Source organism: Paracoccus sp. (in: a-proteobacteria) (assembly GCF_030538495.1).
In the GTDB taxonomy this organism is placed as follows: Bacteria; Pseudomonadota; Alphaproteobacteria; order Rhodobacterales; family Rhodobacteraceae; genus Paracoccus.
In genome coordinates this window covers 115344-173014 of sequence record NZ_JAUNTW010000005.1, presented here as the reverse complement: position 1 = coordinate 173014, position 57671 = coordinate 115344, and the positions used below count along the sequence as shown (strand labels likewise).

52 protein-coding genes, 1 tRNA gene and 1 CRISPR repeat array (2 of these 54 cut by a window edge) are annotated in these 57671 nt (G+C 63.0%); of the genes, 31 read left to right on the top strand and 22 right to left on the bottom strand.

The window, feature by feature from the left end; genetic code table 11:
• The 5 genes from Q4G20_RS06495 to Q4G20_RS06475 all read right to left on the bottom strand — a co-directional run.
• Positions 1-249 carry the 5' portion of a type 1 glutamine amidotransferase gene (locus Q4G20_RS06495; RefSeq protein WP_303342602.1) on the bottom strand. 462 nt of this gene lie to the left of the window's left edge, so the window shows 249 of its 711 coding nt (coding positions 1-249); the start codon lies at positions 247-249; its stop codon lies beyond the left edge, outside the window.
• Positions 250-311: 62 nt separating this feature from the next.
• Positions 312-1484, bottom strand: a complete 1173-nt coding sequence (locus tag Q4G20_RS06490) for an NAD(P)/FAD-dependent oxidoreductase (RefSeq protein WP_303342601.1) — start codon at positions 1482-1484, stop codon at positions 312-314.
• Between the two features lie 36 nt (positions 1485-1520).
• Positions 1521-2882 carry an aminotransferase gene (locus Q4G20_RS06485; protein ID WP_303342600.1) on the bottom strand — a complete coding sequence of 454 codons (1362 nt, stop codon included), beginning with the start codon at positions 2880-2882 and terminating at the stop codon, positions 1521-1523.
• Between the two features lie 144 nt (positions 2883-3026).
• Positions 3027-3488 carry an SRPBCC family protein gene (locus Q4G20_RS06480; RefSeq protein WP_303342599.1) on the bottom strand — a complete coding sequence of 154 codons (462 nt, stop codon included), beginning with the start codon at positions 3486-3488 and terminating at the stop codon, positions 3027-3029.
• Positions 3478-3825: a TfoX/Sxy family DNA transformation protein gene (locus Q4G20_RS06475; protein WP_303342598.1), complete on the bottom strand. Its 348-nt coding sequence runs from the start codon at positions 3823-3825 to the stop codon at positions 3478-3480. The genes Q4G20_RS06480 and Q4G20_RS06475 overlap by 11 nt, the downstream gene beginning before the upstream one ends.
• A gap of 132 nt (positions 3826-3957) precedes the next feature.
• On the opposite strand from Q4G20_RS06475, the gene miaB reads away from it, so the two are divergent.
• The gene (miaB, locus tag Q4G20_RS06470) at positions 3958-5286 is read left to right on the top strand and encodes a tRNA (N6-isopentenyl adenosine(37)-C2)-methylthiotransferase MiaB (RefSeq protein WP_303342597.1); all 1329 of its coding nucleotides are present in this window, start codon (positions 3958-3960) and stop codon (positions 5284-5286) included.
• Between the two features lie 241 nt (positions 5287-5527).
• Here the strand turns inward: miaB and ccoP are convergent, their stop codons facing one another.
• Genes ccoP through ccoN form a run of 4 tightly spaced genes read right to left on the bottom strand, consistent with a single transcriptional unit; the run spans position 5528 to position 9123 of the window.
• A complete protein-coding gene (ccoP, locus tag Q4G20_RS06465) occupies positions 5528-6586 on the bottom strand; it encodes a cytochrome-c oxidase, cbb3-type subunit III (protein ID WP_303342596.1) in 1059 nt (352 codons plus the stop codon).
• Positions 6586-6771: a cbb3-type cytochrome c oxidase subunit 3 gene (locus tag Q4G20_RS06460; RefSeq protein ID WP_303342595.1), complete on the bottom strand. Its 186-nt coding sequence runs from the start codon at positions 6769-6771 to the stop codon at positions 6586-6588. Before Q4G20_RS06460 ends, ccoP begins: the two co-directional genes overlap by 1 nt.
• A 9-nt stretch (positions 6772-6780) precedes the next feature.
• Complete coding sequence (gene ccoO / locus Q4G20_RS06455; RefSeq protein ID WP_303342594.1) at positions 6781-7506, bottom strand: cytochrome-c oxidase, cbb3-type subunit II; 726 nt, start codon at positions 7504-7506, stop codon at positions 6781-6783.
• Between the two features lie 12 nt (positions 7507-7518).
• The gene (ccoN, locus tag Q4G20_RS06450) at positions 7519-9123 is read right to left on the bottom strand and encodes a cytochrome-c oxidase, cbb3-type subunit I (protein WP_303342593.1); all 1605 of its coding nucleotides are present in this window, start codon (positions 9121-9123) and stop codon (positions 7519-7521) included.
• A gap of 197 nt (positions 9124-9320) precedes the next feature.
• On the opposite strand from ccoN, the gene Q4G20_RS06445 reads away from it, so the two are divergent.
• A complete protein-coding gene (locus tag Q4G20_RS06445; RefSeq protein ID WP_303342592.1) occupies positions 9321-10160 on the top strand; it encodes a universal stress protein in 840 nt (279 codons plus the stop codon).
• Positions 10161-10182: 22 nt separating this feature from the next.
• Here the strand turns inward: Q4G20_RS06445 and fnrL are convergent, their stop codons facing one another.
• Complete coding sequence (fnrL, locus tag Q4G20_RS06440; protein ID WP_303342673.1) at positions 10183-10899, bottom strand: transcriptional regulator FnrL; 717 nt, start codon at positions 10897-10899, stop codon at positions 10183-10185.
• An 83-nt stretch (positions 10900-10982) separates the two neighbouring features.
• Between fnrL and hemN the strand changes: the two genes are divergently transcribed.
• A complete protein-coding gene (hemN, locus tag Q4G20_RS06435) occupies positions 10983-12338 on the top strand; it encodes an oxygen-independent coproporphyrinogen III oxidase (protein ID WP_303342591.1) in 1356 nt (451 codons plus the stop codon).
• Between the two features lie 30 nt (positions 12339-12368).
• Here the strand turns inward: hemN and polA are convergent, their stop codons facing one another.
• Positions 12369-15167, bottom strand: a complete 2799-nt coding sequence (gene polA, locus Q4G20_RS06430; protein ID WP_303342590.1) for a DNA polymerase I — start codon at positions 15165-15167, stop codon at positions 12369-12371.
• A gap of 344 nt (positions 15168-15511) precedes the next feature.
• A complete protein-coding gene (locus Q4G20_RS06425; protein WP_303342672.1) occupies positions 15512-16531 on the bottom strand; it encodes a LacI family DNA-binding transcriptional regulator in 1020 nt (339 codons plus the stop codon).
• Positions 16532-16642: 111 nt separating this feature from the next.
• On the opposite strand from Q4G20_RS06425, the gene Q4G20_RS06420 reads away from it, so the two are divergent.
• A tRNA-Arg gene (locus tag Q4G20_RS06420) sits at positions 16643-16719 on the top strand.
• 66 nt (positions 16720-16785) lie between these two features.
• On the opposite strand, the gene Q4G20_RS06415 is transcribed toward Q4G20_RS06420, so the two are convergent.
• Positions 16786-17337, bottom strand: coding sequence for a hypothetical protein (locus tag Q4G20_RS06415; RefSeq protein WP_303342589.1), 552 nt, complete (start codon positions 17335-17337; stop codon positions 16786-16788).
• 92 nt (positions 17338-17429) lie between these two features.
• Positions 17430-18446: a PRC-barrel domain-containing protein gene (locus Q4G20_RS06410; protein WP_303342588.1), complete on the bottom strand. Its 1017-nt coding sequence runs from the start codon at positions 18444-18446 to the stop codon at positions 17430-17432.
• A gap of 534 nt (positions 18447-18980) precedes the next feature.
• Between Q4G20_RS06410 and Q4G20_RS06405 the strand changes: the two genes are divergently transcribed.
• The 5 genes from Q4G20_RS06405 to Q4G20_RS06385 are packed head-to-tail and all read left to right on the top strand — an operon-like array spanning position 18981 to position 25270.
• The gene (locus tag Q4G20_RS06405; RefSeq protein WP_303342587.1) at positions 18981-20339 is read left to right on the top strand and encodes an ABC transporter substrate-binding protein; all 1359 of its coding nucleotides are present in this window, start codon (positions 18981-18983) and stop codon (positions 20337-20339) included.
• A 54-nt stretch (positions 20340-20393) separates the two neighbouring features.
• Entirely contained in the window at positions 20394-21389 is a 996-nt protein-coding gene (locus Q4G20_RS06400; RefSeq protein WP_303342586.1) for a carbohydrate ABC transporter permease, read from the top strand.
• Entirely contained in the window at positions 21389-22522 is a 1134-nt protein-coding gene (locus tag Q4G20_RS06395; protein ID WP_303342585.1) for a carbohydrate ABC transporter permease, read from the top strand. The genes Q4G20_RS06400 and Q4G20_RS06395 overlap by 1 nt, the downstream gene beginning before the upstream one ends.
• Positions 22519-24072, top strand: a complete 1554-nt coding sequence (locus Q4G20_RS06390) for an alpha-amylase family glycosyl hydrolase (RefSeq protein WP_303342584.1) — start codon at positions 22519-22521, stop codon at positions 24070-24072. The genes Q4G20_RS06395 and Q4G20_RS06390 overlap by 4 nt, the downstream gene beginning before the upstream one ends.
• Entirely contained in the window at positions 24065-25270 is a 1206-nt protein-coding gene (locus Q4G20_RS06385) for an ABC transporter ATP-binding protein (RefSeq protein ID WP_303342583.1), read from the top strand. Before Q4G20_RS06390 ends, Q4G20_RS06385 begins: the two co-directional genes overlap by 8 nt.
• Positions 25271-25449: 179 nt before the next feature.
• On the opposite strand, the gene Q4G20_RS06380 is transcribed toward Q4G20_RS06385, so the two are convergent.
• The 7 genes from Q4G20_RS06380 to hrcA form a co-directional block, all read right to left on the bottom strand.
• A complete protein-coding gene (locus Q4G20_RS06380; protein ID WP_303342582.1) occupies positions 25450-25875 on the bottom strand; it encodes a PQQ-dependent catabolism-associated CXXCW motif protein in 426 nt (141 codons plus the stop codon).
• Positions 25876-25910: 35 nt separating this feature from the next.
• Complete coding sequence (gene fghA / locus Q4G20_RS06375) at positions 25911-26744, bottom strand: S-formylglutathione hydrolase (RefSeq protein WP_303342581.1); 834 nt, start codon at positions 26742-26744, stop codon at positions 25911-25913.
• Between the two features lie 1045 nt (positions 26745-27789).
• Positions 27790-28422, bottom strand: a complete 633-nt coding sequence (locus Q4G20_RS06370) for an ATP-dependent Clp protease proteolytic subunit (protein WP_303342580.1) — start codon at positions 28420-28422, stop codon at positions 27790-27792.
• A 74-nt stretch (positions 28423-28496) separates the two neighbouring features.
• Positions 28497-29624 (bottom strand): S-(hydroxymethyl)glutathione dehydrogenase/class III alcohol dehydrogenase, encoded by a 1128-nt coding sequence (locus Q4G20_RS06365; protein WP_303342579.1) that lies wholly within the window; start codon positions 29622-29624, stop codon positions 28497-28499.
• A 925-nt stretch (positions 29625-30549) separates the two neighbouring features.
• On the bottom strand, positions 30550-30723 hold the full coding sequence (locus Q4G20_RS06360; protein WP_303342578.1) for a hypothetical protein: 174 nt from the start codon (positions 30721-30723) through the stop codon (positions 30550-30552).
• Between the two features lie 243 nt (positions 30724-30966).
• Positions 30967-31491, bottom strand: coding sequence for a nucleotide exchange factor GrpE (locus tag Q4G20_RS06355; RefSeq protein ID WP_303342577.1), 525 nt, complete (start codon positions 31489-31491; stop codon positions 30967-30969).
• A gap of 6 nt (positions 31492-31497) precedes the next feature.
• Positions 31498-32553, bottom strand: a complete 1056-nt coding sequence (gene hrcA / locus Q4G20_RS06350; protein WP_303342576.1) for a heat-inducible transcriptional repressor HrcA — start codon at positions 32551-32553, stop codon at positions 31498-31500.
• Positions 32554-32626: 73 nt separating this feature from the next.
• On the opposite strand from hrcA, the gene rph reads away from it, so the two are divergent.
• Genes rph through Q4G20_RS06325 form a run of 5 tightly spaced genes read left to right on the top strand, consistent with a single transcriptional unit; the run spans position 32627 to position 35816 of the window.
• Complete coding sequence (rph, locus tag Q4G20_RS06345; protein ID WP_303342575.1) at positions 32627-33340, top strand: ribonuclease PH; 714 nt, start codon at positions 32627-32629, stop codon at positions 33338-33340.
• On the top strand, positions 33337-33945 hold the full coding sequence (gene rdgB / locus Q4G20_RS06340; protein WP_303342574.1) for an RdgB/HAM1 family non-canonical purine NTP pyrophosphatase: 609 nt from the start codon (positions 33337-33339) through the stop codon (positions 33943-33945). The genes rph and rdgB overlap by 4 nt, the downstream gene beginning before the upstream one ends.
• Entirely contained in the window at positions 33938-34309 is a 372-nt protein-coding gene (locus Q4G20_RS06335) for a RidA family protein (RefSeq protein WP_303342573.1), read from the top strand. Before rdgB ends, Q4G20_RS06335 begins: the two co-directional genes overlap by 8 nt.
• Positions 34306-35463 (top strand): radical SAM family heme chaperone HemW, encoded by a 1158-nt coding sequence (hemW, locus tag Q4G20_RS06330; protein WP_303342572.1) that lies wholly within the window; start codon positions 34306-34308, stop codon positions 35461-35463. Before Q4G20_RS06335 ends, hemW begins: the two co-directional genes overlap by 4 nt.
• On the top strand, positions 35463-35816 hold the full coding sequence (locus tag Q4G20_RS06325) for a YbaN family protein (RefSeq protein ID WP_303342571.1): 354 nt from the start codon (positions 35463-35465) through the stop codon (positions 35814-35816). The genes hemW and Q4G20_RS06325 overlap by 1 nt, the downstream gene beginning before the upstream one ends.
• A gap of 4 nt (positions 35817-35820) precedes the next feature.
• Here the strand turns inward: Q4G20_RS06325 and Q4G20_RS06320 are convergent, their stop codons facing one another.
• On the bottom strand, positions 35821-36954 hold the full coding sequence (locus tag Q4G20_RS06320; RefSeq protein WP_303342570.1) for an ROK family transcriptional regulator: 1134 nt from the start codon (positions 36952-36954) through the stop codon (positions 35821-35823).
• 94 nt (positions 36955-37048) lie between these two features.
• On the opposite strand from Q4G20_RS06320, the gene Q4G20_RS06315 reads away from it, so the two are divergent.
• The 17 genes from Q4G20_RS06315 to Q4G20_RS06235 all read left to right on the top strand — a co-directional run.
• A complete protein-coding gene (locus Q4G20_RS06315) occupies positions 37049-38083 on the top strand; it encodes an ABC transporter ATP-binding protein (RefSeq protein WP_303342569.1) in 1035 nt (344 codons plus the stop codon).
• Positions 38080-39003, top strand: a complete 924-nt coding sequence (locus tag Q4G20_RS06310) for an ABC transporter permease (protein ID WP_303342568.1) — start codon at positions 38080-38082, stop codon at positions 39001-39003. The genes Q4G20_RS06315 and Q4G20_RS06310 overlap by 4 nt, the downstream gene beginning before the upstream one ends.
• On the top strand, positions 39000-39824 hold the full coding sequence (locus Q4G20_RS06305) for an ABC transporter permease (RefSeq protein ID WP_303342567.1): 825 nt from the start codon (positions 39000-39002) through the stop codon (positions 39822-39824). The genes Q4G20_RS06310 and Q4G20_RS06305 overlap by 4 nt, the downstream gene beginning before the upstream one ends.
• A gap of 24 nt (positions 39825-39848) precedes the next feature.
• The gene (locus tag Q4G20_RS06300; protein ID WP_303342566.1) at positions 39849-40952 is read left to right on the top strand and encodes an extracellular solute-binding protein; all 1104 of its coding nucleotides are present in this window, start codon (positions 39849-39851) and stop codon (positions 40950-40952) included.
• A gap of 109 nt (positions 40953-41061) precedes the next feature.
• Positions 41062-41742 carry a glycerophosphodiester phosphodiesterase family protein gene (locus tag Q4G20_RS06295; protein WP_303342565.1) on the top strand — a complete coding sequence of 227 codons (681 nt, stop codon included), beginning with the start codon at positions 41062-41064 and terminating at the stop codon, positions 41740-41742.
• 71 nt (positions 41743-41813) lie between these two features.
• The gene (gene cas3, locus Q4G20_RS06290) at positions 41814-44285 is read left to right on the top strand and encodes a CRISPR-associated helicase Cas3' (RefSeq protein ID WP_303342564.1); all 2472 of its coding nucleotides are present in this window, start codon (positions 41814-41816) and stop codon (positions 44283-44285) included.
• Between the two features lie 105 nt (positions 44286-44390).
• Complete coding sequence (gene casA / locus Q4G20_RS06285; RefSeq protein WP_303342563.1) at positions 44391-45854, top strand: type I-E CRISPR-associated protein Cse1/CasA; 1464 nt, start codon at positions 44391-44393, stop codon at positions 45852-45854.
• Positions 45854-46333, top strand: a complete 480-nt coding sequence (casB, locus tag Q4G20_RS06280; RefSeq protein ID WP_303342562.1) for a type I-E CRISPR-associated protein Cse2/CasB — start codon at positions 45854-45856, stop codon at positions 46331-46333. Before casA ends, casB begins: the two co-directional genes overlap by 1 nt.
• A complete protein-coding gene (gene cas7e / locus Q4G20_RS06275; protein ID WP_303342561.1) occupies positions 46330-47394 on the top strand; it encodes a type I-E CRISPR-associated protein Cas7/Cse4/CasC in 1065 nt (354 codons plus the stop codon). Before casB ends, cas7e begins: the two co-directional genes overlap by 4 nt.
• Positions 47387-48085, top strand: coding sequence for a type I-E CRISPR-associated protein Cas5/CasD (gene cas5e / locus Q4G20_RS06270; RefSeq protein WP_303342560.1), 699 nt, complete (start codon positions 47387-47389; stop codon positions 48083-48085). The genes cas7e and cas5e overlap by 8 nt, the downstream gene beginning before the upstream one ends.
• Positions 48082-48750 (top strand): type I-E CRISPR-associated protein Cas6/Cse3/CasE, encoded by a 669-nt coding sequence (gene cas6e, locus Q4G20_RS06265; RefSeq protein ID WP_303342559.1) that lies wholly within the window; start codon positions 48082-48084, stop codon positions 48748-48750. Before cas5e ends, cas6e begins: the two co-directional genes overlap by 4 nt.
• Positions 48747-49685, top strand: a complete 939-nt coding sequence (cas1e, locus tag Q4G20_RS06260) for a type I-E CRISPR-associated endonuclease Cas1e (protein WP_303342558.1) — start codon at positions 48747-48749, stop codon at positions 49683-49685. Before cas6e ends, cas1e begins: the two co-directional genes overlap by 4 nt.
• Positions 49666-49956 carry a type I-E CRISPR-associated endoribonuclease Cas2e gene (gene cas2e / locus Q4G20_RS06255; protein ID WP_303342557.1) on the top strand — a complete coding sequence of 97 codons (291 nt, stop codon included), beginning with the start codon at positions 49666-49668 and terminating at the stop codon, positions 49954-49956. The genes cas1e and cas2e overlap by 20 nt, the downstream gene beginning before the upstream one ends.
• A gap of 67 nt (positions 49957-50023) precedes the next feature.
• Positions 50024-51030: direct repeats of the CRISPR family, unit length 29 nt; unit sequence CTGTTCCCCGCGAACGCGGGGATGAACCG.
• A 171-nt stretch (positions 51031-51201) separates the two neighbouring features.
• On the top strand, positions 51202-52746 hold the full coding sequence (locus tag Q4G20_RS06250; RefSeq protein ID WP_303342555.1) for a class I SAM-dependent DNA methyltransferase: 1545 nt from the start codon (positions 51202-51204) through the stop codon (positions 52744-52746).
• 185 nt (positions 52747-52931) lie between these two features.
• Positions 52932-53174, top strand: coding sequence for a hypothetical protein (locus tag Q4G20_RS06245; RefSeq protein ID WP_303342553.1), 243 nt, complete (start codon positions 52932-52934; stop codon positions 53172-53174).
• Positions 53171-54301, top strand: coding sequence for a restriction endonuclease subunit S (locus Q4G20_RS06240; RefSeq protein ID WP_303342551.1), 1131 nt, complete (start codon positions 53171-53173; stop codon positions 54299-54301). The genes Q4G20_RS06245 and Q4G20_RS06240 overlap by 4 nt, the downstream gene beginning before the upstream one ends.
• 548 nt (positions 54302-54849) lie before the next feature.
• On the top strand, positions 54850-57671 hold the 5' portion of the coding sequence (locus tag Q4G20_RS06235) for a DEAD/DEAH box helicase family protein (protein ID WP_303342550.1). 565 nt of this gene lie beyond the right edge of the window; only the first 2822 of its 3387 coding nucleotides appear in the window; the start codon lies at positions 54850-54852; its stop codon lies beyond the right edge, outside the window.

Genomic DNA, 57671 nt, shown 5'->3' with positions numbered 1-57671 from the left:
CGCGGCGCGGATGAACCGTTCCAGCGGCGGGATAAAGGCGTGATCTTCGTAAACGCCATGGCGCGATCCGGTCAGCAGCCAGCCGTCGGCGTCATGGATGCTGGCGGGGAACTGCATATCCTCGACATGCCATGTCTGGAAGTCAAACCCCCGCCCCGCCAGCAGGCGCAGGAACATATCGGGGTAATCGCCCAAATCATCCTTAAGCTGCGCGGGTGACTGGCCGCATTGCAATATGCCGATACGCATGGTCCATCCTTTGGCTGATCGTGCCTGAACCCTAGTCGCGCGCCGGGGGGGACGGCAAGGGGTCACGCCCGCCCCGCCGCATCCGCCGATGCCCAAGCCCATTGGAAATTATACCCGCCCAGCCAGCCGGTGACATCGACGGCCTCGCCAATGAAATGCAGGTTCGGGACCGCGCGGGCGGCCATCGTCCGCGCATCCAGATCGCGGGTGTCGATGCCGCCCAGCGTGACTTCGGCGGTGCGGTATCCTTCGGTTCCGACGGGGCGGACCTGCCAGCGATTGACGCGCGCGCCGATGGCGTCCAGCCGGGTGTTCGGCTGATCGGCCAGCCGAGCGCCCGCCAGCCCCAGTTCCGCCGCAATCGCCGCCGCCAGCCGGTCGGGCAACAGCGCGGCCAGTGCCGTGCCGACCGCCACGCGCCCATGATCCGCGCGCGCCGCCCGCAGCGCCGCCGCGACGTCATGCGCGGGCGACAGGTCCACCGTCAGCACCTGCCCCGGCTGCCAGAAACTGCTGATCTGCAAAATCACCGGCCCCGACAACCCGCGATGCGTGAACAACAGCGCGTCGCGGAACGTCCCCTTGCCATGCGTGATCTGCGCCTCAACCGACACCCCGGCCAGAGGTTTGCACAAATCCAGTTCCTGCTGCGCAAAGGTCAGCGGCACCAGCCCCGGACGCGTATCCACCAGACGCAGCCCGAATTGCGCCGCGATGTCATAGGCCAGCCCCGTCGCGCCGATTTTCGGGATCGACTTGCCGCCCGTCGCCACCACAACGCGCCCCGCACGGATCGCGCCGGTGCTGGTCTCTACCACAAACCCGTCACCCTGATGCGAGACCCCACGAATCGCCGTCTCCAGCCGCAATTCCGCGCCCCGCATCCGGTTCAGCAGCATATCGGTGATCTGCGTGGCCTTGCCGTCGCAAAACAACTGGCCTTGGGTTTTTTCGTGCCATGCAATGCTCGCCTGATCGACCAGCCGCACGAAATCGGCGGGCTTATAGCGTGACAGCGCACTGGCCGCGAAACGGGGGTTGTTGGACAAAAACCGATCCGGCGCGGTTGCCAGATTGGTGAAATTGCACCGCCCCCCGCCCGAGATCCGGATTTTCTCGCCCGGATGCGGGGCGTGGTCGATGACCAGCACCCGCCGCCCCTGCGCCACGGCGCTGCCGGCACAGAACAACCCCGCCGCACCGGCGCCAAGGATCACCAGATCGGCTTGGTCCATTCCTGTGATCCTTGGATCGGGTGGTGGGCTGGGCGGTTACGCGACCTCGGCAAAGACCTTGGTCAGCGCCTTTTCCAGCTTTTCGAACATTTCATCCATCTGCGATTCGGTCAGGATAAACGGCGGACACAGCACGATCGACTGACCCAAGGGCCGGCAGATCAGGCCCATGTCGGTGCAGGTATTGGCGATGCGTTCGCTGACCGACAGATGACCGTCAAACGGGGTTTTCGTCGCTTTGTCCTTGACCGCCTCAAGCGCCCACATAAAACCGACGCCGCGATATTCGCCGATATTGGGGTTTTTCGCCAATTCGCGCAGGCCGTCCTCGAACCGAGGGGTCAGACGGCGGACGTTTTCGGCCAGACCTTCGTTCATCACCACATCGATGGCCTTCAGCGCAATGGCGCAGCCGACCGGGTGGCCCGAAGCCGTAAAGCCGTGGGGGAATTCCTCGATCTTTTCGACCGACGCCTGCACGCGGTCGGCCAGTTCCGGTCCCAGAATGACCGCGCCCATGGGGAACAGGCCCGCCGTCAGGTTTTTCGAGCTGATGATCGCATCCGGCACGAAATCATAGGTTTGCGACCCCCAGGTGTTGCCGGTCCGGCCAAAGCCGCAGATCACTTCGTCCGCGATCATCGGGATGCCGTGCTTTTTCAGCACCGGCAGGATGGCCTGGAAATAGCCTTTGGACGGCGGGATCACCCCGCCCGCGCCCATCACCGGTTCAGCAAAGAACCCGGCAATGGTATCAGCGCCTTCGCGTTGAATGGTTTCGTCCAGTTCGCGGGCCAGACGGGCGGTAAACTGATCTTCGGTTTCGCCATCTTGGCCAAAGCGCCAGTAATGCGGGCAGGTCAGGTGAATAAAGCCGGGCAGAGGCAGGCCGAACACCTCGTTATAGGGTTTGCCGGTCATGCTGGCGCTGACCGCCGTCACCCCGTGATAGGCGTTCCAACGGGTCAGGATTTTGCGTTTTTTCGGGTTGCCTTCGCTGGCATGCATGAACCACAGCATTTTGACCATGGTGTCGTTCGCCTCGGACCCCGAATTGGTATAGAAGACGCGGCCCCGGTCAAAGGGCGACACCTCGACCAGTTTTTCCGACAGCATCACGGTTTGGTCGGACATGCGGCCGAAAAACGCGTGATAGCCGGGGAAACGGTCGTATTGCGCCTTGGCGGCGTCCGCCAGACCTTTGTGGTCAAAGCCCGCGACCATGTTCCACAGGCCGGAATTGGCGTCCAGATAGCGGTTGCCGTTGACGTCAACGACATACGGCCCTTCGCCATGGGTCAGCACGACCGCGCCGCGCTGATGGACGCTGGGCAGGTCGGTGAACCCATACAGCGAAAATTCGTCGGCGCGTGCTTCCCAGCTTTGCGGTGTGGTCATGGATCCCTCCGGGTGAACTGTTTGTGCCACGGTATCGCTGGCGGGGCGCGCGTTCAATGGGGGGCGTGTGGGCGGACTGACCGGCGCGCGCCGGTGGATCGGGCAGATTGCCGGAAAAACGGGCAGAATGACGGGTTCGCAGGGTTACAGGCTGCGGGCCAGTTCCTGCAATTGTTCGGCAGCAATGCCCCAGCCCTGATGAAAGCCCATGGCGCGATGTTCGTCGCGCGCCTGTTCGGTCCAGTGCATCGCGCGGGCGTGATAGGCGGTGTGCGTCCCATCCGGCCCCGCATCCGACAGCGTGACATGCACCACCATAAAGGCCCGCGCGCCGGGATGCAGCTCCGGCGTCAGCGCGTCGGTAAAGACCAGCCTCCGCCCCGGATCGACGGCCAGAAACACGCCGGTATTGGCAAAACATTCGCCATCCGGGCCGTGCATGACCGTGGAAAACTCGCCACCCGCACGCAGGTCGATGACCGCATCGGTGACAGTCCACGGTTTCGGGCAGAACCATTGTTCCAACAGGCGCGGTTCGGTCCAGCAACGCCAAACGCGGTCGCGCGGCGCGTCCAGCACGGTGTCAAAGATCAGATCATGCGTCATTTTCGTCCCCTGATGGCGGCAACAGGCCGATGTCGTTTAACGCGGTTTCAATGTCGGAACGGGGCGCGCGGGTGGCCGCGACCAAGGCGTCAAACCGCGCGCGCAGTTCTGCCCGTTCGGCCCCGCGCACATCGTTCCACGGGCGATCCTGCAACGCCATATGCAAGACCTGATACCAGATGAAATGCGGGCGCGTCCCCGATACCAGCATCGCGTGATAGGCGTCATGCGCGCCCACGGTCCGCAGGCTGGCCGCGTCCGGCACCCCCGCCGCGATCAGCGCGCGGGCCGTGGCGGGGCCAATCAGGTTGATCTGCGTCAGGTCGCTGTCGGTCATAGACGTTGCTGCCGGGGGCGCTTCGCCCCCCGGACCCCCAGAGGATATTTGCACACAGAAGATAAAGGCGCGCAGCTTTTCATTTCGCTGATTTTGCTGTAAGGATGGGGTGATTTCAAGGACCGTCCCCCCATGACCGACACCAAAACCGCCCCGGCGGCGAAAAAACTGTATATCAAAACCTATGGCTGTCAGATGAATGTCTATGACAGTCAGCGCATGGCCGAGGCCATGGCCCCCGAAGGTTACGAGCTGACCGAGGATCAGGCCGATGCGGATATGGTGTTGCTGAACACCTGTCACATCCGCGAAAAGGCGGCGGAAAAGCTGTATTCCGATCTGGGCCGTCTGAAGCCGTTAAAGGCCGAGCGCCCCGATCTGAAAATCGGCGTTGCCGGCTGTGTGGCGCAGGCCGAGGGGGAGGAGATCACCCGACGGATGCCTCTGGTCGATCTCGTCGTGGGGCCGCAGGCCTATCACCGTTTGCCCGCCATGGTGCGCGGCGAGGCCCCCGCGATTGTCACCGATTTTCCCGAAGAAGATAAGTTTGACCACCTGCCCGAACGTCGCGCCACGCGCCGCGCGCCTGCCGCGTTTCTGACCGTTCAGGAAGGTTGCGACAAGTTTTGCGCGTTCTGCGTCGTCCCCTATACCCGCGGGGCCGAGGTGAGCCGCCCCGTGGACCGTATTCTGGCCGAGGCGCGCGATCTGGTGGCGCGGGGTGTGCGCGAAATCACGTTGCTGGGGCAGAATGTGAATGGCTGGCACGGGATGGGGGACGGGGCCGAATGGGGATTCGGGCGTCTGATCCGTGCCTTGGGCGACATTCAGGGGCTGGACCGGATTCGTTACACCACCAGCCATCCCAACGACATGGCCGATGATCTGATCGACGCGCATCGCGATGTGCCGCAGCTGATGCCCTATCTGCATTTGCCGGTGCAGTCGGGCAGCGACCGGATTTTGCGCGCGATGAACCGCAAACACACCGCTGACCAGTATCTGCGCCTGATTGACCGCATCCGCGCGGCGCGGCCCGATATTTTGCTGACCAGCGATTTTATCGTGGGCTTTCCCGGTGAAACCGATCAGGACCATGCCGACACACTGCGTTTGATTGAGCAGGTGGGCTTTGGGACGGCGTTCAGTTTCAAATACTCGCCCCGCCCCGGCACCCCTGCCTTTGACCGGGCCGAGGTGGACAGCGATGTCGCCGATGCCCGGTTGCAGGAATTGCAGGCGCTGCTGAGCCGTCAGCAAAAGGCCACACAGGAAAGCATGGTCGGCCGCACCGTCGGCGTCTTGTTTGAAAAGCCGGGGCGGTCGGCGGAGCAGATGGTCGGCAAATCGGATTACCTGCATTCCGTATTCGTCGATGCGCCCGATGCGCAGATCGGGGATCTGGTGCAGGTCCGCATTGTCGAAAGCGCGCCCAATTCGCTGCGCGGCGAACTGGCCTGATTGCGAACGCCGCGTCAGGGCTTGCCCTGCGCGGTGCAGATTGGGAAAAGGGGTTTTGCCGGTCCCCAAGGAACGCGCGAGAAACGGGGACCGGCGCCGCCCGATGTTCACCAGACGGATTCCTTTTGGCGATAACCGCCGAAGATGATGACCGGCCCCCCAAGGAACGCGCGAACAGGACGGGGGGCCGGTTCCCCCGTGGCCGGTGTCGGGCCGGCCACGGAAGCCCTTGCCGGACGGGTTATTCGCCCCCGCCCAGACCGTGAACGTAAACCGTCAGGGCGCGAATCTCGGCCTCGGTCAGACGGTTGGACCATGCGGGCATGACGCCATAGGGGCCTTCGTGGATGATGCGGGTGATCGTGGCCGCATCGCCGCCATAGAGCCACACCTGATCATTCAGCGCAGGCGCGCCTTGGAACTGGTCGCCGCTGCCATCGGGTTGGTGGCAGGCCGCGCAGTTGTTTTCATAGGTGACCGCACCCGCCGCCGCCTGCGTTGCGTTATGCGCCGCACCCGACAGGGACAGGACATATTGCGTCACATCCGCGATTTCCGTGCGGTTCAGCAGGCCATCAACCCCGTAACCCGGCATTTGCGAATAGCGCGTGTCGGGATCCTGCGGGTCACGGATGCCGTGCAGCAGGGTGGTGTGGATGTCGTCCAGCGTGCCGCCCCACAGCCACACATCGTCCAGCAGGTTCGGATAACCCGGCGCACCCGCCGCACCCGAGCCGTGACATTGCGCGCACCAGGTCCGATACAGCGCGCCCCCCGCATTGCCGGCATAGCTGGCCAGCTGCGGGTCCGCCGCGATCTGATCCAAGGGCGTTTCCACCAAGGCCGCGTTCATCGGCGCGTTTGCGTCGTTGAACCGCTGGATTTCGGCGGCAACCTCGGTCCGGGCGTTTGTTTTCAGCAGGCCCTGCGTGGCCCCCGACAGCAGCGGAATCGCCGGATAGGCGATCATATAGCCAATCGCCCAGATGATCGTGGCGTAGAACGTCCACAGCCACCACCGAGGCATCGGGTTGTCGTATTCGGTGATGCCGTCCCATTCGTGACCCGTTGAGGGCGTTTCATGGGCGACGACGCCGTGACGGCCCCGCGATTTGGCGCGGTGTTTGGGCGCCTCGGGGGCGTCGGGCGCGGCGCGGTCGGGGATGTCGCCTTCGATCTTGGCGGCATGTTCGGCATCCGCCGCCTGCCGACCCAATTCGATTTGGTTATCCGGGTTTGCGGGCGACACATGTTCGTCCGACAGGTCCCCGGTGGGTTTGTTTTTGTTGTCGTCGGACATCAGCGGTCCTCCTTAGTCTCGGGGGCGGGTCGGGTTTCGTTGCGGAAAATGCTGTTGGCGGCGTCCTGCTGGGCGCGGCGTGCGCCCGGCCGGAACACAAAGGCCACAACCCCCACAAAAAACAGGGTCAGCGCCAGCAAAGCCCAGCTATCCGCAAATGCGCGCAGTAAGCTGTAGGTTTCCATAATGCCCCCTTAGCGCCGCGGATCGGGTTCAAAGGTCGAGAAATCAACCATCGTTCCCAGCACCTGAAGATAGGCGATCAGCGCGTCCATTTCCGTCAGTTCAGGCTGGCGGTCAAAGTTGCGCAGCTGCGCCCCCGGATAACGCGATTGCAGGGCGGCGGCGTCTCCGAACGGATCGGCCTGCATCCGCAGATCGCTGGCGGCGTTTTCGATCATCTCGTCCGTGTATGGCACGCCCACCAGACGGTCGGTGCGCAGACGCTGGGCGATGTTGTCGGTGCTGATCCGGCGGTTCAGCAGGAAGCCGTATTTCGGCATGATCGAATCCGGCACCACCGATTTGGGATCGCGCAGGTGGTCGATATGCCATTCATCCGAATACCGACCGCCGACACGCGCCAGATCCGGCCCGGTGCGTTTCGACCCCCATTGGAACGGGTGGTCATACATCGATTCCGCCGCAAGGCTGTAATGGCCATAACGCTGATCTTCGTCCCGCATCGGGCGGATCATCTGGCTGTGACAGGTGTAACACCCTTCGCGGATGTAAATGTCACGGCCGGTCAGTTCCAGCGGCGTGTAGGGGCGGACACCTTCGACCTTTTCGATGGTGTTTTCCAGATAGAACAGCGGCGTGATCTGCACGATGCCGCCGATGGTGACGACAAGGAACGAAAAGATCAGCAGCAGCGTGGCGTTCTTTTCAAGGATCTTGTGCTTATCAAGAATACGCATGTTTAGGATCCTTTATTCAGCCGGCACGGCGATTGCGGTGGAATGGGCCTTGGGCTGGCGGGCAACGGTTGCCCACAGGTTATAGGCCATGATGCAACCGCCGATCAGGAACAGCGTCCCGCCCAATGCGCGGGCCAGATACATCGGGAATTTCGGTGCGATCGTGTCAGAGAACGCGTTCACCAGGAAGCCGTTGGCGTCCACTTCGCGCCACATCAGACCTTCCATGATGCCGGTCACCCACATCGACGCGGCGTAGATCACGATGCCAATGGTCGCCAGCCAGAAATGCCACGACACCAGCGTCAGCGAATACAGCCGTTCACGACCCCACAGGCGCGGCGTCAGGTAATACAGCGCGCCAAAGGTGATCATCCCGTTCCAGCCCAAAGCGCCCGAATGAACATGGCCGATGGTCCAGTCGGTGTAATGCGACAGGCTGTTCACGGCCTTGATCGACATCATCGGGCCTTCGAACGTGGCCATGCCATAGAAACCCACGGCCACCACCATCATGCGGATGATCGGATCGGTGCGCAGCTTGTCCCACGCGCCCGACAGCGTCATCAGGCCGTTGATCATACCACCCCAGGACGGCATCCACAGCATGATCGAGAACACCATGCCCAGCGTCGCCGCCCATTCCGGCAATGCGGTGTAATGCAGGTGGTGCGGACCGGCCCAGATATACAGGAAGATCAGCGCCCAGAAGTGGATGATCGACAGCTTATAGGAATAGACCGGGCGTTCGGCCTGTTTCGGGATGAAGTAATACATCATGCCCAGAAAACCCGCGGTCAGGAAAAAGCCCACGGCGTTGTGGCCATACCACCATTGCACCATGGCGTCCTGCACACCGGCGAAGACCGGCACGGATTTGGAACCCCAGATGCTGACCGGACGCGCAAGGTTGTTCACCACATGCAGCATCGCCACGGTGACAATGAACCCCAGATAGAACCAGTTCGCGACATAGATATGCGGTTCGCGGCGCTTCATCACGGTTCCCAGAAACACGGCCAGATAAACGACCCAGACGATGGTCAGCCACCAGTCAACATACCATTCGGGTTCGGCATATTCTTTGCCCTGCGTTGCGCCCAGAACATAGCCGGTCGCGGCCAGCACGATCACCAGCTGATAGCCCCAGAACACGAACCACGCCGCATTGCCGCCCCACAGCCGCGCGCCACAGGTGCGCTGCACGACGTAAAACGATGTTGCGATCAGGGCGTTACCGCCGAATGCGAAAATCACCGCACTGGTGTGCAGCGGACGCAGACGGCCAAAGTTCAGATAACCCTGCGCCCAGTCGCTGAAGTTCAGCGCCGGAAAGGTCAGCTGAAACGCGATGACCACACCGACCAGAAAGCCGACAACGCCCCAGAACGCCGTCGCGATCACGCCGGCGCGGACCACTCCGTCCATATATTCGTTCTGGTTGACGGCAACGACCGGTTCGTCGATGCCACGCAGCACCCACAGGAACAGACCGCCGGCAACCAACATGACGGTCAGCGCGTTGACCATATAGGCTGCATCATGCGCCATGTTGGCGCCAATCGCACCAAACAGCGCGATCCCGCCAAGCAGGATCAGTTTAACATAGCTTAGCATAGCGTCCCCGTGACCATCGTGTTTTTCCTTCCATGCGCCGGGGGCGAATCGCCCCGCGACGGATTTATTCAGAATTGGGCATAGGGCCGGGCCGCGCATCCGGCTTTGATCTGCGTCAAATCTGCGGTTTGACACGGATCAAGGCGCGGGGCGCGAAACCGCTTCACCTTATGGGGACAAAATGGGGGAATTTTGCCATGGCCTATAAAACGATCCTGACGGTGCTGACGGATCCGTCGCAATTTGCGCAACTGGACGCGGCGGCGGGCTTTGCCGCGCGGGCGGATGCGCATCTGGATGTGCTGTGTCTTGGCATCGACCACAGCCAGCCGGGTTATTATTTCCCCGGCGGCACGGCCTATATGCTGCAAGATGCGATTGATCAGGCCATGGTTCAGGCTGAAACGCTGGAACGCGATGTGCGGGCGCATCTGGACGGGCGCGCGGGGCTGCGCTGGTCGGTCGAATCAGCGGTCGCGCAGTCGGGCGGCATCCCCAATCTGGTGGGGCTGCGGGCGCGGTTTTCCGATCTGGCTATTCTGGCCAGCCCTTATGGCGATCACCAGCCCGGTGACGCCGAAATCGTGACCGAGGCCGCCCTGTTCGAAGGCGGCTGCCCGGTTCTGGTCCTGCCGGGCGACGCCGCCGTGACGGACGCCCCCAAACGCATCATCGTGGCGTGGAACCAATCGGCCGAAGCCTTGGTCGCGATCCGCCGCGCTCTGCCTTTGTTGAAAACCGCCCAAGCGGTCGAGGTCACCTGCATCGACCCCCGCCGCGCCGGTGCCGAACGGTCCGATCCGGGCGGCGCGTTGACGCAGATGCTGACCCGCCACGGCGTGCGCGCGGAAATCGCCGTGCTGGCGCGCACCGAACCGACGATCAGTCAGGAACTGAACCGCCGCGCCGTGGAAATCGGGGCCGATCTGGTCGTCATGGGCGCCTATGGCCATTCCCGCCTGCGCGAAGCCATCTTGGGCGGAGCCACCCGCAACATGCTGGAACAGGCCCGCGTGCCGGTGTTCATGGCGCGTTAAACGGGTGGGCTTGGATCGCCCGTCAGGCGATCCAGCCGCCATCCGAATCATCGCCCGATTCGTCCACCAAACGCGCGAAATCGGGCAAAATCACCCCGCGTTTGCCGCGCAATTCGATCACCCCGTCGCGTTTCAGCGCGCTGACCTGACGGCTGACGGTTTCCAGCGTCACCCCCAGATAATCGGCCATGGCTTCGCGGGTCAGGGGCAGGTCAATCTCCATCCGGCCACCGGGGCGGCGTTTGTTCAGCGCCGCTTCGCGCCGCGCGATGATCGCGATAAAGGACGCGATCTTTTCCCGCGCGGTTTTGCGGCCCAGCAGCAACATCCATTCCCGCGCCGCATCCAGTTCATCCAGCGTCATTTCCAACAGCCGATGCGCAATGCGCGGGGTGCGGCGCATCATGTCATCAAAGGCCTTGCGCCGGAAACAGCACAGCACCACCTTGGTCGCCGCCGTCGCGTGATAGGCGGCGCGCTCGCGCCCCGGACGGCCCAGAAAATCGCTGGGCAGCAACAGGCCGACCATTTGTGTGCGCCCGTCTTCAAGCGTGTGGGTCAGCGACGCCACGCCCGTCACGACGGACGCCACGAAATCCATCTGGTCGCCTTCCCAAACGATGGGCTGGCCCGCTTCATAGGTGCGGTAAAACTTGATCCCTTCCAGCAGGGTCAATTCGTCGGCATCGCATTGCGCACAGACGGCCCGGTAACGAATAGGGCATTCCCCGCATCGCATATCGCCGTGCAGTCCGGCATCCCCGGAATCGGGGTTGATCTGAGTCAAGGTATGTTCGCGCATTCTGCCCCATTGATACGCGCATGAGTGATATTTCGCAACTAAGACGGTTGGGGCTGTTTGACGCGCGCGCGCCGCGTTACACCAGCTATCCCCCCGCAACACAGTTCAAACCGACCGTAAATGGCGCAATTGTGCGCGATTGGATGGCCGATATTGCCCCGGATGCGCAGATTTCGCTGTATCTGCATGTGCCGTTTTGCCGCAGGCTGTGTTGGTTCTGCGCCTGCCGGACCCAAGGCACGCAGACGCTGGAACCGGTCGCGGCCTATGTGGACACGCTGATCACCGAATTGCGCGACCTGTCCACGCGAATCGCGGGCGGAGTCACGTTGTCGCGTCTGCATTGGGGCGGCGGCACGCCCACATTGTTGTCGCCCGACATGATCGACCGGCTGGCGGGTGCGATCTTTGACGCCTTTCCGATGGCCCCGGGCGGTGAATTCTCGGTCGAGATTGACCCGTCCGAAATCGACGCCCCGCGCATGGCGGCATTGGCGCGGGCGGGGATGAACCGCGCATCGATCGGGGTGCAGGATTTCGACCCGATGATTCAGCAGGCCATTGGCCGCCCGCAAAGTTTCGACCTGACCGCCGACACCGTGGCGCTGATCCGCGATCACGGTATTGCCAGCCTGAACGCCGATATTCTCTATGGCCTGCCGCATCAGACCATCACCCGCATGTCGGACACGGTGCAAAAGGTGCTGGCTTTGGCCCCGGATCGGGTCGCGCTTTATGGTTATGCGCATGTCCCTTGGATGTCGAAACGTCAGGTCATGATCCCCGATGACAGCCTGCCCGATGGCGAATCGCGGCTGGCGCTGTTTGAAACCGCGCGCGATTTGTTTGTGGCGGACGGATTCGACGATATCGGCATCGACCATTTCGCGCGTCCGGGTGACGGGCTGGCCGATGCTGCCGCCGCGGGCCGGTTGCGCCGCAATTTTCAGGGCTATACCGACGATCCCGCGCAGGTGCTGATCGGGCTGGGCGCGTCGTCGATTTCGCGGTATCCGCAGGGCTATGCCCAGAACGCGCCCGCGACGGGGGCCTATACCGCCGCCGTGCGCGCCGGGGCGCAACCGACATCGCGCGGGCATATCTTCACCCCCGAAGATCACTGGCGTGGCCGCATGATCGAGGCGCTGATGTGCGATTTCCGCATTTCACTGTCTGAAATCGAAACCCGCTTTGGCCTGACCCCCGCCGATCAGGCGCAGATTTACCGCCCCGTGACCGATCTGTTCGGCGATGCGGTGCGTCTGACGGGCGATGCCTTGGAAATCACCGATGCGGGCCGTCCCCTGACGCGGATGATTGCGCAGGCTTTGGATGGATATGCCGTGACGCAGGGCAGCCATTCATCGGCGGTTTAACCCATAAGGGGGGCGATGCGCCCCCCTTTTTTAATGCGCATCCGCCCAGTTCGCCCCCGACCCCGCATCGACGATCAGCGGCACGGACAGTTTGACGGCGGGTTCGGCGGCGCGTTCCATCACCTGACGCGCTGCGTCGATCAGGGTGTCCACGGCGTCGTCGCGGACCTCGAACACCAGTTCGTCATGGACCTGCAACAGCATCCGCGCGGGCAGATCGGCGATCGCTGCGGGCATACGGATCATCGCGCGGCGGATAATGTCCGCCGCCGCCCCCTGAATCGGCGCGTTGATCGCGGCGCGGCGTGCGCCCCCGGCGGCGGGGCCGGATGCGTTGATCCCCGGCGTGTTGATCCGCCGCCCGAACAGCGTGCGAATAAACCCGTCGCGTTTTGCCGCCGCCACCGTGTCATCCATATAGGCGCGGATTTCCGGGAAGCGTTCGAAATAGGTGTTGATGAACGCCTGCGCCTCATCCCGCGGGATGCGCAGGTTCCGCGCCAGACCGAATCCCGAAATGCCATAGATGACGCCGAAATTGATGGCCTTGGCGCGGCGGCGGATCATGGGGTCCATACCTTCGACCGGGACGCCGAACATCTGGCTGGCGGTCATGGCGTGAATGTCGATGCCGTCGCGGAACGCCTGTTTCAGCGCCGGAATATCGGCCACATGCGCCAGAATCCGCAATTCAATCTGGCTGTAATCCAGACTGACCAGCCGATGCCCTTCGGGCGCGATGAACGCCTGACGGATGCGGCGGCCTTCGTCGGTGCGGATGGGGATGTTTTGCAGGTTCGGATCGGTGGATGCCAGCCGCCCCGTCTGCGCCCCCGCAATCGAATAGGACGTATGCACACGCCCCGTTTCCGCGTTCACAAAGGTCGGCAGCGCGTCGGTATAGGTCGATTTCAATTTCGACAGCCCGCGCCAGTCCAGCACGCGGGCAGGCAGGTCGTGGCCTTCGGCGGCCAGATCCTCTAACACATCGGCACTGGTGGAATAGGCCCCGGTCTTGCCGGTCTTTCCGCCCGCCAGCCCCATTTTGTCAAACAAAATCTCGCCCAACTGTTTCGGGCTGCCGACATTGAATTTTTCCCCGGCGAGGGCGTGAATCTCATCCTCAAGCCCCGCCATTTTCTGCGCAAAAGCGTTCGACATGCGTTTCAGCGTGTCGGTGTCGATGCGGATGCCCGCCATTTCCATATCGGCCAGAACGGTGATCAACGGACGTTCCAGCGTTTCATAGGCGGTCACAACCTGCGCCGTCGGCAACAGCGGCGCAAAATGGTGATACAGACGCAGGGTGACATCCGCATCCTCGGCCGCGTAGGGGGCGGCCTTGTCAATCGGCACCTGCGCAAAGGTGATCTGCGATTTGCCGGACCCGATCAGGTCCTTGATCGGGATGGGTTTATGCCCCAGATAGCGTTCGGCCAATTCGTCCATGCCGTGATTATGCGCCCCCGCATTCAGGGCATAGGACATCAGCATCGTATCCGCGACCGGGGCCATGCGGATGCCGTGGCGGGCGAGGATCTTCCAGTCATATTTGACGTTCTGGCCGATTTTCAGAATCCCCGGATCGGTCAGCACATCGCGCAGCGCGTCCAGCACCTGATCCATCGGCAACTGCCCCGGCACCAATTCCGCCGCGCCAAACAGATCATCCGTGCCGCCGATATGGCCGACCGGGATATAGCAGGCCCGCCCCGGCGCGGTCGCCAGACAGATGCCGACCAGCCCCGCCTGCATCTCGTCCAGACCCGTGGTTTCGGTATCAATCGCCACGGCCCCCGCCGCGCGAATATCCGCGACCCACGCGGCCAGATCGTCCGCCGTGGTGACGGTGGCATAGCTGGCGGCATCAATCGCCGGCTGTTCCGGCGCGGCGGGCGCGTCCGCCACGGGCGCGGATTGCACCACAGGCGCAGGCGCGCCCAGATGTTCGGCCACGCGGGCGGTCAGGGTCCGAAACTCCATCTGCGCGAGGAAGGGCAACAGCGCGTCGGGGTCCGGGTCGCGCACCTCAAGGCTGGTCAGCGCCACATCCAGCGGCGTGTTGCAGTCCAGTTCGACCAGCCGTTTGGAAATGCGAATCTGTTCGGCATGGTCAATCAGCGTCTGGCGGCGCTTGGGTTGTTTGATTTCCCCCGCGCGGTCCAGCAGGCTTTCCAGATCGCCATATTCCTGAATAAGCAGCGCGGCGGTTTTGATGCCAATGCCCGGCGCGCCCGGCACGTTATCGACCGAATCCCCGGCCAAGGCCTGCACATCCACCACACGATCGGGACCGACGCCGAATTTTTCCGCGACCTCATCCGGGCCGATGATTTTGCCCTTGATCGGGTCCAGCATGTCCACGCCCTGCCCGACCAATTGCATCAGGTCTTTGTCGCTGCTGATGATCGTCACCGACCCGCCCGCATCGCGCGCCCGACAGGCAAGGGTGGCGATGATGTCGTCGGCCTCATATCCTTCGGTTTCGATGCAGGCGATGTTAAAGGCGCGGGTCGCGTCGCGGGTCAGCGGGAATTGCGGGATCAGATCATCCGGCGCGGGGGGGCGGTTGGCCTTATAGTCGGGGTAAATCTCATTGCGGAAGGTCTTTGACGAGTGGTCAAAAATCACCGCCGCATGGGTCGGCGCGTGGCTGCCGGTTTCATTGGTGACGTATTTCCACAGCATGTTGCAGAACCCCGCAACCGCCCCCACCGGCGCCCCGTCCGATTTCCGCGTCAGAGGCGGCAGCGCGTGATAGGCGCGAAAGATAAACGCCGACCCGTCGATCAGATGCAGGTGGTGGCCCTTGCCAAAATCGCTGGTCATGATGTCGTTTCCTTTCGCCTGTTCCGCGCCGTTGTGCCATGATCGGCGCGCGGGGCAAAGGGGGGCCAGCCCCCCATCCGCGTGCCGCGGATTCCCCCCGGGATATTTGCGCCAAGATGAAAGGGGCGGGATGGCATGGTCCGATGGCTGGCTGTGGCGGGCGATGATCGGGCCGGTGTCGGGGATCAGGGCCGGTGGTTTCTCAGTCGCATTCTGGGCCGGGGTCAGGGGCCGGTGGTCTGGTCCGGGCAGAATGTCCTGCGTTACCTGCGCGACCAGATCGGAGAGCCTACGGGCGTTTTACCCTGTGCCGGCTGGATGCTGGTGATCCGTCAGGTGGGGCGTTACACCGGACGGATCGTGTCGCCGGGGATAAAGCTGGGCGTCAGCGCCACGATCCGGTCATCCGGCACCGCGTCTTTGCCCGCGACCAGCCGCGCCGCGCGCCGTCCGATGTCCAGACGCCGCGCGTCCGTCGTGGCCAGCCGCACCGGCAAGCCGTGCAGCAAATCCACGCCGTTGAACCCCGCCAGCCCGATACGGCCCGGAATATCAAAGCCCTGGTCCATGCAATAGAGCAAGCCCCCAGCCCCGATCATGTCATTGGAATAATAGATGAAATCCAGTTCCGGCACCCGCGTCAGGATGCGTTCGGTCAGTTCGCGCCCCTTTAATAACGACGATCCCCCCTGATAATATTCGCGCGCTGTCAGGGTCAGCCCCGCCTGCGCCAGACCCTGTTCGAACCCGTTCAGGCGTTTGCGGGCGCGGTGATCTTCGGGCATGTGGGTGCCGACAAAACCGATGCGCCGGTATCCGGCCTGCACGATCCGTTCCGCCATTTCCTGCCCCGCGCGGATATGCGAAATGCCGACCAGCGTGTCGATGCCTTGGCCGTCCACGTCCATAATCTCGACCACGGGAATCCCTGCGTTTTCCAGCATCGCCCGCGACGCCGCGCTGTGTTCCAGCCCCGCCAGAATAACCCCTGAAGGCCGCCATGACAGCATGTCATACAGCACCATTTCTTCGCGCGCGGGGGAATAATTCGTAACCCCGATCACCGGCTGCAATCCGGTGTCGTCCAGTTCCGCCGAAATCCCGCCCAGCACGTCGGGAAAGACCAGATTCGACAGCGACGGGATCACAACCGCGACCAGATTCACCCGCTGGCTGGCCAGCCCGCCCGCGATTTTGTTCGGCACATAGCCCAGCGTTTTCGCCGCCGTCAGCACCTTTTCCCGCGTGGCCGCGCTGACATCGCCGCGATTGCGCAACACGCGGCTGACGGTCATTTCACTGACGCCCGACGCCTCAGATACGTCACGCAGGGTCAGAGGGCGGCGGGGGCGGTTTGGGGTCATGGCGGGCAAATCCTTGGAAATGCCGCCGATGTTAGCGAACATCAGAGGGGCCGACAACTGCCCGCGCACCGCTTGTCAAACCCCGCCCGGACGCGGTATTGCTGCGCCACTGGCCCCGTGGCTCAACTGGATAGAGCAGCCCCCTCCTAAGGGGCAGGTTGCAGGTTCAAATCCTGCCGGGGTCACCAGTGTTTCCGCGCATAAAAACCCCCCGGATCGGCGGGGCCGGTCCGGGGTCGTGCAGGTGACCTGTATCAGTTCGTCGGGGCGGTCGTGGCTTCGACGGGAACGGTGATGGTCGTGGCGTCCGCGTCGGTGGCCGGGGCGGCCGGCGCTTCGCCTGCGGGGACGATTTCAACGGTCACGGTCTGTTGCGTCGTGCCATCGGTCGTCACGGGCGCGGTCGCCGCATCCGTGGTCGCCGGGGTGGTTTCGACCGGTGCCGTGGTTGCGGGGGCCATGGTTGCGGGCGCAGGCGTTTCCGTCGCAGCCGGGGCCGGTTCAGTGGTCACAGCCGGCGGTTCCGTGGTCACTGGCGCGGTTTCCGTCGTGGCCGGCGCGGTTTCGGTCACGGTCGCCGCAGGCGCGGTTTGCGTGGTTTGCGTGTCATTGCTGCCACCCATCATCGAAAACAGAAAATACCCGACAATCGCCACAACAATAACACCAATAATAATCGGCATCATATTGGTTTTGTTTTCCTCTTGCGGCCGTTCTGCCGGATGCGGCGCGGCGTGATCGGCGCGCGGCTGAGTGGGGTGCGGATTATTCAGGTTGTGCGGGTCATTAATCGGGGGCTGTGCCATTTTGAAACTCTTATCTTGTCTGTGCATATTCAGGGGGCAAAAGGGGCGGCTGCACCCTTGTGACGCAGCCGCCCCCCGTTCCGATCACCCGATCAGTTCGCCGGGGTGTATTCCGGCATGTTTTCGATCGTGTCCGAGCTGGCAGCGATATAGCCGCGCAGGTCCGAACCGTCAGCGTTCTGCTGGAACGAAATCTGGTTCAGCGGCAGGGCAACATCGCGCTGACCCAGACCCAGGAAGCCGCCGACGCCGACGATCACCTGTTCGATCTGACCGTCTGCCGACAGCACCAGATCATTCACCGAACCGATGTTTTCATCATCCGCCGAATAAACCGAAGCGCCGGTCAGACGGTCTGCGGTCAGGGCCGCCGGTTCCGACACGGCATAGCCTTCGCGGACCGCAACATCGGCCGGCGCGACGTAGGCACCATGGGTCACATCCGCGCCGGTGATCGCCACAGCGGCGTCCGCCTGGGTCACCTGAACGTCAGCCGCGCCACCTTCCTGGATGGTCACAGCGGCGTCGGGGGCATCGCGGACCACGACATTCGCGTCGCCAGCTTCTTGAACATTAACAGTCGGTTCGTGGCTGCGCAGGTTCACGCGCGCCTCGGTTGCCGAGTCTACGGTGACCTGAGCTTCGGCGTCCTGAACACGGACCTGAGCTTCGGCGTCCTGCACCACAATATTGGGCTCCGGTGCAACGTAACGAACCACCGGCTGCGGCGCGTCAACCATCACGCGGGCTTCGCCCTGGGCCACGGACACGGTCGGATCCTCCAGACGCACGGCGATGCGCGGCTGCGGGATGTCCACGGTAACGGTGGGCGCCGCTTGCGTCACGGTGATGGTGGGGGCGCATTGTTCAACGACCACTTCGGGCGCGGCTTGCTGCACGGTCACGGTCGGCTCGGGCTGTTCAACGGTCACCTCGGGGGCGGCCTGAGTCACCTCGACGCTGGGCGCGGGGACATCGACCTGAACCTGCGGATCGGCCTGTTCAACAACAACCTGACCGCCCATCGGGGTGGTCGCGGTGTCCTGAGCAACAGCGGCAGTGGTCAGCAGAGCGGATGCGGCAACGCCGCCCATCAGTTTCATCAACATAAGTTATTCCCTTATTTTGATCGCACATGATCGTTTGTTTCTGCCGCATTAACGATCACAAAGCTGATGGGTTTCTTAATTTATGTTTAGCCGGCCGTTTTATTATGCCGGGTCTGATAAGTTTGGCGCGTCATCCACGCCCTGATAATCGCGCAGGCGGGCCACCGATCACGCGCGAATCGGCCCCGCACACGCCCATTGCCTGCGGGCGGTGTTGCCCCTATCCTGCGGTTTGACAGAATGCGAATGGGCTGTCGCTGCTGTAACGGCACGGGCGGGTCTGCCGAAATTGAAACCGCTTTGGCCGCGTTCATTCGTCGCGGCCATAGCGGGCGGTGCGCCGGTGATTTTCGTTAAATTCCTGCGCATAAATGACATAAATTCCCCAGATTTTATGCGCGCGCCACCCTTCACAAACCCGTGACCAGACCGGCGCGCGATAAGCGTTTGACAGAGATAACAAAAGAGATAACAAAACTGTCAATCTTAGGCCCAAAATCTGGGCTTTGGCCGTTGAAACCAAGGGAGGTTCACGTGAAATCCACATTTCTGACCACCGCCGCCGTTCTGGCGCTGACCACCGGGGGCGCGTTTGCGCAAAATCTGGTGATCGAACCGGGCAGCGATGACCGTATCAACTGGCAAAGTCTGGACGATTTCGCCGCTGCCCATCCCGACCTGAAGGGGCAATCCTTTAACATCATGGGGCCGTGGCTGGGCGGCGATCAGGACCTGTTCCTGTCGGTTCTGGCCTATTTCAACCATGTGACCGGGGCGCGCGCGACCTATGCCGGGTCCGACAGTTTCGAACAGCAGATCGTCATCGACAGCGAAGCCGGGTCGCCCCCCGACATGGCCGTGTTCCCGCAGCCGGGGCTGGCCGCTGATCTGGCCGCCAAGGGGCATCTCAAACCGCTGGGCGCGGAAACGGATGCGTGGCTGCGCGCCAATTACGCCGCGGGCGACAGCTGGGCCGCGCTTGGCACCTATGCGGGCAAAGACGGGGCAGAGATGCTGTATGCGTTCCCCTATAAGGCGGATGTGAAATCGCTGGTGTGGTATGTGCCGGAAAACTTCGAAGATGCCGGTTATGACGTGCCGACCACTTACGAAGACCTGAAGGCTCTGACCGAACAGATCGCGGCGGATGGCGAAACGCCGTGGTGCATCGGTCTGGGTTCGGGCGGCGCGACCGGCTGGCCCGCGACGGATTGGGTCGAGGATCTGATGCTGCGCACCGCCAGCCCCGCCGATTACGACGCGTGGACCACGAATGACCTGCCCTTCAACGATCCCAAGGTCGTTCACGCCATCGACGAATTCGGCTGGTTTGCGAAAAACCCCGATTTCGTGGCCGGTGGCACCGGGGGCGTGGCGACCGCCGATTTCCGCGAAAGCCCGAACGGTTTGTTCACCAGCCCGCCCGCCTGTTACATGCACCGTCAGGCCAGCTTTATCCCGACCTTCTTCCCCGACGGCACCGTGATTGGTGAAGATGCGGATTTCTTTTACTTCCCGGCACCGGCGGATGGCCGTCTGGGCCAGCCCGTTCTGGGCGGCGGCACCGTGTTCAGCGTGATGTCGGACAACCCGGCGGCTGCGGCGTTTATTGAATTTCTGAAAACCCCCGCCGCGCATGAAATCTGGATGAGCCAGACCGGTTTCCTGACGCCCCACACCGGCACCAATCCCGACGCATACGGCGATGACACGCTGAAACGGATGGGGCAGATTCTGCTGGATTCGACCGTGTTCCGGTTCGACGGGTCGGATCTGATGCCGGGCGCGATTGGCGCGGGCGCGTTCTGGACCGGGATGGTGGATTTCGTCGGCGGGCAGTCGGCGCAACAGGTCGCGGACCGGATCCAGGCCACCTGGGCATCGCTGAACTAAGGCCCGGGCGCGGCGGTATCCCCGCCGCGTCTGCGTGATACCGGGGGATCGGATATGGAATTGATGTGGCTGGCGGTCAGCACCATTGCGATTGGTGTCTTTGGCTGCGTGGCGTGGTTCTGGGGGTCAAACTGGCTTCTGGACCGCATCTTTCCGCCGCGCGGCGTCCATGCGGGCGACAATATCCGCCGCGCGGGTCAGATCCGGCCATGGCTGTTTTTGGGGCCTGCGCTGATCTTTCTGACCATGTATCTGGTCTATCCGGTGTTTTACAGCCTGTGGCAGTCGCTGCACAATGCCAGCGGCACCCGCTTTGTGGGCTTGGCGAATTACAACTGGCTGATGGGCAATGACAAGTTTCAGGAATCCATGGTCAACAACCTGCTGTGGTTGCTGGTCGTTCCGGCCATGTCCACGCTGTTCGGTCTGTTGGCCGCGCAACTGACCGACCGCATCCGTTGGGGCAATATCGGCAAATCGCTGATCTTTATGCCGATGGCGATTTCGTTTGTCGGCGCGGGTGTGATCTGGAAATTTATCTATGAATACCGCGCGGCGGGCGAAAAACAGATCGGGTTGCTGAATTATATCGTCACCAGCTTCGGGGCCGAGCCGCAAATCTGGCTGACCCTGCCCTTTTGGAACAGCTTTTTCCTGATGGCGGTGCTGATCTGGATTCAGACCGGGTTCGCCATGGTCATTCTGTCGGCGGCCCTGCGCGGCATCCCCGAAGAAACGATCGAGGCCGCGATTCTGGACGGCGCCTCCCCCATGCAGGTGTTTTTCAAAATCAAAGTGCCGCAGATCATGGGGACCATCGCTGTTGTCTGGACCACGATCACCATTGTCGTGCTGAAGGTGTTTGACATCGTGTTCGTGATGACCAACGGCCAATGGGGAACGCAGGTTCTGGCCAATCTGATGTATGACTGGATGTTCCGCGGTACGCCCGATTATGGGCGCGGATCGGCCATTGCCATTGTCCTGATGATTCTGGTCACGCCGATCATGGTCTGGAACATCTGGAACGCCCATAAGGAGAGCCGCTGATGCAGGGCATGGCCGGTCAGAAATCATCGCTGGCTTGGGCGGTCAACATCGCGGCCTTTGTGCTGGTGTTGCTGTGGACGATCCCGACGCTGGGGCTGTTTGTGTCGTCATTCCGGGACCGGGATCAGATTTCGACATCGGGATGGTGGCAGTCGTTTTCGGCGTCCGAACAGACCGGCTTTGTCCGGTCTGGCACCGCATCCGATCAGGTGCAGGACGGCGCGGATTATGTCATATCTGGCACCGTGGTGGCACCGGGGCAAACGCTGGTTGCATGGGGGACGGGCGCGCGTGAACCCGCCGCCCATCAGCCGGGCGATACCGTGACCCTGCCCAGCGGGGCGGCGCTGACCGTGGCTGATGACGGCAGCTATCGCATGGTGTCGCCAACCCCGTTTACCATGACGCGCGGCGACCGTATTTTCACCACAACCGCCACGCCCGCCAAGTTTACGACCGGCAATTATCAGCGCGTCTTAACCGCCGAAGGGCTGGGCCGCGCCTTTATGAACACCATGACGGTGACGATCCCGGCCACGATTATTCCGATCCTGATTGCCGCCTTCGCCGCCTATGCCCTGGCATGGATGGAGTTTCCGGGCCGCGCCCTGCTGACCGCCGCTGTGGTCGGGTTGTTGGTGGTGCCGTTGCAGGTGGCGCTGATCCCTCTGCTGCGGCTGCACAACGATCTGGGCATCGGCAAGGGGTATCTGGGCATCTGGCTGGCGCATACCGGGTTCGGCCTGCCGCTGGCGGTGTATCTGTTGCGCAATTACATGGTCGGCCTGCCGCGTGAGATCATCGAATCCGCCCGCGTCGATGGCGCGACCGAGTTTCAGATTTTCCGCCGTATCATTCTGCCGCTGTCCTTTCCCGCGCTTGCGTCATTCGCGATTTTCCAATTCCTCTGGGTCTGGAACGATCTGCTGGTCGCCACCGTGTTTTTGGGCAACAGCAGTGACCAATTGGTGATGACGGGGCTGTTGCGCGAACTGATGGGGTCGCGCGGCGGCGAATGGGAATTGCTGGCGACCAGTGCCTTTATCTCGATCGCGGTTCCTCTGGCCGTGTTCTTTGCCATGCAGAAATATCTGGTTCGCGGCCTGTTGGCCGGCTCCGTGAAAGGTGGATGATGAACGATATGAACAATGATTGGTGGAAAGGCGGGGTCATTTATCAGATCTATCCCCGCAGTTACCAAGACAGCACCGGCACCGGCACCGGCGATCTGGCAGGGATCACCCGGCGGCTGGATCACATCGCGTCGCTGGGCGTGGATGCGGTCTGGATTTCGCCGTTCTTTACCAGCCCGATGAAGGATTTCGGCTATGATGTCAGCGATTATCGCGGCATTGATCCGATGTTCGGGACGATGGATGATTTCGACGCTCTGATCGCGCGCGCGCATGAATTGGGGCTGAAGATCATGATTGATCTGGTCATGTCGCACACATCCGATCAGCACGACTGGTTCCGCGAAAGCCGCGCCAGCCGCGACAATCCGCGCGCCGATTGGTATGTCTGGGCCGATCCGAAACCGGACGGGACGCCGCCAAACAACTGGCTGTCGATCTTTGGCGGGTCGGCATGGCAATGGGATGCGCGGCGCGAACAGTATTATCTGCACAATTTCCTGACCAGCCAGCCCGATCTGAATTTCCACAACACCGATGTGCAGGACGCGCTGATCGACATGGCGCGGTTCTGGATGACGCGCGGCGTGGACGGGTTCCGGTTGGATACGATCAATTTCTACATGCATGACGCGCAATTGCGCGACAACCCGCCGCTGGCACCGGAATTGCGCAAAACCGACACCGCGCCCGCCGTGAACCCCTATAACCACCAAAGCCACAAATACGACAAATCCCAGCCGGAAAATCTGGAGTTTCTGGAACGGTTCCGCGCGGCCTTGGACGAATACGGCGCGGCGGTTGTGGGCGAATTGGGCGACAGCGAACGCGCATGGGAATTGTTGCAGGACTACACCGGCGTTCCGGGGCGGGTGCAGATGTCCTATGTGTTTGATTTCCTGTCGGGCGATGATCTGCGCGCGGAACGTGTGGTGCAGGTGTTTGATGATATGCACCGTCTGGCCCCCGATGCGTGGCCGTGCTGGGCCTATTCCAACCACGATGTTGTGCGCCATATCAGCCGCTGGAATCTGTCAGACGCTGCCGCGCGCGCCTATATCACGCTGCTGGTGGCGATGCGCGGGTCGATTTGTATCTATCAGGGCGAGGAGCTGGGCCTGCCCGAAGCCGAGCTGAGCTTTGACGACCTGCGCGATCCCTATGGGATTGAGTTCTGGCCCGAATTTAAGGGCCGTGACGGCTGCCGCACGCCGATGGTGTGGGATCAGACCGAACATGGCGGGTTCAGCACCGCAAAACCGTGGTTGCCGGTGCCGGACGCGCATCGGACCCGCGCGGTGTCGGTGCAGGACGATGACCCGGAATCGCTGCTGAACCATTACCGCGCCACCTTGGTGCTGCGGCGGACCCATTCGGCGCTGCGTCTGGGGGCCATGTCGGATCTGCGCGCGGATGGGCCGGTTCTGACCTTCCGCCGTCATGACGATCACGAAGACCTGCTGATCCGCGCCAATCTGTCGGGCGATCCGGCGGGTGATCTGGCCCCGTGGCAGGTGCAGATCACCCCCCAAGGGGGTGCCAATGGCTGACATGACGCTGACCGATATCGCCAAATCCTATGGCGATGTGAATGTTCTGCAAAACATCAATCTGGATATCAAATCCGGCGAATTCATCGTGTTCGTCGGCCCGTCCGGCTGCGGGAAATCCACATTGCTGCGCATGATTGCAGGGCTGGAACAGATCAGCGGCGGCACCTTTACCATTGACGGCGTACGGATGAACGACATCCCCCCCAGTCAGCGCGGCATCGCCATGGTGTTTCAATCCTATGCGCTGTATCCGCATATGACGGTGCGCGACAACATGGCCTTTGCGCTGAAAATCGCCGGGAAATCCGCGGCCGAGATCAAGGCCGCGACCGACCGCGCCGGGCAGATGCTGCAACTGACGCCCTATCTGGACCGTCTGCCCAAGGCGTTGTCAGGCGGGCAGCGTCAGCGGGTCGCGATTGGCCGCGCGATTGTGCGCGACCCCAAGGTCTATTTGTTCGACGAACCGCTGTCCAATCTGGACGCTGCGCTGCGGGTGGCGACGCGCATCGAGATCGCCCAGCTAAAGGCGTCGATGCCGGACCGCACGATGATCTATGTCACCCATGACCAGACCGAGGCGATGACGCTGGCCGACCGCATCGTCGTGCTGGCGGGGGGTGGGATTGCGCAGGTGGGCGCTCCGCTGGAACTCTATGAACGGCCCGTCAACGAATTTGTTGCGCAATTCATCGGCAGCCCGGCGATGAACCTGTTGCCCGGCAAGATCACGGGCAAGGGCACCGGCACGGGCGCGATGACCACGGTAACGCTGGATGGCGGGCTGACCGCTCAGGTCGCGATCCCGACCGATGCGGGCGATATGGGCAAAGCCGTGAATCTGGGCGTCCGCCCCGAAGACATGCGTAAAACCGACGGTCCCGCGCTTTTTGAGGGCGTGGTTGACCTGACCGAAGCCTTGGGCGAAGTCACCCTGCATTATTTCGGCACCGGCAGCGGGAAAACCCCGATTGTCGCGAAATTGCCGGGGATTCACACCGGCCAGAATGGGCAAATGCTGCGCCTGACCGCCGATCCGGCGGCGCTGCATCTGTTCCATAACGGCCAGTCGATGCTGTATCGCGACGGTGTGGACCTGCCCCCCTATCACCCGCGTGGGACGGATGCCGCCCCCGCGACGCCCGCTGATCCCATCGACAGCGGTGTTATCCTGCCCGGCGGCCCGGTTCGCTGATGGCGGGCGGGGGCGCGGTAAGGAGGGTGCTGCGCCCCCGATCATTTAACGGTTCTGGAGGATAGAGCCGGGGGCCAGCCCCCCAGCCTGCCCCACGGGGGCGGGCGTTCGACGGGAAAGGCCGGGGGCCAGCCCCCGGACCCCCGGGATATTTGGACCAAGATGAAAGGGCGGGCGCGTTAGTTCTGTGGCGCTGTGGCCAAGGGGCGGCCTGCGGCGTGCCATTCTGACACGGCGTCGGGGAAGGTGAGCAATGTGGCGTAGCCCCAGCCCCTTGCGTGGCGAATCGCGGCGCGTCCATCGTCGCAATCGCCGGTGCAAAACAGCACGACGGCGGCGTCAGGGCGGCCTTGGGTGACGGCGGCCAGACCGTTGCGCAGGCGGAAATGCGCTTCATCCGTCAGGCCGGGATGGCCCGTATCCTCCAGCCACAGCGCGCCCGGAATGGTCAGATGCGGGGCCGCGCCGTCATTGGGGCGCGGCGACACATCCACAAACGGCACCCCCGCATCATAGAGCATCTGCGCCTGATCAAAGGTCAGGCCTTCCGCCCCGGCGGCGGTCGCCGCGGCGGACAGGATCACACAGGCACAGAATGCGCGCATTGTCTGCTTATGCCGCAATGTCCAAAAGGCGCCTGTCACACCAGCCGTTCCGCGTGCCAGAACACATGATCGGCCATGAATGTTTGGACGAAATAATAGCTGTGATCATAGCCCGGCTGCATGCGGAACTGCCCCGGCTGGCGGCGCGCCATCATGGCATGGGCCAGCGATTCCGGTTTCAGCAGATCCAGAAACTGATCGCTGCTGCCTTGGTCGATCAAGACGTCGCCCGGATAGCCGCGTTCGGTCATCAGGATGGTGGCGTCATGGGCGCGCCATGCGGCAGGGTCGTCGCCCAGATAGGCGGTCAGCTGTTTGCGCCCCCAATCGGATTCGGTCGGGTTCGCAATCGGCGCGAGTGCCGACACCGACCGGAAACGGTCCGGATGCGTCATCGCAATCGTCAGCGCGCCATGCCCCCCCATCGAATGGCCGGTGATGCCCATGGCCTCGGGGTCAATCGCAAAGTGATCCGCGACAAGGCTGGGCAATTCGTCCACGATGTAATCCCACATGCGGAAATGCGGTTTCCACGGATCCTGGGTCGCGTTGACGTAAAACCCCGCGCCCTTGCCCAGATCATAGGCATCGTCATCGGCCACATCATCGCCGCGCGGGCTGGTGTCGGGGAAAATGATGGCGATGCCCGCTTCGTCGCACCATTGCTGGGCGGCGGCCTTGGTCATGGCGTTTTCATGGGTGCAGGTCAGCCCCGACAGATACCACAGAACCGGCACCCGGCCATGCTGCGCCAGTTCGGGCAGATAAACGGCAAAGGTCATATCCGTGCCGGTCGCCTGCGATTTATGGGTGTAAACGCCCTGCGTCCCGCCAAAGCTGCGGTTTTCGCTGATGGTGTCGATGGTCATGGATCGGTTCCTGTTTTGCGGCTGGGTCCGCGCGCATGGAACCGCAGGCCGCCCGCTGGGGCAAGGGGGAACGCGCCGATCTGCCACGAAAGGGGGCATAAGGCGGCGATGCTGTTTGGTCACAGGAACCCAAGTTTGCCGGGTTCCGAACCGCCGCCGTGTCTGGTTGGCCAAGTGGTGCCGTGCAAAAGGCGCGACCAAGCGCGCGGCGGATCATGGCTGGCGTGATCATCGGCAGGTTTTGACGGTTCGGGCGAACGCCAGACTCAAAGCGTGCAAAGACCCTGACGAACCGCTGATTCGTCCGGCGCGCGCGTCGATGTCTGCACGGTGATTGCGCCGCTGTGACGCCCGCGCAGTCGTATCCACGCCACAAACATCCCGGCCTTGTCAGGTGGGCAGATCGTCGAATGGCGGCTCTGTTGGCTCATCCGCGCGGGTTCAGAGAACTCCAAACGCCCTGCGGCATTGATCCGCCTTTCGGTGCAGATCGTCAGGGAAACCGTTGTGGCACAGGGGTTGGGTGCGTCGATCACGCACCGCCACAGCATCGCGCGATTAAATCGCGCGCCATTCACACAGCGTCAAACCGGGCGAGACTTACGCCCAAGATCATGCAGATCAGGGTCACTCATCCCAACAGACAGCGCCATCTGCGGCGCATACGGCACCATCCACCAAAGCGAACGCACCGACATCCCGCGAAAAAGAGCATGGTTGCGCTGAAACAGCGTATCCGCAGTCGGATCAACCGCAGAAACGCCTCGGCGCTGTTGAGGTCGGCACGGCGGTTCCGTTGATTCAGCCGAGTGGTGTCCAGCACGCCCATCCGCCTTTCGGTGCGACCCGCCGGGGAAACCGTTGTGGCACAGGGGTTGGGTGCGGCGATCACGCACCGCCGCCGAATCGCGCGCCATCCGCCCCAATACCCAAAGGGAAACCCATCCAACAACAAAGGCAATGATGGCGGGGGCCGATCCTGAACACACCCCCACCCACCAACAGCGGACGGCCCCGATCACCGGCGCCGCCCTGCCGCGCCCTGTCACGTCAGATCATCAACGCTGGTGATGACGCGACCCAGAAGGCCATAATCCAGTGCCTCTTGCGTGTTCAGCCAGAAATCGCGCTGCGTGTCGGCTTCGATCCGGTCCAGCGTCTGACCCGTCGCGTCGGCAAAGATCTGGTTCAGGCGGTCGCGCATCTGGCGCACCTGTTCGGCCTGAATCATCATATCCGACGATGTGCCGCCGATGCCGCCCGACGGCTGGTGGATCAGGAACCGCGTATTCGGCAGACAGAACCGGTTTTCACGTTCCGCCCCCACAAAGATCAGCGCGCCGGCCGACGCCACCCAGCCCGACCCGATCGTGCGCACCGTGGGGCGAATGAATTTGATCACGTCATGGATCATATCGCCCGATTCGACGTGACCGCCCGGCGACGAAATCAGCATATTGATCGGCGCGTCGCTTTCCTGCGCCAGAGCCAGAAGATGCGCAACCGTGCGCTGCGCCAGTTTGTCATTGATCGGCCCCGCCACGATCACCGTGCGGGATTTGAAATACAATTTGCCGATATTATCCGTCTGGGGCAGGCCAAGGCCGCCATCTGCATCGCCAGCCTGTGGGCGGTCGTTCTGTTCGTCGTCGTCTTCGTCCAGCCAGTATTGGCGCATCGGCCCGATCCTTTCGTAATGTGACGGCGGGACCAGTGGCCCCGCCGTCCTTTTACCTAAGCAGGGTTTAAGGATCAGTAAAGAACGACCGAACGAATCGATTCGCCTGCATGCATCAGATCAAAGCCTTTGTTGATCTCGTCCAGCGTCAGGGTGTGGGTGATCATCGGGTCGATTTCGATTTTGCCCTCCATATACCAATCGACGATTTTCGGCACATCGGTGCGCCCCCGCGCGCCCCCAAAGGCGCTGCCTTTCCACACGCGGCCCGTGACCAGCTGGAACGGGCGGGTGCTGATCTCCGCACCGGCAGGTGCCACGCCGATCACGATGGACTGACCCCAGCCGCGATGCGTGCATTCCAGTGCCTGACGCATCACATTGACGTTGCCGGTGCAGTCGAATGAATAATCCGCGCCGCCGATCTGATCGAAGGGGGTTTTCGTCAGATTGACGATTTCCTGAACCACATTGTCGCAATCTTTGGGATTGATGAAATGCGTCATGCCGAACCGTTCGGCCATGTCCTTTTTCGCGGGATTCAGGTCCACGCCGATGATCATATCCGCGCCCGCCAGACGCAGGCCCTGAATGACGTTCAGGCCGATGCCGCCCAGACCGAACACCACGGCCTTGGCCCCGATATGCACCTTGGCGGTGTAAATCACGGCGCCAATCCCGGTCGTCACGCCGCAACCGATGTAACAGATTTTATCGAACGGCGCGTCCTCGCGCACCTTGGCGACGGCAATTTCGGGCAGCACGGTGTAATTGGAAAAGGTCGAACAGCCCATGTAATGATGGATCGGGGTGCCGTCCAACATGCTGAACCGCGTGGTCCCGTCCGGCATCAGCCCCTGCCCCTGCGTGCCGCGGATCGCGTGGCACATATTGGTTTTGCCCGACAGACAGGACGCGCATTGGCGACATTCCGGGGTATAAAGCGGGATGACATGATCGCCCGGTTTCACGCTGGTGACACCGGGGCCGACCTCGACCACGACGCCCGCGCCTTCATGGCCCAGAATGGACGGAAACAGCCCTTCAGGATCGGCGCCCGACAGGGTGAATTCGTCGGTGTGGCAAATGCCGGTGGCCTTGATTTCAACCAGAACTTCGCCGGCTTTGGGGCCTTCCAGATTGACCTCCATCACTTCCAGCGGTTTTCCGGCCTCGATTGCGACGGCTGCGCGGGTTCTCATATGGTGTTCTCCTCCGGGATGTCTGGGCCATGGTGCCAGAAGGGGCCGAGGTCTGGCAATATGGGTTTTGCGGGGGCCACCACGGTTCGCACCCGTTCGCAGGGAAGGCGGGGATGGCATCGCTCGCGCTATGGGGCGACCATGCGATCAGGAACAAAGATGCGGCCATGTCTGATGGGGACGAGCATGCGGCGCGCTATCTTCGTGTTTTGGTGGCTGTGGTGATGGGTGCGGAATTGGAACGGTCGGATCGTGGAATGGCATCCGTCCAGATCAGGCAATCGTCGCACCAGACCCGATGAACCGCCGCACGGCGGACGGCTTTGGATATGTGCGAACAGCGCGGACAGATGGTTGTGCTTAGAGGGGCGTTTTGGTGGATACGCAGGGGATAATGTCGCACATATGGCCCGACGCCGCGTGCATATCAGCCGATATGCGGGGGTCGGCATCGCGCCTGGACGGAGCCGCACCGGGGGCCGTTGAGGCGGATGCGTGCGGGGTCATGCCCGCATGGGTCGGCGTCACGCCGCAAGGGGCCGATGCGCAGCGGCCCGGTTGATCGCGGTGTTTGCTGCGGGGATTGTGGGTGCGGCCATCGGGATCACGCGTTCAACGGGGCAAGGTTTGGGGGCTGAAGGCGGGGCAGGCGCATGCGCCACCGGGACGCGGATAGGCGACATGCGGAACGACCGTGCCCGTCGGGTGAACGCCAGCGGGGGGTATGCAGGCCGTCCTGTCCGTGGAAACGGACGCAGCGCACCGCTATGCGAACAAAGGGCATGGAACGCAGGTCGTGCGCGTTACCGCGGCCCTCTAGGCAGGCTGCGCGGGAATACCTGCTGAAACCGCAACCCAAAGCCGCCCATACAGCCGCGCGGGGATGCGGATAAAGGACATCACCGGGACGGACATCACCGGCGCGTCAATGCGATGCGGGTGGGTCCACCCGATCCACCCCGCGCAACCCGGCATGGATGAACACCAAAGCGGCGCAGGAATAGAGGCCATCCAAACACGCGGCGCGGGCGACGGGCATCTGGAAAGGTTCGCGCCTGATGCCCAGATAACAGCCGTGCCGATAAACGTCGCGCCACATCACCCGCGCCCCGGATCATCAGCGTGGATCGACGCGATCCGGCAAGGTGCGCGTGAACCCAGCATTGCGACCGCCCAGCAGATGAACACCCAACCGGCGGGGCCAGACGCCCTGCCCGTCCAATCCGGCGCAGGACCAAGCGACATGGCGCAATGGCGAGGATCAACGCGATCCGGCGAAGTCCACGCCGCCCCCATCCACGCGCGCCATCACCGCCGCGCGCACCCCGTCACGATGCCCGTTTCACGATGCCGGGGTGGACGACACGCCCACCTTGGCCGGGCGCAACAGCCGGTCATGCAGCATAAAGCCGTTATCCATCACCTGAATGATGTCGCCCGCGCGGGTGGCGGGGACGGGGGCCTCGAACATGGCTTCGTGGATGGTGGGGTCGAAGCGATCACCCAATTCGGGACGAATCACCACAATGCCGTGTTTGGCAAAGACGTTGGACAATTCGCGCAGGGTCAGCTCCACCCCTTCGACAAAGGCCGCGCCCTGTTCGCCCTCGGGCGCCGCGTCCAAGGCGCGGCTCAGCGCGTCATGCACCGGCAACAGATCGCGCGCCAAACGGGTGCCGCCATATTGTTCGGCGTCGCGGCGTTCTTTGTCGGCGCGTTTGCGGGCGTTTTCGGCATCGGCCAGGGCGCGCAGGAATTTATCGCGGAATTCATCGCGTTCGGCGGTCAGTTGCGCAATGTCATCGCCAAGATCGGCCAGCGGGTCATCCAGAAAATCGTTCTGCGGTTCGTTGTTCTGATCGCTCATCTTCACTTATCCTTTCCGGCCGGACAGCACCCGACCGACCAGCTGCGCGGTGTAATCGACAATCGGCACGATCCGGCCATAATTTAACCGGGTCGGACCAATCACGCCCACAGCGCCTACTATCTTACGGTCGGCATTCATATAGGGGGAAACGATCAAAGCGGAACCCGAAAGCGAAAAAAGCGTGTTTTCGGACCCGATAAAAATGCGCACGCCCTCGCCCTGTTCGGTCAGTTCCAGAAATTCCACGATGTCGCGCTTGCGTTCCAGATCGTCAAACAGCACGCGGATGCGGTCCAGATCGGCGGCTTCGCTGTCCAAGAGATTGGCGCGTCCGCGCACGATCAGGCGGGGGTCATGGCTTTCATTGCCCCAGACCGCCAGCCCCGATTGCACCAGTTCGGCGGCCAGCACATCCAGTTCCTGACGCCTGCGGGCAATTTCAACGCTGATATGGCTGACCAGTTCGGCCAGCGTCCGCCCCGATGCCATGGCGTTCAGGAAATTCCCGGCCTCGCGCATGGATGACGGGGTTTGGCCGGGGGGCGGGGTGAAAATGCGGTTTTCCACATGCCCATCGGCAAAGACCAACACGACAAGCGCGCGATCCGGCCCCAGACTGACAAATTCGATATGGCGCACCGGGGCCTGATGTTTGGGCATCAGCACCAGCGACGCGCCCCGCGTGATCGATGACAGCGCCGTGCTGACACGGTCCAGCAGCACCCCGGTTTCGGGATCGTCATTGCCCAGCGTCTGATCAATGGCCGCGCGGTCGGTGGGGGCCACGGGGTCCACCTCTAACATGCCATCGACGAACAGGCGCAGTCCCTGTTGCGACGGCAGCCGTCCCGCCGACACATGCGGGCTGTCCAACAGCCCCATCAGTTCCAGATCCTGCATGACATTGCGGATCGTCGCGGCGCTCAGCTTTTCCGACAGCGCGCGGGTCAGCGTGCGCGACCCCACGGGTTCGCCCGTCTGCAAATAGGTTTCGACGACGCGGCGAAACACCTCGCGCGAGCGGTCGTTTAATTCGTTTAACAGTGTTTCCTGGCTCATCGCCGTCCTTAGGGTTGCGCGGGGTGCCGGTCGGGCGGTATCTGGGCGGTATTCATTAGAAAAGGACGACGTAATGCGCCCCTCTGGCCGGACCTTAGCCCAAATGCGCCCGATTTCAATTGAAACCGGGGTGATGCGTCACGCCGAAGGATCGTGCCTGATCCGCGTGGGCGATACGCATGTGCTGTGCACCGCATCCATCGAAGACACCGCCCCCCGTTTCCTGAAAGGCACCGGCAAGGGTTGGGTCACCGCCGAATACGGCATGTTGCCCCGCGCCACCCACAGCCGCAACCGGCGCGAGGCCGCAGCCGGCAAACAATCGGGCCGCACGCAGGAAATCCAGCGGCTGATCGGGCGCAGCCTGCGCGCGGGCGTTGATCTGCTGGCCTTGGGCGAACGTCAGATCGTGATTGACTGCGATGTGATGCAGGCCGATGGCGGCACGCGCTGCGCGTCCATCACCGGCGGGTGGGTCGCGCTGCGTCTGGCGGTGAATAAATTGCTGAAAACCGGCGCGCTGACCAGCGATCCGATTCTGGATCACGTCGCCGCTGTCAGCTGCGGCATCTATGCGGGCCAGCCCGTTCTGGATCTGGACTATGCCGAAGACAGCGAGGCTGGCACCGACGGTAATTTCGTGATGACCGGCGCGGGCCGCATGATCGAGGTGCAGATGTCGGCCGAAGGCGCAGCCTTTTCCCGCGACGAAATGACCCGCCTGCTGGATTTGGCGGGCGACGGCATGGCCGAACTGGTCGCCGCCCAAAAGGCCGCCGTGGCATGAGGGCGTTTCGCGAAAAACGGCTGATCTTTGCGACCCATAACGCCGGTAAGCTGGCGGAAATGCGCGCGCTGCTGGCGCCTTATGGCGTCGACGTTGTCGGCGCCGCCGAAATGGGTCTGGCCGAACCCGTTGAAACCGAAGACAACTTCATCGGCAACGCCCGGATCAAGGCGCGCGCCGCCGTGGACGCCACCGGCCTACCCGCTTTGTCCGACGACAGCGGCATCAGCGTGGATGCCTTGGGTGGCGCGCCGGGCGTTTACACCGCCGATTGGGCGGAAACCCCGCAGGGCCGCGATTTCCCCATGGCCATGCGTCGGACGTGGGACGAATTGCAGGCGATCAATGCCCCCGAACCCCGCACGGCGCAGTTCAACTGCACCCTGTGCCTGATGTGGCCCGATGGTCATGACGAAGTGTTTCAGGGCGTCCTGCCCGGCCGCGTCGTCTGGCCGATGCGCGGGGTGCAGGGGCATGGCTATGACCCGATTTTTGTTCCCGACGGCCACGACCAAACGCTGGGCGAAATGACGGCGGATGAAAAAAACCGCCTCAGCCACCGGGCGCGGGCCGTGGATGCGATGATCGGGGGGTGCTTTGCGTAAAATCTCGACCGGATCGCCGTTTGAAGCCGCACTGGGTTACAGCCGCGCCGTGGTCAAGGGGGATTGGTGTTTCGTATCCGGGACAACCGGATATGATTACGCCACCATGACCATGCCCGACAGCGCCGCCGATCAGGCCCGCAACGCCTTTGCCACCATCGACGCCACGCTGCGTCAGGCAGGCTTTGCCATGTCGGATGTGGTGCGGGTGGAATACATCATCACCGATGCGGCACTGGTCGATCAGATCACCCCGGTTCTGGGCGCGGTTCTGGGCGATATCCGCCCCGCCGCCACCATGATCGTGGCCGGTCTGATCCGCCCCGAAATGCAGATCGAAATACAGGTCACGGCCCTGCGATGAACGATGACTGGCGGCATGGCGGATTTGGGCTGTATGTGCATTGGCCGTTCTGCGCGTCGAAATGCCCCTATTGCGATTTCAACAGCCATGTCGTGGACCGGGTGGATCAATCCCGCTGGGCCGACGCTTTGGTGTCCGAAATCACCCGGCTGGCCGAACAGGTGCCAGAGCGCGTTCTGGGCAGCATCTTTTTCGGGGGCGGCACGCCGTCGCTGATGCTGCCCGAAACGGTGGATGCGGTGATCGCTGCGGCCCGCGCGGCATGGGGATTCGCCAATGACATCGAAATCACGCTGGAGGCCAACCCGACCAGCGTGGAAAAAACCCGCTTTCAGGGGTTTTCGGACGCGGGCGTCAACCGGCTGTCGATGGGGATTCAGGCGCTGAATGATGACGATCTGCGCCGTCTGGGCCGCCTTCATTCCGTGGCCGAGGCGCGCGCGGCCTTTGACGTGGCGCGCGGCGTGTTCCGGCGCGTCAGTTTCGATCTGATCTATGCCCGCCAAGGTCAGGACCGCGCGGCGTGGCGGGCCGAACTGCGTGAGGCTTTGGATATGGCGGTCGATCATCTGTCGCTGTATCAGCTGACCGTCGAACCCGGCACCGCATTCGGCGCGCGGGCGGCGGCGGGGACGCTGCGCGATCTGCCCGATGATGACCAATCCGCCGATATGTATGCCGACACGCAGGACATCTGCGCCGCCGCCGGGATGCTGGGATACGAAATTTCAAACCACGCCCCCCCGGGTTCCGAAAGCCGGCACAATCTGGTCTATTGGCGGCAAGGCGATTGGGCGGCGGTTGGTCCCGGCGCGCATGGGCGGCTGACCTTGCCCACGGGCCGCGTCGCCACGGAATCGCACCGCGCGCCGGGGGCGTGGCTGGATGCGGTCGAACGGCTGGGCAGCGGCGAATCCTTGCGCGATCCGGTGCCGCTGGACGAACAGGCGACCGAATATCTGCTGATGTCCCTGCGTCTGGCCGAAGGGCTGGATAAGGCGCGGTTCGCCCGTCTCGCCGGTCAGCCGCTGGATGCGGGCCGCATTGTGCATCTGGTCGAATTGGGGCTGGTCAGCGACAGCGCCGACCGCCTGCGCGCCACCGATGCCGGGCGTCCGCTGCTGAACGCCATCCTGCGCGACTTGGCGATCTGATGCGGTGGCTGTGGCTGGTGATGGGCTGGGTCTGTGTCGGGCTGGCCGTGATCGGGGCCGTCCTGCCCGTCATGCCGACGGTGCCGTTTTTGCTGGCCGCGGTCTGGGCCTTTGGCAAATCATCGCCGCGTCTGCGGATGCGGATTTTGCGCCACCCCCATTTTGGCCCGCCGATCCGCCGCTGGAAACGCCATGGCGTGATCAGCCGCGTGGCCAAAATCTGGGCCGTCACCGCCATGACCGGCGGGGTGGCGCTGACCGCGTGGCTGGGCGTGCCGGTCTGGGCGGTTGCGATTCAGGCAACGGTCTGTCTGACGGTCGCCGCCTATCTGGTGACGCGGCCCGAAGGGTGACGCCTCAGGTCGTGCCAAAGATAAACCGCGCCATCGGCAGGCAGGCAGCGGCGCGGGCGCGGGCGGGTTCGCCGATGATGTCGGAAATAATGACCAAGGGCCGGGGCAGCGGCATCCGTTCCGGGTGGTCATAGGCCGCAAAATCCAGATGCGCCGCCAGATCGGCGATAACACGGCTGGGCAGATTGCCGCCCAGAACCAGTTGTTCAGGGTTGATCAACTGCACCAGAGCCGCCAGCCCCGGCGACAGCGCGGCGGCGCGGCTGCGGATCCACTCGGCCAGCTCTGGGTCGCCGGCGGCATGGCGCGCGGCGATCGCATCCAGCGTCAGATCACTGACCGGCACCCCCAGAAACGCCGCCAAATCCGGCAGCGACGGGCGCGGCCCGGTATCGGGGGCCAAAGCGCCGATATTCCCCGCCATGTTGAACCCGCCGATAAAGGCCCGGTCGCGGTCAAAGACCTGCCCGCCGATGCCATCCACCATCGACAACTGAAACGACACCCGCCCCGCCCCCTGCGGCGTCAGCGCGTGATGCAACAGATCGGCGCGGCTGGACGCGGTGACGCAGGCGTCAGGCCGCGCCTGACGCAGCGCGGCGATCAGATCGGCAAAGGGGATATGGCTCTGGCGCGGGGTGATTTCGCAGATCGTGCCGTGGCGATCCAACAGCCCCGGCACCGCCAGCCCGACATCGCCCGCCCCGCCCGTCGCGCGCACGGCATCGGCCAGCAGGTCCAGAACCGCCGGGATGATCTGCGCGGGTTCGGGCGTGTCGCAGGGCGCGCTGTTCCAGACGGGTTCCCCCGCCAGATCGCAGACCGCGACATAGAGCCCCCGCGTGGACAGGCTGATCCCGGTCAGCCCCATGGCCGCCGCGCGCAGGGTGATTCGGATCATCGGCTGGCCCATGCCGTTGGGCTGTTCGCGTTCTTCGTTGACCAGCCCGGCATCGGCCAGTTTCTTCAGCGCCTTGGACACGGTGGGTTTCGACAGCCCGGTCTGCGCCGCGATTTCGACCCGCGACAGCCCGCTAAGGTTGCGGATGACATGGAAAATCTGACGTTCCGCCGCGCTGAGCGGCAGCGCGTTCAGGCTGCCCGCGCCAAGGACTGCGCCGGGTGTCGTTACCCCCATGTCATCCATATTTCTGCCGCCCGTCATAAAATCGTTGCACTAAGTTTCTATGAGAAACTTACTAAGTTACCAAAGGAAACTTACGGGGGACGGGATGGCCTTTTTGGCGGCGGACAACATCGGGATGCGCTTTGACGCGTTCGAGGCGCTGAAAGGCGTCACATTGCAGGCCGAACGGGGCGAGTTTGTGACCCTGCTGGGGCCATCGGGATGCGGCAAAACCACGTTGCTGAACATCATTGCCGGGTTTTTGACCCCCACGCGCGGGCGGCTGACCGTGGATGGGCGCGACGTGACCCATACCCCGCCCGAACGGCGCGACAGTGCGATGTGTTTTCAATCCTATGCCCTGTTTCCGCATCTGACCGTGCGCGACAATGTGGCCTTTGGCCCGCGTCAGCGCCGGGTTTCGGCGGATGAAACCGACCGCCGCGTCGATGCGCTGATCCAGCAGATCGGCTTGGCCGCGCATCAGGACAAACGCCCGAACGCCCTGTCGGGGGGGCAGCAACAGCGGGTCGCCTTGGCCCGCGCCTTGGCCGTTGCGCCGGGGCTGGTGCTGTTTGACGAACCCCTGTCCAATCTGGATGCCAAGCTGCGCGATCAGGTGCGCACCGAAATCCGCAGCCTGCAACAAAAGGTCGGCTTTACCGCGATTTACGTCACCCATGACCAGGCCGAGGCCCTGGCCATGTCCGACCGCATCCTGTTGCTGAACAACGGCGTTATTGAACAAGAGGGCGCGCCCCGCGACATCTATTTCAGCCCGCGCACCCGGTTCGTCGCGGATTTCATCGGTGCGGCGAACCTGCACAGCGGCATTGCGCGGGGCGGGGTTCTGGATACTCCGTTCGGCGCGCTGCGTCCGGCGACCTTGCCCGCCGACGGGCCGGTGACGCTGTGCTGGCGGCCGGAAATGGCGCGGGTCGGGCTGGCGGGCGATGCCAACAATCTGCGCGGTCAGATCGCGTCGCTGGCGTTTCAGGGGGCCTATACCGATGTGTTCGTCACCGCGGGCGGTGAGACGCTGCGCCTGCAATTGCCCGGCGCGTTTGGCGCAGAGCCGGGCGATCCGGTGGCCTTCAGCGTGGCCCCGGACGCGATAACGGGGGTCAGGGACGCGGCATGAAACGGGTCTTGCCTTATCTGCTGTTGCTGCCCGGTCTGGGGCTGGTGATGTTGTTCATGGTGTCGGTCCTGTATCGCGCCTTTGCCCAATCCTTCGGGCTGTATAATTTCGGCGGCGAGGACGCGTTTTCGCTGCATCACTGGCAAGAGATGCTGGCCCGCCCCCGGTTCTGGCGCGCGTTCTGGTATTCCAGTTATATCGCCACGACCTCGGCGCTGTTGTCGGTGGCTTTGGCCTATCCGCTGGCCCTGTGGATGCGCAAACCGTTTCGCGGGTCGATGCTGCTGTCGGCGCTGATTAAGGCACCGATGCTGGTTCCCGGTCTGGTCGCGGCGTTTTTGTTTGTGAACGTCATTTCCTATCACGGATTTCTGAACCAGATCATGATGGGGCTGGGCCTGTGGGACGCGCCGCGCCGGATGCAGAACGACGCCAGCGGTTACGGCGTGATTTTCCTGCAAGTGTGGAAAAACCTGCCCTTCGCGTTCTTGTTGCTGTCGGGCGCTGTGGCGTCGCTGCCGGACCCCGTGCTGAACGCGGCGCGCGATCTGGGTGCCGGCACATGGTCGCGGTTTCGCAAAGTCGTGGTGCCGATGACGGCGGGCGCGATGCAGGCATCGCTGATCCTGATCTTTATTGGTGCGGCGGGGGATTTCAGCTTTCAATCCGTCGCGGGTCCGGTGCGTCTGAATTCCATGGCCACGCTGATGACGCAGGTTCAGACGACCGACGCCGATTGGAACGGGGCTGCGGTGATTGCCGTGATGCTGATGGGGCTGGCGCTGTTTGGGTCGATCCTGCTGGCGATTGTCGTGCATGTCGCAAGCTGGCTGATGGGCGGCACCGCCCCCGCCACCATCCGCCGCCATCTGCGCCGCGCACGCACCATCCCGAACCAACCGAACGGAGGTCAGGCATGAACGCGCGTCTGTTAAACCGCATCCTGACCACGGCGCTGATCGTGGTGATGGTGCTGTGGCTGGCCGTCCCCTTTGCCATGGCGCTGCTGTGGTCGATGGTGGACCCGTCCACACCGTGGAGCTATCCCGACGTCTTGCCGCCGAAACTGTCCTTTGGCCGCTGGGAACAGATGTGGGCCACAACCAGCCTGCCCACGGCGCTGATCAACAGTTATTCGCTGGCACCCGCCGCCGGTCTGCTGACGCTGATCCTGGGGGCGCCGACGGCCTATGCCTTTGCGCGGCTGGATTTTCCGGGCAAATCGGTGGCGCAAATCCTGATGCTGACGCCTTTGGTCATGCCGGGATTTGTCGTGGCGATTTTCTTTTCGTCGATGCTGTTTTCGCTGGGGATTTTCGCGCGCTATCCGGCGATTTTGCTGGGGCATGTGGTGCTGTATCTGCCCTATGCGGTGCGGATTTTGACCGTATCGTTCAGCCAGATCCGCGCCGATGTGGAAAACGCCGCCCGCGATCTGGGCGCAGGCCCGCTGTCGGTGTTCCGCGTCGCGTGGTGGCCGGTTCTGAAACCCGGCATCATGGCCGCTTTCCTGATCGTGTTCATCCTGTCGCTGGAAGAATTTGCCCTGGCGTTCATCGTCGGATCGCCCGATTTCACCACGATCACGACGATTCTGTATTCCTATCTGGGTTATAACTTTATCCGTCCCAATGCGGCGGTTGTGGCCCTGATCCTTGTCGTTCCGAATGTCCTGCTGATGCTGGGGCTGGAGCGGCTGATGAAGTCCGTCAATCCCGCCAACGTATCCGGCAAGGGCTGACATCCATTGAAACAGGAGCGAAATATGCTGCGTAAGACCCTTATGACTGCCGCCTGTGCGCTGTCGCTGGCCCTGCCCGCCATGGCCGATGACCTGCTGTCGAAACCGTGGGATGAAATCGTCGCACAGGCCAAAGCCGAAGGCGAACTGACCTGGTATGTGTGGTATTTCCAGCCGGAATTCCGCCAGCAGGCCGAATTGTTCACCCAGGAAACCGGCATCAAAGTGACGATCCCGGATGTGGCCTCTAACACCGATGCGCTGAACAAAGTGCTGGCGGAATCGGGCCGTGAGCGCGGCGATGTGGACGTGATCGCACTGGGTGGTGGTCAGTTGCTGAATCTGGACGCCAGCCAGAATTTCTGGGGTCCGATCCTGCCCGCGCTGCCGGAATCCGATGCCGTGACCGACAAAGCCGAAGGCGCCGACAGCCAAGGTTACGCCGTGGCCTATTGGGGCAACCAGACCGGTTTCGCCTATGACAGCAACCGCGTGGACGTCGCCGATCTGCCGCAATCGCTGGCCGATCTGGAACAGTGGATGTCGGACAAACCCGGCACCTTTGGGTTCAACTATGAAAAAGGCGGTTCGGGTCCGTCCTTTATTCAGAACGTGACCCGCAATGTTCTGGGCATCACGCCCGAAAACCCCGGCACCGAAAAGAACCCCGACGCGACCGCCGCGTTCCAGTGGTTCAACGACCGCGCCGATCAATACATCCTGACCGCATCGAACGCCGACAGCCTGACCCGCCTGAACAGCGGCGAATTCCTGATCGTGCCGGCATGGGAAGACCACCTGTTTTCGCTGCAAAACAAAAACGAAGTCGGTTCGCACATTCATTTCTACATCCCCGGTCTGGGCATGAATGGCGGCGGCAATCTGGTGGCGATCCCGAAAAACGCCCCGCACAAAGCCGCGTCGCTGGTCTTTGTCGCATGGCTGACGGGTGCAGACACGCAGACGCGCTTTAACCAAACCTTTGGCACCGCGCCGCAAAACGTCAATGCGGACGACAGCAAAGCACTGGTTCCCGCCGAACAGCGCGTGAACCGCCGCGACTGGATCCTGCCGCCGGACAACACCGTCCTGATGCCGGAATTCATCAAAGAAGTCGTCGAATATTAATCCCAACCGGGCGCGCCGGATCATCGGCGCGCCCCCTTATTTTGGTGCGCCTATGACCCTGCCCTTTCCCGTTTCCGCCCCCGGTCACCTGATTGCCCATCGGGGCGTCATGTCGCGAGCGCCTGAAAACACGCTGGCCGCCTATGAATTGGCGATTGATCTGGGCTTTGACTGGATCGAAACCGATGTGCGCCTGACGCGCGACGATAAGCCGGTCATGATCCACGACCCGTTGGTGGATCGCACCACGAACGGCACCGGGCATGTCTGCCTGATGGATTTTGACGATCTGCGCGCCTTGGACGCCCGCGCGGGTCATGATGATTACGCCGGTGCGCAAATCGCGTCGCTGGATGAAACGCTGACCCTGTGCGTCACGCGCGATCTGGGCATGGTGCTGGAAATCAAACCGATCTGGGGCGATGACCACGACCACGGCCGCATCGTGGCTGAACGCATCGCCGCAATTGTCCCGCAGGATTTCGGGCGGCTGGTGGTGTCGTCCTTTTCGGTGCTGACGCTGGCGCAGCTCCGCGCCGATCTGCCGTGGCTGCCCTTGGTGCTGGCGACCGAATCCGTGCCGCGCGACCCGGCGCGGCTGATGGACGAACTGGGCGTTTGCGGCTTTCATATGAATTACGAACTGGGTCTGGCCCAAGGATTCGATCACGTCCTGCGCGCCGGAGCGCACACCGCATTCGCCACCATCAACACCCCCGACCCCGCGCGCGAATTGCTGAAACGCGGCGCGCATGGGATCATGACCGATATGGGGGATTTGCTGGGCTAAGGCTGCGGCTTGCGCGCAGTATCGGATTGGGGTCTGATGCGGACACGTCCCCCGTCGCAACAGGCCCCCTCATGCACGACCTTATCGCCCGCTGGCCCGGCAAAAGCGCCACAGACGGCATCGAACATCCCGCCATCTATCACATGCTGGATGTGGCGGCGGTCGCCGAACATCTGATTGCGACGCGGGGCTTTGACGCCCCCTTGCGTGATGCGATGGTGCTGTTGGTCGCGCTGCATGATCTGGGTAAGATCAGCGCGACATTCCGCGCGATGCTGCGCACAGGCGCGCGCCAGCCGCAGGGGCGGCATTGGGAAATCACCGAGATTCTGCTGACCCATCACGACGTGTTGCTGGCGTCGTTGGGCGGGCGTCGGCATCATCGCCTCGCCCTCTATGCCGCGACGGCGGGTCATCATGGCGGGCCACCCACGCGAACCGGCCATGACATCACCCGCAGTCTGGACACCACCGGGACCGACGCGATCACCGATGCGTGCGCGGTCATCACAGCCTTTCTGGGTCTGTGGCCGGATGCCAGCCTGAACGGCCTGACCGGCGCACAGGTCAACGCGCTGTCATGGTGGTTGCCGGGGCTGGTCGCCGCCGCCGATTGGGTGGGGTCAAACACCGCGTGGTTCCCGCCCGTGGCCCCCGACCATACCCCCCGCGATTATCTGGACCACGCGCGTGACAGGGCAGCCCATGCCGTGCGGATGGCGGGGCTGGATGCGGTCGCGTCCTCGGCTGCGGCGCTGTTTGATTTCACCCCCCGCCCGATGCAATCCGCCTGCGCCCGGATCGCGCTGCCCGACGGCCCGACACTGGCCATCATCGAAGACGAAACCGGCGCCGGCAAGACCGAGGCCGCCCTGATGCTGGCCCAACGCATGATGCAGGCGGGCAAAGGAACGGGGCTGTTCTTTGCCCTGCCCACAACGGCAACCGCCGATGCCATGTTTCGCCGCGCGCAATCGGTGGTGGGGCGCATGTTCACCGCCCCGCCCAGCCTGACGCTGGCCCATGGGCGCGCGGCGATGTCCACGGACTTTCGGGAACTGGTCGGGCGTGTGGGCGCGTCCGATGATCCGGTCTGTTCGGAATGGCTGGCCGATAACCGCCGCCGCGCGTTGCTGGCCACGGTCGGGGTCGGCACCGTGGATCAGGCGCTGCTGTCGGTGCTGCCGACGCGGTTTTCCACCCTGCGCCATTACGGCCTGTCATCGAAAATCCTGATCGTGGACGAGGTTCACGAACTGGGCGAACCCTATCTGGCGCAGGAACTGGCGCAATTGCTGCGCGCGCATCGCATGGCGGGCGGATCGGCGATTTTGCTGACCGCGACCCTGCCGATGGATCAGCGGGCGACGCTGGCGGCAAGTTACACCGACCGGGTGCCGGACAGCGCGGCCTATCCGGCGCTGACGATTGCGGGCGGGGACGCCATCACCGATCTGCCGCAGACGACCGGCCCGCGCGGCCCGGTGGCGGTGCGGCGTCTGGACAGTGCCGATGCCGCCCTTCAGGCGATCACCGACCACGCAGCCCAAGGCGCGGCCTGCGTCTGGGTACGCAACGCCGTGGATGATGCGATGGATGCCGTCACTGCGCTGCGCGCCGCCGGGGTGCCGGCCGATCTGCTGCACGCACGGTTCGCGCTGTGCGACCGCCTGCGGCACGAAGCGGATGCTCTGGCCCGGTTCGGCAAACACGGAACCGACCGTCAGGGGCGGGTTTTGGTGGCGACTCAGGTGGTCGAATCGTCTTTGGATCTGGATTTCGATGTGATGGTGTCGGATCTGGCACCAATGGCCGCGCTGATCCAACGGGCGGGGCGGCTGTGGCGGCATATGGACCTGCGCCCTGCGGATATGCGCCCGGTTTCCGCGCCGGTTCTGTCGGTCGTGGCCCCGGACCCGGCGGTGGTCGATAATGCCCAATGGCTGCACCGGGTTCTGGATCGCGGGGCGTGGGTCTATCCGGCGGATCTGCAATGGCGAACGGCGGATACGCTGTTCCGCACCGGGCAGATCGTCGCGCCGTCGGGCCTGCGCGCGTTGATCGAATCGGCGCATGGACCCGACGCCGCCCCGGTTCCCGATGCCCTGATCGATGCCGAAACCCAGCGTATGGGACAGGGTTACGCCGCCGCCAATCTGGCCCGTCAAAATCTGGTCAATCTGGATGATGGGTTTCGCAAAGGCGCGCAGGCGGCCAGCGATGTGGATTACCCCACCCGTCTGGGCCGCCCGCAACAGACACTGGTTCTGCTGCGGCGTCAGGATGGCGCGCTGCGCCCATGGGCGGGCGGCACCGCCCCCTTTGCCCCGACCGACTGGCACCTGTCCGAAGTCACCGTCGCCGGGTCCCGCCTGCGCGGCCTGCCCCTGCCCGATCAGACCACGCCCGACATCACCGCCCTGACCGCCGACTGGCCCGAATGGCGGCGCAATTCGGTAATCCTGTGCGAAGTGGCCGATGATGGAACGATCTGCGACGGCTTGGCGTATCGCGCGGATCTGGGGGTTGTGTTTGGTGAGTAACCAAACGTCAAAAGAATTTTTCCGTAGGTCGGGCGAATTTTGCATTGACAAAAGAACGCGCGTGGAAAAACCTGCCCTATATTAAGGGGGCGGACGAATTTATTTATGAACATCAATCTCATCACCGACCCTTGGATTCCCGTGATCACAACTGACGGCCCGCGCGTGATTGCGCCGTGGCAGATGGCGGATGCGTCGGTGATGTGGGTGGATTGGCCGCGCGCGGATCTGAACATCGCCTGTCTGGAATTGCTGATCGGGCTGGTGTTTCTGGCCGATCCGCCGCGCGATCTGGATGATTGGTTCGACCGCGCCGATCCCGACCCGGACCGGCTGCGTGACCGGCTGGCAGGCTTTGCGCCCGCCTTTGACCTGCTGGGCGACGGGCCGCGATTTATGCAGGATTTGCAGGTCTTGCAGGGCGATCCGAACCCGCCGGATATGCTGTTTATCGACAGTGCCGGCGCGCAAACGGCGAAAAACAACGCCGATCTGCTGGTGCATCGCGGGCGTTATCCGGCGCTGTCGCTGCCCTTGGCCGCCATGGCGATTTACGCGTTTCAGGATTTTGCCCCATCCGGCGGGGCCGGAAACCGCACATCCATGCGCGGCGGCGGGCCGATGGTGACGCTGGTTGCGCCTGAAAATGCGGGGCTGTGGCAAACGGTCTGGGCGAATACCCCCTATGGTCAACCGGCGGGGATGGACGCGCTGCCGTGGATGCGGCCCTGTGTGGAATCGACAAATGACCGCAAGGTCTGGCCCGAACAAACCCATCCGGTCGAGGCGTTTTTTGGTATGCCGCGCCGGTTGCGACTGGTGGGCGATGATGCGGTGACGGGCGTGATTCAGCGCCCCTATGGCACGAATTACGCGGGCTGGGTGCATCCTCTGTCCCCCTATTACCGCGTGAAAGAGGGGGCAGAATTGCTGCCCGCCCATCCCCGCGCGGGTTTGTTTGGGTATCGCAACTGGCTGGGCGTGGTCGCGGCCAGTTCGCGCCCGGATCTGCGTCAGCGCGCGGCGGTGCTGGCCGAATGGCATGATCGTGGGATGGGCGCGCCCGCCCGCGTGATTGTCGCGGGCTGGGCCATGGATAATATGAAGCCCCGCGATTTCATCCTGTCCACGCCGCCCTTGGTGCATCTGGACGCGACCTCTGCCCGCCTGATGGAGGGGATGGTGGACGCCGCCGATCAATACGGGCTGGCGCTGCGTCAGGCTCTGGCCCCTGTTCTGGCCGAAGGCGAGGCCCGCGAAGCGGTGCGCGAGGCGTTCTTTGCCCAAACCCAGGCCGCGTTCGAGGCGCGACTGGCCGACCTGCCCAACCCGGACGCCGCGACGGGCTGGCTGGGCGATATGCGCAACGTCGCGCTGACCCTGTTTGATACGCGCGCCATTCCGGGATTGGCGGATCGCGACACGCGCGTGCAACAGGCCATCGTGCAGGCGCGCAGGAACCTGACGGCTGCGTTTAACGGTTACGGCAGCTATGGCAAAAAGGCGTTCGGCGCGATGGAGCTGCCCCTGCCCGAAACAAAATCCAAACAGAAAAGGGACGCAGCCTGATGGATCACGCACAGGCAATTCGTGACTGGTGGGCGGCGTCGCTGGCCGACCGTCACAGCGGCGCGGCGCGCGGTCTGGCCGCACGCATCCGCCGCGGCACAGGCATCGAAATTCTGGCCGAACCCGCGGTGCAAAAACTGGCCACGACGCTGAACACACGCGACGCGGGGCGGCTGATCGGGCTGGTGCAGGTCCTGGCCGAATTGCGCAGCGACACCGGCACCACGCTGGCGCGGCGTCTGGGGGGCGATCCCCCCGCCCTGTCCACGGCACGGTTTCAGCGACTGATGCGGTCGGATGCGGGCGAACGCACCACCTTGCTGATCCGCGCCATCCGCAGCCTGCCGGAACCCGGCTGCAACATCGCAGCACTTGGCCGCGATCTGTGGTTTTGGAACGACCCGGTGCGGGCGCGCTGGACGTTCGATTATTTCGCCGCGCCCGTCCCCGAAATGCTGACAACCGCCGAGGCATCATGACAACCTTTGTCCAATTTCACCTGCTGACCGCCTATCCGCCGTCGAACCCGAACCGCGACGATCAGGGCCGGCCCAAATCCGCGATCATGGGCGGCGCGCCGCGTCTGCGTCTGTCGTCGCAATCGGTCAAACGCGCCGTTCGTGAAAGCAGCTATTTCGCCGATGATCTGGCCGGGCATACCGGCACCCGCACCAAACGGATGTTTGAAACCCTGCGCGAACGCCTGATCCGGGGCGGTGCAGGCGATCAGGCCGCCCATGACGCGGCCGAAGCTGTGGCAAAACTGTTTGGCAAGCTGGAACAGCCGAAAAAGGACGATCCGCGCCTGATCGCCACCACGCTGGCTTTTGTGTCGCCCGATGAATGGGACCTGGCGCATGATTTGGCCGCCCGCGTGCTGGCCGGTGAGGCGCTGCCCAAAGACAAAGACCTGAAAAAGCTGGTTCTGCGCCGCGCCGATGGGGCTGTGGACATCGCCATGTTCGGGCGGATGCTGGCCGATGATCCCGAATTCAACCGCGATGCCGCCGTGCAGGTCAGCCATGCCATCACCACGCATCGCGTTCTGGCCGAAGATGACTGGTTTTCCGCCGTCGATGACCTGAAACAACGGACCGAGGACGCCGGCGCTGGCCATCTGGGCGAATTGGGGTTCGGGTCGGGGATTTATTATCTCTATGCCTGTGTGAATGTCGATCTGCTGGTGGAAAATCTGGGCGGAGACCGGGAACTGGCCGCGCGCGGGCTGAAATCGCTGGCGCGCGCCTTGGCCGTGGCGACGCCCAAGGGCAAACAGAACAGTTTCGCCCATCACCCCCGCGCGCATTACATCCGCGCCGAAATCGGCACGCAGCAGCCGCGCGATTTGTCCGGCGCGTTTTTCAAAGCGATTGAGGGCAGCGATCTGATGGCCGCATCCATCACCGCGCTGCGCGATATGGCGGGGGCCTTGGACGCGGCCTATGGCACGGGCTGTGACCAGACGCAGGATATGCAGGTCGGCGGCACAGGGTCGCTGGATCAGATCGCGGACTTTGCCGCCGGGGCTGTGCGTGACTGATTACCTGATCTTTCACCTGACCGCCGCCATGGGGGCGATGGGCGAATTTGCGGGGCATGAACGGCGCGGGTCGCTGACATGGCCCGGCAGATCCGCCCTGATCGGCCTGTTCGGCGCGGCACTGGGGCTGCGCCGGGGCGATGATTTCACGGCCTTGGACCCGTTGCGCATGGCCGTGGCGACGTTTAACCCCGGCACGGTGCTGCGCGATTATCACACCGTGCAGACCGTGCCATCCGCCGTTGCCCGCCGCCCACAATCCCGGCCTGATGCGTTGCGCATCGCCGGACTGCGCACCAACACCACCATCACCCTGCGCGATTACCGCATGGGGCCGGTTTACGGCGTGGCAGTATGGGGCGGGGATCTGATCGGTTTGGCCAATGCCCTGCGTCGCCCGGTCTTTACGCTGTATCTGGGGCGCAAATCCTGCCCGCTGTCCTCGCCGCTGAACCCGCAGATCGTGGCCGCCGACCGCCCGCAGGATGCGCTGTCGCAGCTGCGCCTGCCGCCATGGATTGGACCGGCGCGCGCCACGGACATGGCCAGCGATGACATGACCGGCGCCGCGCGTCTGGAAACCCGCCACGACATCGCCACCGACCGGCAGCACTGGCACTTTGCCCCGCGTCAGGTGGCGATTGTTCCGGTTGATATTCAGACGGGTATCGAAACAGGGGCCACGACATGACGTTGTATCTGTCCCGCCTGCGCCTGTCGGATCGCCCCGATATTGCGGCGCTGAACGCGCTGTTGGACCCCGCCCATGACGGCGCGCGTCACGACGCACATCACCGGCTGATCTGGTCGGCCTTTGCCGGTGATCCCGAGGCCGATCGCGACTTTCTGTGGCGCGCCGAAGGGGATGGCCGGTTTCTGGTCCTGTCCCCGCGCCCGCCGCAGCACAGCCCTCTGTTCGATCCGCCCGACATCCGCGATTTTGCCCCCGATCTGCGTGCGGGTGACCGGCTGCGGTTTGTGCTGCGCGCCAATGCGACCCGCGCGAAAAAGGGCGTCGGCCGCGTCGATGTGGTCATGGACGCGCTGCATTCCGTGCCGCGCGGGGAACGCGCCGCGCAGCGCATGGCACTGGCCCAGACCGCCGCGCAGGACTGGCTGACGGACCAAGGTGACCGCCACGGTTTCACGCTGAACGATCTGGCCGTTGATGATTATTCCGTCACCGCCCTGCCCAGCCATCGCGGCCGACGAAAAGGTCAGCCACAATTCGGGATTCTGGACATGACCGGTGTTCTGACCGTCACCGACCCCGCCGCATTTGTCGCGCGTCTGGCGGCGGGCTTTGGCCGGGCCAAGGCGTTCGGCTGCGGTCTGATGCTGATCCGGCGGGCATGACGGGGGCGCCCGGCCTGCCCCCGCCAAAACCGATCCCGCTCAAGGATCGGTCGTCGCTGGTCTTTGTCGAACGGGCGCAACTGGATGTGCTGGACGGAGCCTTTGTCGCGGTCAATGCCGATGGCACGCGCACGCATATTCCCGTGGGCGGTCTGGCGGGGCTGATGCTGGAACCCGGCGCGCGGATTTCCCATGCCGCCGTCGCCCTGGCTGCGCGCACCGGCACCCTGATCACCTGGGTGGGCGAAGCAGGCGTGCGTCTGTATTCCGCCGGACAGCCGGGCGGCGCGCGATCCGACCGGCTGTTATGGCAGGCATCCATTGCGCTTGATCCTGCCGCGCGGCTCCGCGTCGTGCGCGCGATGTATGAACGCCGGTTCGGGGAACCCGCCCCCGCCCGCCGGTCCATTGATCAGCTTCGCGGGATCGAGGGCGTGCGCGTCCGCGAAACCTATGCCCTGTTGGCCGCCCAGCACGGCGTTGCGTGGAAACGCCGCAAATACGACCCCAAGGATTGGGAATCCGGCGACATCCCCAACCGCTGCCTGTCCGCCGCAACCGCCTGCCTGCATGGCCTGACCGAAGCCGGTGTGCTGGCCGCCGGTTACGCCCCCGCGATTGGGTTTCTGCACACCGGCAAGGCGCTCAGCTTCGTGTATGACATCGCGGATCTGTTCAAACTGAACACCGTCGTCCCCGAGGCGTTTCGCATCGCGGGTCTGCATGCCAAAGGCCGTCTGGATATGTCGCCCGACCGCGCCGTTCGTCTGGCCTGCCGCGATGCATTCCGCCGCACCGGGCTGTTGGCGAAAATCATCCCCACGATCGAAGATATGCTGTCAGCGGGCGACCTGCCCCGCCCCGATCCCCCGCCCGAGGCCGCAGGCCCCGCCTTTCACGATGAGGTATCCGGCGATGATGGTCATCGTGGTTAACAACGCCCCGCCCCGCCTGAGGGGCCGTCTGGCCGCATGGCTGTTGGAAATCCGGGCGGGCGTGTTTGTCGGCGACTATTCCGCCCGCACCCGCGAACGCATCTGGGAACAGGTGCTGTCCTATATCGAACAGGGCGACGCGGTGATGGTCTGGCGCGCCCCCACCGATCAGGGTTATGATTTTCGAACAACCGGCCAGAACCGCCGGATGCCGGTCGATTTCGACGGGCTGAAACTGGTCCAATTCCTCCCCGAACCCCCGGGCCGCTAGGGCCGAAACATTCGGTGCGCTTTTTGACATTGCGAATATCGTTTCAGGTCAATAGCCTGCGGAAAGACTGTTCCCCGCGAACGCGGGGATGAACCGGTCGCGTCCAGCAGGTCTTCGCACATCCGGTCCTGTTCCCCGCGAACGCGGGGATGAACCGCTCAACTGGACGGTGTGTGCCGCATTGACGGCCTGTTCCCCGCGAACGCGGGGATGAACCGACCCCCGACACCGCCGCGCCCTCTGACGCAGTCTGTTCCCCGCGAACGCGGGGATGAACCGCCCGATTCGCCCAATAGCTCGTGTACAACGACCTGTTCCCCGCGAACGCGGGGATGAACCGATCGAGGCCGCGAAACTGGCGGACGATCAGGCCTGTTCCCCGCGAACGCGGGGATGAACCGGACATCGAGGCCAAACACCGCGCCGCGCTGCACTGTTCCCCGCGAACGCGGGGATGAACCGGTGCGCGCCGCCGAGGAGGCCGGCGTGTCTGTCTGTTCCCCGCGAACGCGGGGATGAACCGGCGAGAAGGCGGTTGACGCGGCGGTAGAGGCCCTGTTCCCCGCGAACGCGGGGATGAACCGCCCGATTCGCCCAATAGCTCGTGTACAACGACCTGTTCCCCGCGAACGCGGGGATGAACCGATCGAGGCCGCGAAACTGGCGGACGATCAGGCCTGTTCCCCGCGAACGCGGGGATGAACCGGACATCGAGGCCAAACACCGCGCCGCGCTGCACTGTTCCCCGCGAACGCGGGGATGAACCGGGCTTTTAGATTCAATCATGGCGGGCAATTCGCTGTTCCCCGCGAACGCGGGGATGAACCGTAGCCTAGCTCCATTTGGGACACCATCGTGTACTGTTCCCCGCGAACGCGGGGATGAACCGGAGCCGAGCAGCCCCGCCTTGCCCGCGCCATCCTGTTCCCCGCGAACGCGGGGATGAACCGGCAGCCACCAGATCGGCACCCTCGTGCAGGGTCTGTTCCCCGCGAACGCGGGGATGAACCGGTTTGCCAGTTGTTTTTCTGGCCAGCGAAACGCTGTTCCCCGCGAACGCGGGGATGAACCAGCCCCAATTTAGCCAAACCTTGTCCTGCCGGGCAGTCGCATTGCGATGCCCGCCTCCTCGTCTCATATAAAACGCGGTTTTGATTGACGAAATCGCCACTCTCCCAACCGCTTGATGGTTGAGCATCCGGCCCGCAGTATCTACTGTCCCCCCATAACCTCAGGGGGCAGGCGATGCTGACGGGATCAATTCGCAATCAAATCGACCAAATCTGGAACGCGTTTTGGTCGGGGGGTGTGTCGAACCCGTTATCGGTGATTGAACAAATCACTTTCCTCATGTTTATCAAACGCTTGGACGATCAGCACACGCTGCTGGAAAGCCGCGCCGAACAACTGGGGACGCCCATGGATCGCCGCATCTTTCCGGCAGGCCGCGACCCCAAGGGCGAAGACTATGACAACCTTCGCTGGTCGCGGTTCAAGAATTTCGAAGCGCGCGACATGATGCGCATTGTCGATGAACATGTCTTTCCGTTTCTGCGTCAATTGGGCGAAGCCGGGTCATCCTATGGCACCCATATGCGCGACGCCCGGCTAGGGTTCTCGAACGCCAATCTGCTGGCCAAGGTCGTGCAGATGCTGGACGGTATTCCCATGGACGACCGCGACACCAAGGGCGATGTCTACGAATATATGCTGGGCAAAATCGCAAGCGCGGGCCAGAACGGCCAGTTCCGCACGCCTCGGCACATTATTCAGCTGATGGTCGCGCTGATGGCGCCGACGCCGGCCGACACGATATGCGACCCGGCGGCGGGAACCTGCGGATTTCTGGTCGCGGCGGGGGAATATCTGCGAGACCACCACCCCGCGATGCTGCGCAACGCCGACCAAAGGGCGCATTTCCACAACGCGATGTTCCACGGCTTTGATTTCGACGCCACGATGCTGCGGATTGGGGCGATGAATATGGTCCTGCACGGAGTCGATAACGCCAATGTCAGCTATCGTGACAGCTTGGCGCAGGAACATGATACGGATGCCGGGGCCTATTCGCTGATTCTGGCGAACCCGCCCTTTGCCGGGTCGCTGGACTATAACACGACGGCACCGGATTTGCTGCGCACGGTCAAAACGAAGAAAACCGAATTGCTGTTTCTGGCGCTGTTTTTGCGACTGATGCGGACGGGGGGACGGGCGGCGGTGATTGTGCCGGATGGGGTGCTGTTTGGATCATCGACCGCACACAAAGCGATCCGCCGCATGCTGGTTCAGGATCATCGCTTGCAAGCGATTATCAAACTGCCGTCGGGGGTGTTCCGGCCCTATGCGGGGGTGTCCTGCGCGATTGTGGCGTTTACCAAAACCGGCGTGGGCGGCACGGATGACGTGTGGTTTTACGACATGACGGCGGACGGGTTCAGTCTGGACGACAAACGCACGCCACTGCTGGATGCGGACAAACTGGGGCTGGCCACGGATTTGACGGCGGATCAGGCGGCGAAAAACAACCTGCCCGACATTCTGGCCCGCTGGCAACGGCTGGACGGCGAACGCGACCGCCCGCGCACCGCCGCCAGCTTTCTGGTCCCGGCGTCTGAAATCGAGGCGACGGGGTCGTGGGATTTGTCCCTGAACCGCTACAAAGACATCGAACACGAGGCGGTGCATCACGCCACCCCGTCCGAGATCATCGCCGATCTGCGCGAGATCGAGGCCGAAATCGCCCAGGGTCTGGACCGTTTGGAACAGATGCTGGCCACGGAGTCGGCGTGATGGGCGGCGCGGCGCATGATGCACGGCAATCCAAACGCGACGCCCTGACCATACCGAACAGCGTCGCCGGGAACGCCCCGCAAACCGCACCCAAGGGCAACGCCACCAACGGGAACAACGTCGCGCCCCGCCGCGCAGCCGGCTGTGCGGGCGCAGGGGTGGATGCCGTGCGGCCAAGGCGCGCTATGGTTCGCACGGGTGGCGTTTCGGGCTGGGTCAGTGAGGCGGCGGGGTGGAGTGTGTTCCGCCGCGCGTTCGGCCGCGCGATGACAACGGGGGTGGATGCCATGCGGCCACGGCTCCCCACGGTTCGGACTGACGGCGTTTCGGAACAGGGCGATAAAGCGGCGGGACAGAACGCGTCTCGCGATATGCGGGTGGCGCGCAACAGCTGGATGTGGGCGCGGCTGGGTAAGGTGGTGGGATGAGTTGGCCGGTTGTGACATTGGGTGAACTTATTACTATTCGGAAAGGGAAAAAGCCGACCACCACCGTTAACGGCCCCGAACCCGGCGCGCGTCCGTGCTTATTAATTGATGAGGTTCGGGGCGCAGACCCACAGGTCTTTACCCATGACACACTGGGAACGGATGTTCAGGCGAACGATATTTGTATCGTCTGGGACGGCGCGAATGCCGGAACGGTCGGTTATGGTTTAACCGGACTCATCGGCAGCACGGTTGCGCGTATTCGGCTGAATAATAATGGTCAGTTCCTGACACCGTATATTGGCCGTTTGTTGCAATCACAGTTCCAACAAATTAATGTCGCAGCCGCAGGACGCGGCGCAACAATCCCGCATGTTGATAAGGTGATGTTAGAGGGCCTGAAAATCCCCCTGCCCCCCTTAGCCGAGCAACAGCGTATCGCCCGGATTTTGGATCAGGCCGACACCCTGCGCCGCCTGCGCGCCCGCGCTTTGGATCAGGTCAACCGTCTGAGGCAGGCGGTGTTTTATCAGATGTTTGGGGAAAACAACGACGTAACCATTGAAAAATTAGAGAACCTTATCAAAATTCGATCTTCTCTTAGCGACCCAAGAACGGAAGACAACAAAACTATGCCGCATGTCGGACCAGAACACATCGCGCCCTCGTCCGGCACTATTTCTTGGGACAGGGTGCGAACCTGCGAAGATGACGGCGTCATTAGCGGAAAATACAGATTCGATGCCGGTGAAATTATTTTTAGTAAAATTCGGCCATATCTAAACAAGGTGGCAGTTGCTGACCGTTCTGGCATGTGCAGCGCCGATATGTATGTTCTAAACCCCATGCCCGAAAAGCTGACAACTGAATATACGCACTTCATATTAGGCAGCAGAAAATTTCTGTCCTATGCTGAAACCGTCTCGAACCGTGCCAACATACCGAAACTAAATCGTAAACAGATTCTTGCGTTTAATTGTCCGGTTCCAACGCTGAAGGCGCAGCGCCAGTTTAGCTTATATATACAAGTATTATACAACGAAGCCAATCATCACCAATCCGCCCTGACCGCCGCCGAAGCCCTCTTTGCCTCACTCCAACATCGCGCATTTCAGGGGGAGTTGTGATGCGGGCGTGTGCCTTTGCACCGCGCTCGGCCAATGCAACGCAGGGGTCCTGATCGTGGCCATGGGTCGGGGTGAACCCGGATTTCGGCCATCATTCCCACCGAATCATCGCGGCCTCCTCTGCCCAACCCAAACGGCGAATCATGAAACGCGGGCACCCAACAACAATATCTTGTTTCATTACCCCGACCAAAAACAAAATAACCGTCACTCAATGGACCCGAACCGCCGCCCGAATCATATCACCCCACGCCACCGAATCATCGCTGCGCCGTCGCAGTCCGCATCAACCGGCACGCAGGAAAACGCAGTCATTCAACAGCATCTTGTTTCAACATCCCTGCACAATATGAAATAACAGCAGACCAACACCGAAATGCCGCCGCCTCGCATCTGAAAAACGCACCAGCCGCCAAAAACAACATCTTATTTTTGAACTCCTCGCCTGAAACAAAATAACCGCCGAAACCGCATCGCCCCACCGATAAACCGCTTGCCCCCACGCACCCGCACTGGGATAATTTCCCAACCACGCGCCCGAGGATGCCATGACCCAGTTCGCTTTTCTGGAAACCGAATTCCCCGCTTTGTTCGAACACGCGAGAAAGGCGGAAAAAGCGGCGTTGTCGGATCCTCGGCAGGCCTGTTTCTGGGCGCGGCTAACGCTGGAAACCGCCGTCAAATGGATGTTTGCCAGCGACCCCGCCCTGCCCCGTATCTATAACGACAATCTGGCCGCAATGCTGGCCGAACCCGGCCTGTCGGCGCTGACCGGTCCCGCCATCGTCGCCAAGGCCCAGATCATCCGCGAATGGGGCAACCGCGCCGCCCATCCCGGCGTGAAGCCCATCGACGACCGCGCCGCCATCGTCGCGCTGCGGGAATTGTTCCACATCTGTTATTGGATCGCGCGCACCTATGCCAAGGGCGCAAAACCCGCCCCGGCGCTGCAATTCGACCCCGCGCGCCTGGAACGCACCCTGACCATCACCGCGACAACGGTCAATGAAATCAAGGCGATGTCGGAACGCTTTGCCGAGGCAAAAAAACGCGCCGAGGCCGCCGAGCAGGCCCGCCGCCAGACCGAAGAAGGTCGCGCTGAACTGGAAACCGAAATCGCCCGCTTGCGCGCCGAGGTTGCCGCCGCGCGCCGTGAAAACCAACGTATCCCCGACCCGCATGATTATGACGAAGCCGGAACTCGCGACCGTTACATCGACCTGCTGCTGCACGAAGCGGGCTGGTCGCTGGATCAGCCCCGCGATCGCGAATTCCCCGTCACCGGCATGCCGAACGACAGCGGTCAGGGCCGCGCCGATTATGTGCTGTGGGGCGCAGATGGCAAACCGCTGGCCGTGATCGAGGCAAAGCGCACCAAAAAGGACGCCATCATCGGCCAGCAGCAGGCCAAGCTCTATGCCGATTGTCTGGAACAGACCTATGGCCGGCGCCCGCTGATCTTTTGCACGAATGGGTATGACCATTGGTTCTGGGACGATCTGACCTATCCGCCGCGCCCGGTCAGCGGGTTTTTCAAACGCGACGAACTGGAATTGCTGATCCAACGGCGCGATACAGTGCGGCCTCTGGCGCAGGTGCCGGTGGATCGCGGCATCGTCGAACGCCCCTATCAGACCCGTGCCATCCGCCGGGTGGGCGAGGTGTTTGAAAAACACCGGATGCGCCGGGCGCTGTTAGTGATGGCCACCGGATCGGGTAAAACCCGCACCGTCATCGCGCTGATCGACCAATTGATGCGCGCCAATCGGGTGCGGCGCGTGCTGTTTCTGGCCGACCGCGTGGCTTTGGTCAAACAGGCGCATAACGCGTTCAAAACGCATCTGCCCGCAACTCCGGTCGCCAATCTGCTGGACCGCCACGACCTTCGGCGCAACGACCAGCAGGGCGCGCGGGTGTTGCTGTCCACCTATCCCACGATGATGGGGTTGATTGAGGATCTGGCGGATGGACAGCGCCGCTTTGGTCCCGGCCATTTCGACCTGATCGTGATTGATGAGGCGCATCGGTCGATTTACCGCAAATACCGCGCGATTTTTGATTACTTTGACGCGATGCTGGTCGGGCTGACCGCCACCCCCCGCGACGACATCGACCGCGACACCTATGCGCTGTTTCAACTGGAACGAGGGGTGCCGACGGATGCCTATGACCTGAATGATGCGATTGGGGACGGGTTTCTGGTGCCGCCTAAGGCGGTCTCGGTGCCGTTGAAATTTCAGCGCGACGGCATTTCCTATGACGCCTTGACGCCAGAGGAACAACAGGAATGGGACGCCCTGGAATGGGGTGAGGACGGCGAAACACCGGACCATGTCGATGCCAGCGATCTGAACAAATGGCTGTTCAATATCGACACCGTGGACAAAGTTCTGGCGCAGCTGATGACCCAAGGGCTTCGCATCGCGGGCGGTGATCGCATCGGCAAAACCATCATTTTCGCCAAGTCCAGCAAGCACGCTCAGTTCATCGTGGACCGGTTCAACGCGAATTACCCGCATCTGGCCGGTCATTTCGCGCGGCAGATTGACTATTCCACCCCCTATGCCCAGACGCTGATCGACGATTTTTCTGACCCCGACCGGGGGCCGCATATTGCCGTATCGGTGGATATGCTGGACACCGGGATCGACGTGCCGGATGTGGTTAATCTGGTCTTTTTCAAGCCCGTGCGGTCAAAAACGAAATTCTGGCAAATGGTCGGGCGCGGCACGCGGCTGCGGCGCGATCTGTTCGGGCTGGGGCAGGACAAAACCGAATTTCTGATCTTCGATTACTGTCAGAATCTGGAATTTTTCGCCGCCAATCCCGACCGCGCCGAGCCGGGTCTTGCCGCGCCCATCGGGGAACGGCTGTTCCGGGCGCGGGTCGATCTGCTGGCTGAATTGGGCGATTATCCCGCGCTGCGTGCGCACGTGACGGATCGGCTGTTCGACGAAGTGGCCGGCATGAACGCCGATAACGTCATCGTGCGTCCACATCGCCGCGCGGTTGAGCGGTTTCAGGATCGCGCGAATTGGGCCGATCTGACGCTGGACGCGCGGGTGACGCTGGTGGAACAGATCGCGGGGCTGCCCTCGGCCTTTCGCGACGATAACCTGCCGGCGAAGCAGTTCGATCTGCTGATCTTGTCGGCGCAGTTGTTTTTGCTGCGCGGGGATGCGGCCTTTGCCCGCGCGCAGTCGCGGATCCGGGATGTGGCATCGTCGCTGGAAAATCTGGGCAATGTGCCGCTGGTTGCGCAGCATATGGCCCTGATTCTGGACATGCAAACCGATGGCTGGTGGCAGGATATCACGCCCGACCTGCTGGACGACGCACGCCTGCGGCTGCGGATGCTGACCGAGCTGAT

What these genes read in the sequence shown, in the direction of transcription:
- Q4G20_RS06380 (WP_303342582.1), bottom strand. Translation starts at nt 25,875, where the DNA reads ATGCGCGCATTCTGTGCCTGTGTGATCCTGTCCGCCGCGGCGACCGCC.
- Q4G20_RS06395 (WP_303342585.1), top strand. Translation starts at nt 21,389, where the DNA reads ATGCAGGGCATGGCCGGTCAGAAATCATCGCTGGCTTGGGCGGTCAAC.
- Q4G20_RS06310 (WP_303342568.1), top strand. Translation starts at nt 38,080, where the DNA reads ATGAAACGGGTCTTGCCTTATCTGCTGTTGCTGCCCGGTCTGGGGCTG.
- Q4G20_RS06390 (WP_303342584.1), top strand. Translation starts at nt 22,519, where the DNA reads ATGATGAACGATATGAACAATGATTGGTGGAAAGGCGGGGTCATTTAT.
- cas1e (WP_303342558.1), top strand. Translation starts at nt 48,747, where the DNA reads ATGACGGGGGCGCCCGGCCTGCCCCCGCCAAAACCGATCCCGCTCAAG.
- Q4G20_RS06320 (WP_303342570.1), bottom strand. Translation starts at nt 36,954, where the DNA reads ATGGGGGTAACGACACCCGGCGCAGTCCTTGGCGCGGGCAGCCTGAAC.
- Q4G20_RS06415 (WP_303342589.1), bottom strand. Translation starts at nt 17,337, where the DNA reads ATGGCACAGCCCCCGATTAATGACCCGCACAACCTGAATAATCCGCAC.
- polA (WP_303342590.1), bottom strand. Translation starts at nt 15,167, where the DNA reads ATGACCAGCGATTTTGGCAAGGGCCACCACCTGCATCTGATCGACGGG.
- Q4G20_RS06475 (WP_303342598.1), bottom strand. Translation starts at nt 3,825, where the DNA reads ATGACCGACAGCGACCTGACGCAGATCAACCTGATTGGCCCCGCCACG.
- ccoP (WP_303342596.1), bottom strand. Translation starts at nt 6,586, where the DNA reads ATGTCCGACGACAACAAAAACAAACCCACCGGGGACCTGTCGGACGAA.
- rdgB (WP_303342574.1), top strand. Translation starts at nt 33,337, where the DNA reads ATGAGGGCGTTTCGCGAAAAACGGCTGATCTTTGCGACCCATAACGCC.
- rph (WP_303342575.1), top strand. Translation starts at nt 32,627, where the DNA reads ATGCGCCCCTCTGGCCGGACCTTAGCCCAAATGCGCCCGATTTCAATT.
- fghA (WP_303342581.1), bottom strand. Translation starts at nt 26,744, where the DNA reads ATGACCATCGACACCATCAGCGAAAACCGCAGCTTTGGCGGGACGCAG.
- fnrL (WP_303342673.1), bottom strand. Translation starts at nt 10,899, where the DNA reads ATGCGATGCGGGGAATGCCCTATTCGTTACCGGGCCGTCTGTGCGCAA.
- cas2e (WP_303342557.1), top strand. Translation starts at nt 49,666, where the DNA reads ATGATGGTCATCGTGGTTAACAACGCCCCGCCCCGCCTGAGGGGCCGT.
- Q4G20_RS06400 (WP_303342586.1), top strand. Translation starts at nt 20,394, where the DNA reads ATGGAATTGATGTGGCTGGCGGTCAGCACCATTGCGATTGGTGTCTTT.
- Q4G20_RS06360 (WP_303342578.1), bottom strand. Translation starts at nt 30,723, where the DNA reads ATGTGGCGCGACGTTTATCGGCACGGCTGTTATCTGGGCATCAGGCGC.
- miaB (WP_303342597.1), top strand. Translation starts at nt 3,958, where the DNA reads ATGACCGACACCAAAACCGCCCCGGCGGCGAAAAAACTGTATATCAAA.
- hrcA (WP_303342576.1), bottom strand. Translation starts at nt 32,553, where the DNA reads ATGAGCCAGGAAACACTGTTAAACGAATTAAACGACCGCTCGCGCGAG.
- Q4G20_RS06385 (WP_303342583.1), top strand. Translation starts at nt 24,065, where the DNA reads ATGGCTGACATGACGCTGACCGATATCGCCAAATCCTATGGCGATGTG.
- cas6e (WP_303342559.1), top strand. Translation starts at nt 48,082, where the DNA reads ATGACGTTGTATCTGTCCCGCCTGCGCCTGTCGGATCGCCCCGATATT.
- Q4G20_RS06485 (WP_303342600.1), bottom strand. Translation starts at nt 2,882, where the DNA reads ATGACCACACCGCAAAGCTGGGAAGCACGCGCCGACGAATTTTCGCTG.
- Q4G20_RS06410 (WP_303342588.1), bottom strand. Translation starts at nt 18,446, where the DNA reads ATGTTGATGAAACTGATGGGCGGCGTTGCCGCATCCGCTCTGCTGACC.
- Q4G20_RS06425 (WP_303342672.1), bottom strand. Translation starts at nt 16,531, where the DNA reads ATGACCCCAAACCGCCCCCGCCGCCCTCTGACCCTGCGTGACGTATCT.
- Q4G20_RS06305 (WP_303342567.1), top strand. Translation starts at nt 39,000, where the DNA reads ATGAACGCGCGTCTGTTAAACCGCATCCTGACCACGGCGCTGATCGTG.
- Q4G20_RS06240 (WP_303342551.1), top strand. Translation starts at nt 53,171, where the DNA reads ATGAGTTGGCCGGTTGTGACATTGGGTGAACTTATTACTATTCGGAAA.
- Q4G20_RS06295 (WP_303342565.1), top strand. Translation starts at nt 41,062, where the DNA reads ATGTCGCGAGCGCCTGAAAACACGCTGGCCGCCTATGAATTGGCGATT.
- Q4G20_RS06445 (WP_303342592.1), top strand. Translation starts at nt 9,321, where the DNA reads ATGGCCTATAAAACGATCCTGACGGTGCTGACGGATCCGTCGCAATTT.
- Q4G20_RS06355 (WP_303342577.1), bottom strand. Translation starts at nt 31,491, where the DNA reads ATGAGCGATCAGAACAACGAACCGCAGAACGATTTTCTGGATGACCCG.
- hemW (WP_303342572.1), top strand. Translation starts at nt 34,306, where the DNA reads ATGAACGATGACTGGCGGCATGGCGGATTTGGGCTGTATGTGCATTGG.
- hemN (WP_303342591.1), top strand. Translation starts at nt 10,983, where the DNA reads ATGAGTGATATTTCGCAACTAAGACGGTTGGGGCTGTTTGACGCGCGC.
- Q4G20_RS06325 (WP_303342571.1), top strand. Translation starts at nt 35,463, where the DNA reads ATGCGGTGGCTGTGGCTGGTGATGGGCTGGGTCTGTGTCGGGCTGGCC.
- Q4G20_RS06300 (WP_303342566.1), top strand. Translation starts at nt 39,849, where the DNA reads ATGCTGCGTAAGACCCTTATGACTGCCGCCTGTGCGCTGTCGCTGGCC.
- Q4G20_RS06245 (WP_303342553.1), top strand. Translation starts at nt 52,932, where the DNA reads ATGGTTCGCACGGGTGGCGTTTCGGGCTGGGTCAGTGAGGCGGCGGGG.
- casB (WP_303342562.1), top strand. Translation starts at nt 45,854, where the DNA reads ATGGATCACGCACAGGCAATTCGTGACTGGTGGGCGGCGTCGCTGGCC.
- Q4G20_RS06480 (WP_303342599.1), bottom strand. Translation starts at nt 3,488, where the DNA reads ATGACGCATGATCTGATCTTTGACACCGTGCTGGACGCGCCGCGCGAC.
- cas7e (WP_303342561.1), top strand. Translation starts at nt 46,330, where the DNA reads ATGACAACCTTTGTCCAATTTCACCTGCTGACCGCCTATCCGCCGTCG.
- cas3 (WP_303342564.1), top strand. Translation starts at nt 41,814, where the DNA reads ATGCACGACCTTATCGCCCGCTGGCCCGGCAAAAGCGCCACAGACGGC.
- Q4G20_RS06370 (WP_303342580.1), bottom strand. Translation starts at nt 28,422, where the DNA reads ATGCGCCAATACTGGCTGGACGAAGACGACGACGAACAGAACGACCGC.
- Q4G20_RS06315 (WP_303342569.1), top strand. Translation starts at nt 37,049, where the DNA reads ATGGCCTTTTTGGCGGCGGACAACATCGGGATGCGCTTTGACGCGTTC.
- ccoO (WP_303342594.1), bottom strand. Translation starts at nt 7,506, where the DNA reads ATGCGTATTCTTGATAAGCACAAGATCCTTGAAAAGAACGCCACGCTG.
- Q4G20_RS06460 (WP_303342595.1), bottom strand. Translation starts at nt 6,771, where the DNA reads ATGGAAACCTACAGCTTACTGCGCGCATTTGCGGATAGCTGGGCTTTG.
- Q4G20_RS06490 (WP_303342601.1), bottom strand. Translation starts at nt 1,484, where the DNA reads ATGGACCAAGCCGATCTGGTGATCCTTGGCGCCGGTGCGGCGGGGTTG.
- casA (WP_303342563.1), top strand. Translation starts at nt 44,391, where the DNA reads ATGAACATCAATCTCATCACCGACCCTTGGATTCCCGTGATCACAACT.
- ccoN (WP_303342593.1), bottom strand. Translation starts at nt 9,123, where the DNA reads ATGCTAAGCTATGTTAAACTGATCCTGCTTGGCGGGATCGCGCTGTTT.
- Q4G20_RS06365 (WP_303342579.1), bottom strand. Translation starts at nt 29,624, where the DNA reads ATGAGAACCCGCGCAGCCGTCGCAATCGAGGCCGGAAAACCGCTGGAA.
- Q4G20_RS06250 (WP_303342555.1), top strand. Translation starts at nt 51,202, where the DNA reads ATGCTGACGGGATCAATTCGCAATCAAATCGACCAAATCTGGAACGCG.